Annotated in this window: 55 protein-coding genes (1 of these 55 only partly in view); 12 read left to right on the top strand and 43 right to left on the bottom strand. The window is 74.4% G+C overall.

From position 1 onward, the window contains the following. Positions 1-1465, top strand: the 3' portion of a protein-coding gene (locus V6U89_RS21025) for an AMP-dependent synthetase/ligase (RefSeq protein WP_334573065.1). Its footprint begins 362 nt before the window's first position; 1465 of the gene's 1827 nt are visible here — the last part of the coding sequence; the start codon falls outside the window, past its left edge; it ends in the stop codon at positions 1463-1465. Positions 1466-1522: 57 nt separating this feature from the next. On the opposite strand, the gene V6U89_RS21020 is transcribed toward V6U89_RS21025, so the two are convergent. From V6U89_RS21020 to yczR, 3 genes are all read right to left on the bottom strand, one after another. Beyond that, positions 1523-2860 carry a low temperature requirement protein A gene (locus tag V6U89_RS21020; protein ID WP_334573064.1) on the bottom strand — a complete coding sequence of 446 codons (1338 nt, stop codon included), beginning with the start codon at positions 2858-2860 and terminating at the stop codon, positions 1523-1525. A 71-nt stretch (positions 2861-2931) separates the two neighbouring features. Further along, the gene (locus tag V6U89_RS21015; protein WP_334573063.1) at positions 2932-4221 is read right to left on the bottom strand and encodes a low temperature requirement protein A; all 1290 of its coding nucleotides are present in this window, start codon (positions 4219-4221) and stop codon (positions 2932-2934) included. Between the two features lie 62 nt (positions 4222-4283). Next, positions 4284-5741, bottom strand: coding sequence for a MocR-like transcription factor YczR (yczR, locus tag V6U89_RS21010; RefSeq protein ID WP_334573062.1), 1458 nt, complete (start codon positions 5739-5741; stop codon positions 4284-4286). A 58-nt stretch (positions 5742-5799) separates the two neighbouring features. On the opposite strand from yczR, the gene yczE reads away from it, so the two are divergent. Further along, the gene (yczE, locus tag V6U89_RS21005) at positions 5800-6453 is read left to right on the top strand and encodes a membrane protein YczE (RefSeq protein ID WP_334573061.1); all 654 of its coding nucleotides are present in this window, start codon (positions 5800-5802) and stop codon (positions 6451-6453) included. 57 nt (positions 6454-6510) lie between these two features. After that, on the top strand, positions 6511-6969 hold the full coding sequence (locus tag V6U89_RS21000) for a hypothetical protein (RefSeq protein ID WP_334573060.1): 459 nt from the start codon (positions 6511-6513) through the stop codon (positions 6967-6969). 532 nt (positions 6970-7501) lie between these two features. Here V6U89_RS21000 and hisF read toward each other — a convergent pair. The 12 genes from hisF to hisD form a co-directional block, all read right to left on the bottom strand. Beyond that, the gene (hisF, locus tag V6U89_RS20995) at positions 7502-8269 is read right to left on the bottom strand and encodes an imidazole glycerol phosphate synthase subunit HisF (protein ID WP_238449456.1); all 768 of its coding nucleotides are present in this window, start codon (positions 8267-8269) and stop codon (positions 7502-7504) included. Between the two features lie 76 nt (positions 8270-8345). After that, positions 8346-9344: an NADP-dependent oxidoreductase gene (locus V6U89_RS20990; protein WP_334573059.1), complete on the bottom strand. Its 999-nt coding sequence runs from the start codon at positions 9342-9344 to the stop codon at positions 8346-8348. 42 nt (positions 9345-9386) lie between these two features. Continuing rightward, positions 9387-9818 (bottom strand): organic hydroperoxide resistance protein, encoded by a 432-nt coding sequence (locus V6U89_RS20985; protein ID WP_334573123.1) that lies wholly within the window; start codon positions 9816-9818, stop codon positions 9387-9389. Positions 9819-9820: 2 nt separating this feature from the next. Further along, a complete protein-coding gene (locus tag V6U89_RS20980; RefSeq protein WP_334573058.1) occupies positions 9821-10264 on the bottom strand; it encodes a MarR family winged helix-turn-helix transcriptional regulator in 444 nt (147 codons plus the stop codon). Between the two features lie 92 nt (positions 10265-10356). Continuing rightward, positions 10357-10746, bottom strand: coding sequence for a RidA family protein (locus V6U89_RS20975; RefSeq protein WP_179801008.1), 390 nt, complete (start codon positions 10744-10746; stop codon positions 10357-10359). After that, positions 10743-11468, bottom strand: coding sequence for a bifunctional 1-(5-phosphoribosyl)-5-((5-phosphoribosylamino)methylideneamino)imidazole-4-carboxamide isomerase/phosphoribosylanthranilate isomerase PriA (gene priA / locus V6U89_RS20970; RefSeq protein ID WP_334573056.1), 726 nt, complete (start codon positions 11466-11468; stop codon positions 10743-10745). Before priA ends, V6U89_RS20975 begins: the two co-directional genes overlap by 4 nt. A gap of 16 nt (positions 11469-11484) precedes the next feature. Further along, a complete protein-coding gene (locus tag V6U89_RS20965) occupies positions 11485-11808 on the bottom strand; it encodes a hypothetical protein (protein ID WP_334573055.1) in 324 nt (107 codons plus the stop codon). 63 nt (positions 11809-11871) lie between these two features. After that, a complete protein-coding gene (gene hisH, locus V6U89_RS20960) occupies positions 11872-12495 on the bottom strand; it encodes an imidazole glycerol phosphate synthase subunit HisH (RefSeq protein WP_334573054.1) in 624 nt (207 codons plus the stop codon). After that, positions 12495-12665: a hypothetical protein gene (locus tag V6U89_RS20955; protein WP_334573053.1), complete on the bottom strand. Its 171-nt coding sequence runs from the start codon at positions 12663-12665 to the stop codon at positions 12495-12497. The genes hisH and V6U89_RS20955 overlap by 1 nt, the downstream gene beginning before the upstream one ends. Next, complete coding sequence (gene hisB, locus V6U89_RS20950) at positions 12665-13276, bottom strand: imidazoleglycerol-phosphate dehydratase HisB (protein WP_154943845.1); 612 nt, start codon at positions 13274-13276, stop codon at positions 12665-12667. The genes V6U89_RS20955 and hisB overlap by 1 nt, the downstream gene beginning before the upstream one ends. Next, positions 13273-14346 (bottom strand): histidinol-phosphate transaminase, encoded by a 1074-nt coding sequence (locus tag V6U89_RS20945; RefSeq protein WP_334573052.1) that lies wholly within the window; start codon positions 14344-14346, stop codon positions 13273-13275. The genes hisB and V6U89_RS20945 overlap by 4 nt, the downstream gene beginning before the upstream one ends. Further along, positions 14343-15665, bottom strand: coding sequence for a histidinol dehydrogenase (gene hisD / locus V6U89_RS20940; protein WP_334573051.1), 1323 nt, complete (start codon positions 15663-15665; stop codon positions 14343-14345). The genes V6U89_RS20945 and hisD overlap by 4 nt, the downstream gene beginning before the upstream one ends. A 106-nt stretch (positions 15666-15771) precedes the next feature. On the opposite strand from hisD, the gene V6U89_RS20935 reads away from it, so the two are divergent. Further along, positions 15772-16470, top strand: a complete 699-nt coding sequence (locus V6U89_RS20935; protein ID WP_334573050.1) for an LON peptidase substrate-binding domain-containing protein — start codon at positions 15772-15774, stop codon at positions 16468-16470. On the opposite strand, the gene V6U89_RS20930 is transcribed toward V6U89_RS20935, so the two are convergent. From V6U89_RS20930 to mraZ, 25 genes are all read right to left on the bottom strand, one after another. Then, complete coding sequence (locus V6U89_RS20930; RefSeq protein ID WP_334573049.1) at positions 16385-17296, bottom strand: DUF2567 domain-containing protein; 912 nt, start codon at positions 17294-17296, stop codon at positions 16385-16387. The two genes, V6U89_RS20935 and V6U89_RS20930, sit on opposite strands and share 86 nt — an antisense overlap. Positions 17297-17509: 213 nt before the next feature. After that, entirely contained in the window at positions 17510-19006 is a 1497-nt protein-coding gene (locus V6U89_RS20925; protein ID WP_334573048.1) for a MinD/ParA family ATP-binding protein, read from the bottom strand. Between the two features lie 96 nt (positions 19007-19102). Further along, positions 19103-20023 carry a hypothetical protein gene (locus V6U89_RS20920; RefSeq protein WP_334573047.1) on the bottom strand — a complete coding sequence of 307 codons (921 nt, stop codon included), beginning with the start codon at positions 20021-20023 and terminating at the stop codon, positions 19103-19105. A gap of 51 nt (positions 20024-20074) precedes the next feature. Continuing rightward, positions 20075-21022 (bottom strand): RluA family pseudouridine synthase, encoded by a 948-nt coding sequence (locus V6U89_RS20915; protein WP_334573046.1) that lies wholly within the window; start codon positions 21020-21022, stop codon positions 20075-20077. Further along, positions 21019-21645, bottom strand: a complete 627-nt coding sequence (gene lspA, locus V6U89_RS20910) for a signal peptidase II (protein WP_334573045.1) — start codon at positions 21643-21645, stop codon at positions 21019-21021. Before lspA ends, V6U89_RS20915 begins: the two co-directional genes overlap by 4 nt. A gap of 67 nt (positions 21646-21712) precedes the next feature. Next, a complete protein-coding gene (locus V6U89_RS20905) occupies positions 21713-22132 on the bottom strand; it encodes a TraR/DksA family transcriptional regulator (protein WP_154943859.1) in 420 nt (139 codons plus the stop codon). Between the two features lie 223 nt (positions 22133-22355). Then, on the bottom strand, positions 22356-23855 hold the full coding sequence (locus V6U89_RS20900; RefSeq protein WP_334573044.1) for a potassium/proton antiporter: 1500 nt from the start codon (positions 23853-23855) through the stop codon (positions 22356-22358). 22 nt (positions 23856-23877) lie between these two features. Continuing rightward, on the bottom strand, positions 23878-24183 hold the full coding sequence (locus tag V6U89_RS20895; RefSeq protein ID WP_334573043.1) for a DUF167 domain-containing protein: 306 nt from the start codon (positions 24181-24183) through the stop codon (positions 23878-23880). Positions 24184-24192: 9 nt separating this feature from the next. Beyond that, the gene (locus V6U89_RS30230; RefSeq protein WP_442933960.1) at positions 24193-24987 is read right to left on the bottom strand and encodes a hypothetical protein; all 795 of its coding nucleotides are present in this window, start codon (positions 24985-24987) and stop codon (positions 24193-24195) included. A 71-nt stretch (positions 24988-25058) separates the two neighbouring features. Beyond that, complete coding sequence (locus V6U89_RS20885) at positions 25059-25859, bottom strand: DivIVA domain-containing protein (RefSeq protein ID WP_334573042.1); 801 nt, start codon at positions 25857-25859, stop codon at positions 25059-25061. Between the two features lie 52 nt (positions 25860-25911). Then, on the bottom strand, positions 25912-26211 hold the full coding sequence (locus V6U89_RS20880) for a YggT family protein (RefSeq protein WP_210774739.1): 300 nt from the start codon (positions 26209-26211) through the stop codon (positions 25912-25914). A gap of 30 nt (positions 26212-26241) precedes the next feature. Next, entirely contained in the window at positions 26242-26934 is a 693-nt protein-coding gene (locus V6U89_RS20875; RefSeq protein WP_334573041.1) for a cell division protein SepF, read from the bottom strand. A gap of 193 nt (positions 26935-27127) precedes the next feature. Next, positions 27128-27874, bottom strand: coding sequence for a YggS family pyridoxal phosphate-dependent enzyme (locus V6U89_RS20870; RefSeq protein ID WP_334573040.1), 747 nt, complete (start codon positions 27872-27874; stop codon positions 27128-27130). Between the two features lie 9 nt (positions 27875-27883). Next, positions 27884-28999 (bottom strand): cell division protein FtsZ, encoded by a 1116-nt coding sequence (gene ftsZ, locus V6U89_RS20865; protein WP_334573038.1) that lies wholly within the window; start codon positions 28997-28999, stop codon positions 27884-27886. 244 nt (positions 29000-29243) lie between these two features. Then, positions 29244-30062, bottom strand: coding sequence for a cell division protein FtsQ/DivIB (locus V6U89_RS20860; protein WP_334573037.1), 819 nt, complete (start codon positions 30060-30062; stop codon positions 29244-29246). Then, a complete protein-coding gene (gene murC, locus V6U89_RS20855) occupies positions 30059-31552 on the bottom strand; it encodes a UDP-N-acetylmuramate--L-alanine ligase (RefSeq protein ID WP_334573036.1) in 1494 nt (497 codons plus the stop codon). Before murC ends, V6U89_RS20860 begins: the two co-directional genes overlap by 4 nt. A gap of 85 nt (positions 31553-31637) precedes the next feature. Continuing rightward, positions 31638-32744 carry an undecaprenyldiphospho-muramoylpentapeptide beta-N-acetylglucosaminyltransferase gene (gene murG / locus V6U89_RS20850; RefSeq protein ID WP_334573035.1) on the bottom strand — a complete coding sequence of 369 codons (1107 nt, stop codon included), beginning with the start codon at positions 32742-32744 and terminating at the stop codon, positions 31638-31640. Then, positions 32744-34150, bottom strand: a complete 1407-nt coding sequence (locus V6U89_RS20845; RefSeq protein ID WP_334573122.1) for an FtsW/RodA/SpoVE family cell cycle protein — start codon at positions 34148-34150, stop codon at positions 32744-32746. The genes murG and V6U89_RS20845 overlap by 1 nt, the downstream gene beginning before the upstream one ends. Positions 34151-34443: 293 nt before the next feature. Beyond that, the gene (gene mraY, locus V6U89_RS20840) at positions 34444-35577 is read right to left on the bottom strand and encodes a phospho-N-acetylmuramoyl-pentapeptide-transferase (RefSeq protein WP_154943876.1); all 1134 of its coding nucleotides are present in this window, start codon (positions 35575-35577) and stop codon (positions 34444-34446) included. Then, on the bottom strand, positions 35574-36974 hold the full coding sequence (locus tag V6U89_RS20835; protein ID WP_334573034.1) for a UDP-N-acetylmuramoyl-tripeptide--D-alanyl-D-alanine ligase: 1401 nt from the start codon (positions 36972-36974) through the stop codon (positions 35574-35576). Before V6U89_RS20835 ends, mraY begins: the two co-directional genes overlap by 4 nt. Beyond that, positions 36971-38533, bottom strand: a complete 1563-nt coding sequence (locus V6U89_RS20830; protein WP_334573033.1) for a UDP-N-acetylmuramoyl-L-alanyl-D-glutamate--2,6-diaminopimelate ligase — start codon at positions 38531-38533, stop codon at positions 36971-36973. Before V6U89_RS20830 ends, V6U89_RS20835 begins: the two co-directional genes overlap by 4 nt. A 52-nt stretch (positions 38534-38585) precedes the next feature. Further along, positions 38586-40799, bottom strand: coding sequence for a peptidoglycan D,D-transpeptidase FtsI family protein (locus V6U89_RS20825; RefSeq protein ID WP_334573032.1), 2214 nt, complete (start codon positions 40797-40799; stop codon positions 38586-38588). 2 nt (positions 40800-40801) lie between these two features. Next, complete coding sequence (locus V6U89_RS20820) at positions 40802-41392, bottom strand: hypothetical protein (RefSeq protein WP_334573031.1); 591 nt, start codon at positions 41390-41392, stop codon at positions 40802-40804. Continuing rightward, complete coding sequence (gene rsmH / locus V6U89_RS20815; protein ID WP_334573030.1) at positions 41389-42501, bottom strand: 16S rRNA (cytosine(1402)-N(4))-methyltransferase RsmH; 1113 nt, start codon at positions 42499-42501, stop codon at positions 41389-41391. Before rsmH ends, V6U89_RS20820 begins: the two co-directional genes overlap by 4 nt. A gap of 212 nt (positions 42502-42713) precedes the next feature. Next, on the bottom strand, positions 42714-43145 hold the full coding sequence (gene mraZ, locus V6U89_RS20810; RefSeq protein ID WP_088961118.1) for a division/cell wall cluster transcriptional repressor MraZ: 432 nt from the start codon (positions 43143-43145) through the stop codon (positions 42714-42716). 358 nt (positions 43146-43503) lie between these two features. Here mraZ and V6U89_RS20805 point away from each other — a divergent pair, with 358 nt between their 5' ends. Genes V6U89_RS20805 through V6U89_RS20790 form a run of 4 tightly spaced genes read left to right on the top strand, consistent with a single transcriptional unit; the run spans position 43504 to position 47183 of the window. Next, the gene (locus V6U89_RS20805) at positions 43504-44751 is read left to right on the top strand and encodes a MurT ligase domain-containing protein (protein WP_334573121.1); all 1248 of its coding nucleotides are present in this window, start codon (positions 43504-43506) and stop codon (positions 44749-44751) included. Beyond that, on the top strand, positions 44741-45463 hold the full coding sequence (locus V6U89_RS20800; protein ID WP_334573029.1) for a type 1 glutamine amidotransferase: 723 nt from the start codon (positions 44741-44743) through the stop codon (positions 45461-45463). Before V6U89_RS20805 ends, V6U89_RS20800 begins: the two co-directional genes overlap by 11 nt. Beyond that, positions 45361-46155 carry a TVP38/TMEM64 family protein gene (locus V6U89_RS20795; RefSeq protein ID WP_442933962.1) on the top strand — a complete coding sequence of 265 codons (795 nt, stop codon included), beginning with the start codon at positions 45361-45363 and terminating at the stop codon, positions 46153-46155. The genes V6U89_RS20800 and V6U89_RS20795 overlap by 103 nt, the downstream gene beginning before the upstream one ends. Further along, positions 46152-47183, top strand: coding sequence for a phosphotransferase (locus V6U89_RS20790; RefSeq protein WP_334573027.1), 1032 nt, complete (start codon positions 46152-46154; stop codon positions 47181-47183). Before V6U89_RS20795 ends, V6U89_RS20790 begins: the two co-directional genes overlap by 4 nt. Positions 47184-47477: 294 nt before the next feature. Here V6U89_RS20790 and V6U89_RS20785 read toward each other — a convergent pair whose 3' ends face one another. Together V6U89_RS20785 and V6U89_RS20780 are read right to left on the bottom strand one after the other, a co-directional pair. Next, the gene (locus tag V6U89_RS20785; protein ID WP_334573026.1) at positions 47478-48134 is read right to left on the bottom strand and encodes a response regulator transcription factor; all 657 of its coding nucleotides are present in this window, start codon (positions 48132-48134) and stop codon (positions 47478-47480) included. After that, entirely contained in the window at positions 48131-48367 is a 237-nt protein-coding gene (locus V6U89_RS20780; protein ID WP_334573025.1) for a sensor histidine kinase, read from the bottom strand. The genes V6U89_RS20785 and V6U89_RS20780 overlap by 4 nt, the downstream gene beginning before the upstream one ends. A gap of 59 nt (positions 48368-48426) precedes the next feature. Here V6U89_RS20780 and V6U89_RS20775 point away from each other — a divergent pair, with 59 nt between their 5' ends. Next, positions 48427-49002: an ABC transporter permease gene (locus V6U89_RS20775; protein ID WP_334573024.1), complete on the top strand. Its 576-nt coding sequence runs from the start codon at positions 48427-48429 to the stop codon at positions 49000-49002. Between the two features lie 125 nt (positions 49003-49127). Here the strand turns inward: V6U89_RS20775 and leuS are convergent, their stop codons facing one another. Beyond that, entirely contained in the window at positions 49128-51968 is a 2841-nt protein-coding gene (gene leuS, locus V6U89_RS20770) for a leucine--tRNA ligase (RefSeq protein WP_334573023.1), read from the bottom strand. Positions 51969-52539: 571 nt separating this feature from the next. Between leuS and V6U89_RS20765 the strand changes: the two genes are divergently transcribed. The 3 genes from V6U89_RS20765 to V6U89_RS20755 all read left to right on the top strand — a co-directional run. Continuing rightward, positions 52540-53595: an AAA family ATPase gene (locus V6U89_RS20765; RefSeq protein WP_334573022.1), complete on the top strand. Its 1056-nt coding sequence runs from the start codon at positions 52540-52542 to the stop codon at positions 53593-53595. 1 nt (position 53596) lies between these two features. Further along, complete coding sequence (locus V6U89_RS20760) at positions 53597-54895, top strand: DUF58 domain-containing protein (RefSeq protein WP_334573021.1); 1299 nt, start codon at positions 53597-53599, stop codon at positions 54893-54895. 16 nt (positions 54896-54911) lie between these two features. Beyond that, on the top strand, positions 54912-56901 hold a 1990-nt coding region (locus V6U89_RS20755; RefSeq protein WP_334573020.1), incomplete at its 3' end, for a transglutaminase family protein.

The raw sequence follows: 56901 nt of genomic DNA, 5'->3' as shown, positions 1-56901 counted from the left end.
CCAGGCTGCCAAGATCGCCGGAGCGGATCTTCCCGCGCTCACCCACGTGGTGCTCTTCGACGGCGCCGCCGACCCGGCCGCGGCCGTACCCCAGCTCACCCTCGCGGAGCTGGAGGAGCAGGGCGCGGCCCGGCTGGCGGCCGAGCCGGACCTGATCGAGCGGCTGGTCGCCCCGATCGGCCCGGAGCACCTGGCCACCCTGATCTACACCTCGGGCACCACCGGCCGGCCCAAGGGCGTCGAGCTGCTGCACGGCGGCTGGTGCTGGGAGGGCGTGGCGCAGGCCGAGATGGGGCTGCTGCGCGACGACGACCTGCAGTACCTCTGGCTTCCGCTGTCGCACTCGTTCGGCAAGACGCTGCTCTGCGGCGCCACCCACGTGGGCCTGCCGACGTACGTGGACGGGCGGATCGACAAGCTGGTCGACCTGCTCGGCGTGGTCCGGCCGACGCTGATGTGCGGCGCGCCCCGGGTCTTCGAGAAGGTCTACAACAAGGCGGTCACCACGGCCCAGAGCGCCGGCGGCGCGAAGGCGAAGATCTTCGCCTGGGGCGTCCGCGTCGGCAAGGAGAAGGTCGCGCTGGAGCAGGCCGGCCAGCCGGTCCCGGCGGGGCTGAAGCTGAAGTACGCGCTGGCCGAGAAGCTGGTCTTCAGCAAGCTCCAGGCCCGCCTCGGCGGCCGGATGCGGGTGCTGGTCTCCGGCGCGGCGCCGCTGAGCAAGGAGATCGCCACCTTCTTCGCCGCCGCGAACCTGCCCATCTCCGAGGGGTACGGCCTGACCGAGACCAGCGCCGGCAACTTCGTCAACCCGCCGGAGGGGCTGCGCATCGGCACCGTCGGCAGGGCGATGGGCGACCTGGAGTGCCGGATCGACACCGACGGCGAGATCCTGGTCAGGGGCACGCCGGTGATGCGCGGCTACCACAACCTGCCCGAGGAGACGAAGGCCGCGTTCACCGAGGACGGCTTCTTCCGCACCGGCGACATCGGCAGCCTCGACGACGACGGCTACCTGCGGATCACCGACCGCAAGAAGGACCTGGTCAAGACCTCCGGCGGCAAGTACATCGCCCCGTCGCACATCGAGGGCATGTTCAAGGCGATCTGCCCGTACACCTCGCAGGCGATCGTGATCGGCCAGGCCCGCAACTACTGCACCATGCTGGTCACCCTGGACCCGGACGCGATCAAGGGCTGGACGGCCGGCGGCCCGCTGGAGGGCCGGGACTACGCCGAGGTGGTGGCCTCCCCCGAGGCGAAGACCATGGTCGAGGAGTACGTCGCGCAGCTCAACGCGAAGCTCAACCGGTGGGAGACGATCAAGAAGGTCAGCATCCTGCCGCGCGACCTGACCATCGAGCACGGCGAGATCACCCCGTCTCTCAAGATCAAGCGGCGGGGTGTGGAGAGCAACTTCGCCGCCGAGATCGACAAGATGTACGAGGGCACGTTGGCCGAGCTCTGACCGCCTCGGGTGGCCGTGGCCGGTTCCTCGCCGGGCACGGCCACCCGGGGCGTCCGCTCACAGGTGCTCGCCCCGCCACCTGCTCTGCTCGGCCTCCGACGCCTCCTGCTCCGCCAGCGCCACCTGCCGGGTCCGGCGCCGGCGCGGGCCGTCGACCATCGTCTGCGCCCCGGTGGAGGCGACACAGACCAGCGCCAGCAGCCCCACCGCGGCCAGTTCCGGCACCCCGCTCGACAGCGGCCCGAGGGCCGCGAGCAGCACCACCGTCGCCAGCGCCACCCACCGCACCTCGCCCCACGCCCGCCACCCCAGCCCGGCCAGGCCGAGCAGGTAGACGGCCACCCCGCCGTGCAGTACCAGCACCCAGAAGCCGCCCAACGGCTCCCCCCAGTCCGGCGTGCTCGGATCCGCACCCTCGCTCAGCAGATCCTTGAGTCCCAGCGCGACGAAGATGATCCCGGCGATCAGCGGCAGGTGCAGGTAGGTGTACGCGTCGCGGGCGAGGCGGGCCCGCGCGGCGGGTTCCCGGGTGCCATGCAGCGCCTGCTCCAACGCGAGCGCGAGGGTGTCGAAGTAGGCCCACCACAGCGCCGAGACGACCGCGATGCCGAGCACGGCGGAGACCATCACCGGCCAGGTCAGCGGCAGCTCGGTGACGAACCGCGGGCCGAAGCCCAGCGCGATGACCGACTCGCCGAGCGCGACCAGCACGATCAGCGCGTGCCGTTCCGCCCAGTGCCCGGCCGACAGCACCGCCCAGTACGCGCCGCCCAGCAGCACTCCCGTCCCGTACTCGACCAGGAGGGCCGACGTCCACAGCAGCAGCCGGAACCACCCCTCGACGGCCCCGTCGGCGACCCGGTGCGGCACCAGGGCGGCGGTCACCAGCAGCGCGGTCGCGATCACCGGCGGGCTGGACAGCAGCAGCCACCGCCGGCGGCGGGCCGGGTCGGGCCACTCCACCCAGCCGAGGACCGCCAGCTGCGACATCCGGACCAGGAAGTAGCAACCGGCGAAGACGAGCGGGCCGTTCAACCCGCCCGGCCGGTCCACGAACGCCGTGGGCATGCTCAGCGCGAGCAGGAAGGTGGCGGCCAGGGTGACGAAGCCGATCAGCGGCAGCACGCCCTGGTCGGTGCGGACCGCGTTGCCGACGATGGCGAACCCGGTCCAGCACCACCAGAGCAGCGACAGCACCAGCAGGCAGCCGACCAGGGTGGCAACCGACGGCCGGCTCGACGTGACCGTGGTGACGGTGAGGAAGGCGAACACGAAGACGACGTCGTAGTACAGCTCCAGCCGGGTGGTCCGGGACCCGGGCGCGCCGGGGCGGACCCCGCGCGACCAGCGTTGGCCTCCGCCCGCCGCGCCCGGCCGCCGGTCCGCTGCCCCCACCCCCGCAGTGTCCCAGCCGGCTCGGCGCGGCCGGGGTGGATCGCAGCAACCCCACCCGGGCGGGCGGGCGCCTAGCGGTCGGGCGTCGGAGCGGAGCCGTGCTCGGCGAGGAAGGCGTCACGCAGCTTGCGCCGGGCGTCGCCGAAGAGCACCACCTCCACCACGATCATCCCGACGCAGACCACGGCCAGCAGCCCGAGGGCGGCCAGTGCCGGCAGGTGGTCGGCGACCGGGATCAGCAGCACCAGCAGCGCGGCGGTCACCGCCCGCGGCCGGTTGACCGAGCGCATGTTGCGCAGCCGGAAGCCGAGGTGGCCGAGGAGGTAGAGGATCACCCCGCCGTAGAGGGCGTACAGGCCGATGCCGTGCAGCGGGTCGGTCAGCTCGTGCTCGGTGCCGTCGCCCACGTACGACATGACCTTCTTCAAGCCGAGGGCGAGCAGGATGATGCCAGCCACCATCGGCAGGTGCAGGTACGTGTAGGAGTCGCGGGCCAGCGCGGCCCGCTCGGCGCCCTCGGCCCGGGCCAGCACCCGCTCGGCGGCGATCGACACCACGTCGAAGTACGCCCACCAGAGCGCGCCGGCCACCGCGATGCCGAGGAACGACGCGACGATGATGGGCCAGGAGATCGGCAGCGCGGTCACCCCGACGCCGATCGCCACCAGCGACTCGCCGAGTGCGACGATGATGATCAGCCCGTGCCGCTCGGTCCAGTGGGCGGCCGAGTAGACCTGCCAGCCACGCGCGCCGATGGCCATGATGCCGCCGTAGTCGACGGCGAGGGCGAGCACCCAGAGCGCCGTCCGGAAGACGTCCTCCTGGTGCGCGGAGTCGGCGAGCTGCTGGGGCAGCAGTGCGGCGGTGAACAGCAGGGTGGCCCCGGCCAGCATCGGCAGGGCCGCCCGCAGCAGTTGCCGGCGCAGCGCGGCGTCGTCCCGGGCCCGGGCGGCGTGCCAGTAGACCACCAGGTGCAGCACCCGGACCACCAGGTAGCCGGCCGCGAAGACGGCCGGGCCGGAGAGCCCACCGGGCAGGTCCGTGAACGCCTCGGGAATGGTCACCGCGACGACGAACATGGTGCCCATCACCGCGAACAGCGCCACCCGGACCACACCCTCGTCCGCGCGCACCGTGTTGCCCAGCCAGGCGTAACAGCACCAGCACCACCAGAGCAGGGCCAGCAGGAGCAGCCCGTGCAGCGTGCCCCACCAGGTCAGGTCCCCCGCCATCAGCGCGGTCACCTGGGTGAGCGCGTAGACGAAGACCAGGTCGAAGAAGAGCTCCAGCGGGGTGACCGAGGCGCCCTCGGTCACGGCCCGCATCCGCGGCGCGCGCCGCGTCGTACCGCCGTTCGTCACGGCGCACAGTCTGGCAGCCGGGCCTGCGGCGTGGCGTCCCCGGTGGGTCCGCCGCGCCGGGCTCAGGCGATGACCGTCGCCTCCCGCCACTGCGGACGCCCGGCCCGGTCCAGGTCGTAACGGACCGCGGCGAGCCTGCCCACCGCCTCGACCAGGTCGGCGGCGGGCAGGGTGAAGGGCAGCCGCAGGAAGCGTTCCAGCGTCCCGTCCAGGCCGAACCGGGGGCCGGGCGCCAGGCGTACGCCGACCTCCTCGGCGGCCCGGGCCAGCGCGCTGGAGATCGGGCCGTCCAGCTCGGCCCAGAGGGTGACCCCGCCGTGCGGCGCGGTGACCCGCCAGTCGGGCAGGCGCTGCGCGAGCGCGTCGAGCAGGGCGTCGCGCTGCGCGGCGAGCTGGGCCCGGCGGGCGGCGACGATGGTCGGCGCGTCGGCGAGCAGGTGCACCGCGACCAGCTGGTCCAGCACCGGGCTGGCCATGTCGACGCCGACCCGGGCCGCGGCCAGCCGCTGCACCTGCGGCGCGGAGGCGCGTACCCAGCCGATCCGCAGCCCACCCCAGTACGGCTTGCTCATCCCGCCGATGCTGATCACCCGGCTGTGCCGGTCGAAGGTGGCTACCGGCGGGGGCAGCTCGGTGCCGTCCAGCGGGAGATCCACGAACGACTCGTCGACGACCAGGTCGGTGCCGGCGGTGTGCGCGGCGGCGACCACCCGTTCGCGCAGCTCGGCCGGCATCAGGTGACCGGTCGGGTTCTGGAAGTCCGGAATCAGGTAGGCCAGCTTGGGCCGGACCTGGCGGATGCTGCCCAGCAGCAGGTCGGCGTCCCAGCCGGCCCCGTCGACGGCCAGCCCGTGGGTGGTGATCCGGGCCCGCCGGGCGGAGAGCGCGGCCAGCGCGTTGGGATAGGTCGGGGACTCCACGAGCACGCTGCCGCCGGGCGCCAGCGCCAGCCGGAGCACCAGGTCCAGGGCGTGCTGGGTACCGCTGGTCACCATGATCTGCTCGGCGCTGGTGGGCAGCCCCCGCGCGGTGTACGACCGGGCGACCGCCTCGCGCAGCTCGATGATCCCGGTCGGGTGGTAGCCGGCGCCGCCGAGATAGCGGGGCAGATCCTCGGCGGCGGCCCGGGCGGCGGGCACCAGCTGCGGCGGGGCGGCCAGGGCGGCGACGCCCAGGTCGATCATGTCGCGGTCGTCCAGCGGGGTCCACAGCCCGGTGCTGGCCACCCGGTGGGTGCCGGGCAGCATGGTCCAGCTGCCGGCCCCGCGCCGGCTGGCCAGGTGCCCGGTCTCCCGCAGCTGCCGGTAGGCGGCGGTGACCGTGGTCCGGCTGATCCGCAGCGCCTCGGCCAGCTCCCGCTCGGCCGGCAGGCGTACCCCGAGGGGGAGCCGGCCGTCGGCGAGCAGGCCGCGGACCGCGGCGGCGAGCGCGGCGTAGTCCGGGCTGCGCCGACGGCCCGGCAGCGCGTGCCACTGCCCCAGCAGCCGAGCCAATTGGGCTCCCCGCACCTGGCTGGTCACGGCCACCCCTCCCGAATTGGCTCTTCTCTCGCCACGATTGGCACCTAGGGTGGCATGCATGGCAGCGATTGGCAATCTGCGGCACCGGCCGGTCCGGCGGCTCACCCAGCTCTACGCCGGGCTGGTCCTCTACGGCGTCAGCATGGCGCTCATGATCCGCTCCGGCCTCGGGCTGAACCCGTGGGACGTCTTCCACCAGGGCCTGTCCCGACAGACCGGCATCTCGGTCGGCACGGCGAGCATCCTGGTCGGCGCGGTGGTGCTGCTGCTCTGGATCCCGCTGCGGCAGCGGCCCGGGCTCGGCACGGTCAGCAACGTGGTGGTGATCGGCCTGTCCGTGGACGCCACCGTGGCGCTGCTCCCAGCGGACCTGCCACTGCCGGCGCGGATCGGCCTGCTGGTCACCGGCATCGTCGCCAACGGCATCGCGACCGGCCTCTACCTCGGCGCCGACCTCGGCCCCGGCCCGCGCGACGGCCTGATGACCGGGCTGGTCGCCCGGCGCCCGGGCAGCTCGGTGCGGCTGGTCCGCACCGGCATCGAGGTGACCGTGCTGGCCCTGGGCTGGCTGCTCGGCGGCACGGCGGGCATCGGCACCGTCGCGTACGCCCTCGCCATCGGTCCGCTGGCCCAGTTGTTCACCCCGCTGTTCGCCGTCGCACCCCGGTCCACCCCCGACACCCCGGTGGCCACCCTCGCTGAGCTGCGCTGACGTCACGGCGGGAAAGTAGGTGTTTCCTCAGCCGATCCCGCCGGGCATCATTCGTGCATGGGGGAGAGCGGATGGCGCTGGACGGACGCCTGGATCTTCGTGTCACTGGTGATCGCGAGCGGTGCCGGACGGCACCGCCGCGCGGCGGACACCCGACGCCCGGAGGGCGTCCGGCTGACCGACGTCCTCTCCACCGCGGAGCACCTCAACCAGGCGATCCCGGAGCGGGAGGACGTCGAGGCGGCGGTCCGCCGGCTGGCCGGCGCCGGCCTGGTCAGCGTCTCCGACGGCTGGTTCCGGATCACCCCCGACGGCGAGCGGCTCTGGCGTACCCGGCCGAGCGCGGGCGTGGGGACCACGGTGGACACCGTGCAGGGGGTTCTGGTCCGGCGGCACATTCCCGGTAGCGCCGAGTGGCACCTGCCCGAGGAGGACCACGCCGCCGCCGTCCAGGAGTACATCGTCCGGTCGATCCCGGCCCCGCGCCGCTCGCCGGAGGGGCGGACCGGCCGCTGAGCCGCGGAGGCGTTGGCGGCGACGGCGGCGCGGAGGCGACGGCGGGCTGGCCGGTTAGGCGGAGCGAGGCCGGTGCGGACGGTGGGGCCAGCGGCGCAGGCAGGCTGGCCGGTTGGCGACGCGAAGGCCACGACCGCCTACCGGAGGCCGCGCAGGCGAGCCGGCGGAAGGCACCACGCTGGTCAGCGTGATACCTCAGAGTCATATTGATACCTGAGAGGTATCACGCTCACACCGACCTTGTCTCTTGACCTTGACACGCCCGGGGGGCCCAGGATCAAGGCGCCCTGGCCGACGCCGACCCCGCCGGCGCGAGCGGTCCACGGCTGCGCAATGGGTCCGCGGTCACACCTGCCGTTGCCAACGGTCCGCGCGTCACACCCGTCGGCACTCGATCGACGGCCGCATCGCCGTCGGTGCGCGGGGCAGGGCGGCAGACGCGGTTGCGCGGGGCAGGGCGGCAGACGTGGGCGCGCGGGGCAGGGCGGCAGACGCGGGCGCGAGGTGATGCCGCGCCTCGCCGGGCTGCGGCTCAGCGCACCGGGTGACCCGCGGCCTTCAGCGCGTCCTTGACCTCGCCGACGGTCAGCTCGCCGAAGTGGAAGACGCTCGCCGCGAGCACCGCGTCGGCGCCCGCGCCGATGGCCGGCGGGAAGTGCGCCACCTCGCCGGCGCCGCCGCTGGCCACCACCGGCACGTCCACCACCGCGCGGACCGCCTGGATCAGCGCCAGGTCGAAGCCGGCCTTGGTGCCGTCGGCGTCCATCGAGTTGAGCAGGATCTCCCCCGCCCCCAGCTCGGCGCCGCGCCGCGCCCACTCGACCGCGTCCAGGCCGGTGCCCCGGCGGCCGCCGTGGGTGGTCACCTCGAACCCGCTGGGCGTGGTGCCCGCCGGTGCCCGGCGCACGTCCAGCGAGAGCACCAGCACCTGCCGGCCGAACCGGTCGGCGATCTCGGCGATCAGCTCCGGGCGGGCGATCGCGGCGGTGTTCACCCCGACCTTGTCCGCGCCGGCCCGCAGCAGCGTGTCGACGTCGGCGACCTGCCGTACGCCGCCGCCCACGGTCAGCGGGATGAAGACCGACTCCGCGGTGCGCCGGACCACGTCGAGCATGGTCCCCCGGTCGCTGGCGGAGGCGGTGACGTCGAGGAAGGTCAACTCGTCCGCGCCGGCCCGGTCGTACGCCGCGGCCAGCTCCACCGGGTCGCCGGCGTCGCGCAGGTCGAGGAAGTTGACCCCCTTGACCACCCGCCCGGCGTCCACGTCCAGACACGGGATCACCCGTACCGCCACCGTCATGTGGCGAGCCTATCCAACCGGCCCGCGGCGGCGACCGACCTGTGAGGCCGGCCACCGCCGCGCGCCGGATCGGGACTCACACCCGGACGAGCATCTTGCCCAGGTTCTCGCCGCGCAGCAGGCCGAGGAACGCCTCGGGGGCGTTCTCGATGCCGTCGACGACCGTCTCGTCGTACGAGAGGCTGCCGTCGCCCAGCCAGCCGGAGACGTCCCGCACGAACTGCTCGCGCAGGTTGCCATGGTCATTGACGAGGAAGCCGCGCAGGGTGAGCCGCTTGCCGATGACCATCGCCAGGTTGCGCGGGGCGGCCGGCGGCTCGGTGTCGTTGTACTGCGCGATCATGCCGCAGATGGCGGCCCGGCCGTGCAGCTTCATCGCCGAGATCGCCGCCTCCAGGTGGTCGCCGCCGACGTTGTCGAAGTAGACGTCGATGCCGTCGGGGGCGGCCGCCTTCAGCGAGTCGCGTACCGGGCCGTCGTGGTAGTCGAAGGCGGCGTCGAAGCCGAGCGCCTTGAGCCGCTCGACCTTGGCCGCCGAGCCGGCGCTGCCGACCACGTGCCCGGCGCCCTTGAGCTTGGCGATCTGGCCGACCAGGCTGCCGACCGAGCCGGCGGCGGCGGAGACGAAGACGCTCTCCCCCGGCTTCATGCCGGCCACGTCGAGCAGCCCGGCGTACGCGGTCAGACCGGTCATGCCGAGCACGCTCAGGTACGCGCTCACCGGCGCGATCGTCGGATCGACCGGGCGGGCGGCCTTGGCGTCGAGCAGCGCGTACTCCCGCCAGCCGAGGCCGTGCAGCACGGTGGCGCCGACCTTCACGCCGTCGGCCTCGCTGGCCACCACCTCGCCGACCGCGCCGCCGTCGAGCGGCGCCCCGAGCTGGAACGGCGGAACGTACGACTTCACGTCGTTCATCCGGCCCCGCATGTACGGGTCGACCGACATGAACTGGTTGCGGACCACGATCTGGCCCGGGCCGGGCCTCGGCACCTCGGTCTCGACGAGGCGGAAGTTGTCGGCGGTCGGCCAGCCCTGGGGGCGGGAGGCCAGGTGGATCTCGCGGTTGGTGCTCACGGTGTCGTCCTCTCGTACGCGGGGGTCAGGGCCGGGCGGCGCTCAGGCCGCGGCGGCCTCGCGGACGGTGAGGGCGACCTCGATGTTGCCGCGGGTCGCGTTCGAGTACGGGCAGACCTGGTGGGCCTGTGCGACCAGCTGCTCGGCGGCGGCGCGCTCGACGGCGGGCAGGTCGACCAGGAGGGCGACGGTCAGCCCGAAGCCGCCGCTGCCGTTCGGGCCGATGCCGACCTCGGCCTCGACCACCGAGCCGGCGACGTCGGCCTTGGCCTTGCGGGCGACCAGGCGCAGCGCCGAGTGGAAGCAGGCCGCGTAGCCGGCGGCGAAGAGCTGCTCGGGGTTGGCCGCGCCACCGGCGCCGCCCATCTCCTTCGGGACCGCCAGGTCCAGCTCGACGGTGCCGTCGGAGGTGCGGACGTGGCCGTCGCGGCCGTCGCCGCTGGCGAGGGCGGACGCGGTGTAGAGCACCTGCATGGTCACTGCTCCTTCTGTCGGTGGATCGTCTCGGTGACCCGGGTGAGGGTGTCGCGCAGGGCGATCAGCTCGGCCTGGGTGAGGCCGGTGGCGCGGGCGACCCGCAGCGGCACCTCGTCCATCCGCTGCCGCAGGGCCCGACCGTCGGCGGTGAGCCCCACCTCCACCCGTCGCTCGTCGCGCGCCGACCGGGACCGGATCACCAGGCCCGCCGCCTCCAACCGCTTGAGCAGCGGGGAGAGCGTGCCGGAGTCCAGCCGCAGCGCGGCGCCGAGCTCGGAGACCGTGGGGGCGTCCTCGCGCTCCCAGAGCACCAGCAGCACCAGGTACTGCGGGTAGGTCAGGCCGACCTCGTCGAGGATGGGCCGGTAGACGTCGGTGAGGGCGCGCGACGCGGCGTAGAGCGCGAAGCACACCTGTCGACGTAGCACCAGATCATCGGTCACCGGCAAACCGTAGCCCACGATTGAGTTGTGCACAACCGATCCGGCCGCGGTGTGGCCACGCCCACCCGGTCGCCCGGGCGGGGCGGCCGAGCTCAGCGGTCGCCGAGCCAGGCCTCCAGCTCGACCTCGACCAACTGGTCGGGGTCGAGCAGGCCGGCCACCACCACCATCGTCGCCGCCGGACGGACGGCCCCGAACACCGCGTTGTGCGCCCGGCCCACCTCGTCGGCGTAGCTCCGGTCGGTCACGTACATCCGGGTCCGGACCACGTCGCCCGGCTCGGCGCCCACCTCGGCGAGCGCGTCCAGCCCGATCCGCAGCGCCTGCGCGGTCTGCGCCGCGGCGTCGCCGACGTGGGTCACCCGACCGTCCACGGTCGACGTGCAGCCCGCCGTCCAGGCCAGGTCGCCCGCCCGGACCACCCGGGCGTAGCCGTAGACGGCCTCCCACGGGCCGCCCGAGCCCAACCGGGTGACGGTCACGCGGCGGCCAGCGTTTCCAGCGCCTGGGCCACGGTGAACGCGCCGGCGTAGAGCGCCTTGCCGGCGATCACGCCCTCCACCCCGATCGGCTCCAGGGTGGCCAGCGCCCGCAGGTCGTCCAGGGTGGACACGCCACCGGAGGCGATCACCGGGGCGTCGGTGCGCGCGCAGACCTCGCGCAGCAGGTCCAGGTTCGGCCCGCGCATGGTGCCGTCCTTGGTGATGTCGGTCACCACGTACCGGGCGGCGCCCGCCTTGTCCAGCCGCTCCAGCACCTCCCACAGGTCACCGCCGTCGCGGGTCCAGCCCCGGGCGGAGAGGGTACGACCGCGCACGTCCAGCCCGATCGCGACGCGGTCGCCGTACTCGCCGCAGACCCGGTCGCACCACTGCGGATCCTCCAGCGCGGCGGTGCCGATGTTCACCCGGGCCGCCCCGGTGCCGAGCGCCGCCGCCAGCGACTCGTCGTCCCGGATGCCGCCGGAGAGCTCCACCTTCACGTCGAGCTGCCGCACCACCTCGGCGAGCAGGTGCGCGTTGGAGCCCCGACCGAACGCCGCGTCCAGGTCGACCAGGTGGATCCACTCGGCGCCGTCGGCCTGCCAGGCCAGCGCGGCCTCCAGCGGGTCGCCGTACGCGGTCTCGCTGCCGGCGGCGCCCTGCACGAGCCGGACGGCCTGGCCGTCGGCGACGTCCACGGCGGGCAACAGGGTGAGGCTCAACTTCTCTCTCCTCGCATCAGATCCGACGGTCCAGCGCGATCACGACGATCGCCGGCAGGACCAGCAGCAGCAGGACGACCAGCACCAGGCGCAACGCCAGATCGTCGACGAACGTCCAGATCCCGAACAGCGCGGCCAGGCTCAGGCCGATGATCGCGGCCCGCTCCCCCCGGCTGCGGCGGCCCACCCGGCCGGTGCGGCCCCGCCGCCACTGCGGCGTCAGCCGGCGGACCAGCGTGCGGGTGCGCTGCCGGCGGGCCAGCCGGCGCTGGCGCACGACGCGTTCCCGGGCGGCCTCGGCCTCCCGGACGGCACGGCGGCGGGCCCGCTCCTTGCTCACGCCGTGCCCCGCGGTGCCCGGGCGGCCGCCGTGCCCCGCGCCGGGCCGGCCGGCTCCGCCACCTCAGCCAACCGTGGCCAGCCAGTTGCGCAGGAGGGCGGCACCGGTGTCGGCCGACTTCTCCGGGTGGAACTGGGCGGCCGACAGCGCGCCCCGCTCCACCGCGGCGACGAAGTCGGTGCCGTGGTGGGCGGTGGTGACCGTGGCCCCGGCGGCGGCCAGCCCGGCGACGTCGTTCACCCCGTACGAGTGGACGAAGTAGAACCGGCTGTCGGCGGGCAGCCCGGCGAAGAGCACCGAGCCGGCCGGCGCGTCGACCGTGTTCCAGCCCATGTGCGGCAGCCGGTCGGCGGGCAGTTTCGTCACCCCGCCGGGCAGCAGCCCGAGCCCCTTGGTGACCACGCCGTGCTCGTCGCCGTGCTCGAAGAGGACCTGCATGCCGACGCAGATGCCCAGCACCGGCCGGCCGGCGGCGACCCGCTCGGCGATCACCGGGCCGGCGCCGAGCGCCTCGATCCCGGCCATGCAGGCGGCGAAGGCGCCGACGCCCGGCACCACCAGGCCGTCCGCCGCGGCGGCGGCGGCCAGGTCGTCGGTGACGGTCACGTCGGCGCCGGCGCGCTCCAGCGCGCGCTCGGCCGAGCGCAGGTTGCCCGAGCCGTAGTCCAGCACCACGATCCGCGTCATCAGCCCTCCCCGGGAAGCAGCCAGAGCACCCCGCCGATGGTGGCGAGCGTGGCCAGCAGCGCCATGATGACCACCGCGCCGCGCGGCGCGCCCTGCTTGTGCAAGGACCACGTCCCGCCGACCAGCACACCGGCCAGGATCAGCAGCAGCGTCGGCAGCACCGGCCCCATCAGAGCGCACCCTTCGTGCTGGGCACCACGCCGGCCGAGCGCGGGTCGATCGCGGTGGCCTCGCGCAGCGCCCGGGAGACCGCCTTGAACTGGGCCTCCACCACGTGGTGGGCGTCCGGGTGGCCGCCGGGGCGGGCCGCCCGCAGCACGTCCACGTGCAGGGTGATCCGGGCCGACTGGCCGAAGGACTCCCAGATGTGCCGGGTCATGCTGGTGGGGTAGACCGGACCGATGTACGGCGCGAGCGCCGGCTCGTCGTGCAGCACGTACGGGCGGCCGGAGAGGTCGACGGCGGCCCGGACGAGGACCTCGTCCATCGGTACGGTGGCCGAGCCGTACCGCCGGATGCCGGCCTTGTCCCCCAGCGCCTGGTCGAAGGCGGCGCCCAGGGCCAGCGCGGTGTCCTCCATCGTGTGGTGGGCGTCGATCTCCAGGTCGCCGACGGTGCGCACGGTGAGGTCGAAGCCGCCGTGCCGGGCGATCTGGTGCAGCATGTGGTCGTAGAAGCCGACGCCGGTGCTGATCTCGGCCTGGCCGGTGCCGTCGAGGTCGATCTCGACCAGCACCTTGGTCTCCTTGGTGATCCGCTCCACCCGGGCGGTGCGACTCATGTCAGCTTCTCCATAGCGGTGAGGAAGGCGTCGGTCTCGGCCGGGGTGCCGGCGGTGACCCGCAGCCAGCCGGGCAGGCCGACGTCGCGGACCAGCACGCCCGCGTCGAGCAGGGTGCGCCAGGCGACCGCCTGGTCGCCGGCCACCTCGAAGAGCACGAAGTTGGCGTCGCTGTCGGCGACCCGGTGGCCGCGGGCGCGCAGCTCGGCGACGATCCGGTCGCGCTGGGCCTTGATCGCGTCGACGGTGCCGAGCAGGGCGTCGCGGTGCGCCAGCGCCGCCCGGGCGGCGGCCTGGGTGAGCGCCGAGAGGTGGTACGGCAGCCGGACCAACTGCACGGCGGCCACCACCGCCGGGTCGGCGGCCAGGTAGCCCAGCCGGCCACCGGCGAAGCCGAACGCCTTGCTCATCGTCCGGGTGACCACCAGCCGCGGGTGGCCGGGCAGCACGGCCAGCGCGCTGACCGTGCCGGGGCGGGCGAACTCGGCGTACGCCTCGTCGACCACCACCATGCCGGGGGCGGCGTCGAGCACCGCCGCGACCACCTCCGGGTCCAGCGCGGTGCCGGTGGGGTTGTTCGGCGAGCAGAGGAAGACCACGTCCGGCCGGTGCTCGCGCACCTGGGCCACCGCGTCGTCGACGCTCAGCCCGAAGTCGACGCCCCGGACCCCCGGCACCCAGCCGGTGCCGGTGCCCAGCGCCAGCAGCGGGTGCATCGAGTACGCCGGGGTGAAGCCGAGCGCGATGCGCCCCGGGCCGCCGAACGCCTGGAGCAGCTGCTGCTGGATCTCGTTGGATCCGTTGGCCGCCCAGACCTGCTCGACGCTGAGCCCGTGGCCGAGGTACGCCGCCAGGTCGGCGCGGAGCGCCACCGCGTCCCGGTCCGGGTACCGGTTCAGGTCGCGCAGCTCCGCCGCGAGGGCCTTGCCGATCGCCTCGACCACCGGCTCGGGCACCGGGTACGAGTTCTCGTTGGTGTTCAGCCGGACCGCCACGTCGAGCTGCGGCGCCCCGTACGGCCGCAGGCCCCGCAGGTCGTCCCGGAGCGGCAGGTCGTCCAGGGTCGTCACGCCGGCCCCCCGGGGAAGCGGGCCGCGACGGCCTGGCCGTGTGCCGGCAGGTCCTCCACGTTGGCCAGCGTCACCACGTGCGGGGCCACCTCGCGCAGCGCGTCCTCGGTGTACTCCACCAGGTGGATGCCGCGCAGGAAGGACTGCACCGACAGCCCCGAGGAGTGCCGGGCGCAGCCGCCGGTGGGCAGCACGTGGTTGGAGCCGGCGCAGTAGTCGCCGAGCGACACCGGCGCCCAGGCGCCGACGAAGATCGCCCCGGCGTTGCGGACCCGCATCGCCCACGCCCGGGCGTCCACGGTCTGGATCTCCAGGTGCTCGGCCGCGTACGCGTCGACCACCCGCAGCCCGGCGTCGAGGTCGTCCACCAGGACCACGCCGCTCTGCTCGCCGGTGAGCGCGGTGCTGACCCGCTCGGCGTGCTTGGTGGCCGGCACCTGCCGGGCCAGCTCCCGCTCGACCGCCTCGGCCAGCTCGACCGACGGGGTGACCAGCACGCTGGCGGCGAGGGGGTCGTGCTCGGCCTGGCTGATCAGGTCGGCGGCGACGTGCGCGGGGTCGGCGGTGTCGTCGGCCAGGATGGCGATCTCGGTCGGGCCGGCCTCGGCGTCGATGCCGACCACGCCGCGCAGCAGCCGCTTGGCGGCGGTGACCCAGATGTTGCCCGGACCGGTGATCATGTCGACCGGGTGGCAGTGCGCGCTGCCCTCGGCGTCGACCGCCGCGCCGTAGGCCAGCATCGCCACCGCCTGGGCGCCGCCGACGGCGTACACCTCGTCGACGCCGAGCAGCGCGCAGGCCGCCAGCACCCGCGCGTCGGGCAGGCCGCCGTTGTCCTGCTGCGGCGGGCTGACCACCACCAGCGAGCGCACCCCGGCGGCCTGGGCGGGGACCACGTTCATCACCACGGTCGACGGGTACATCGCCAGCCCGCCGGGGACGTAGAGGCCCACCCGGTCGACCGGCACCCAGCGCTCGGTCACCGTGCCGCCGGGGACGACCTGGGTGGTGTGGTCGGTGCGCCGCTGGTCGGCGTGCACCTTGCGGGCCCGGGCGATCGACTCCAGCAGCGCGGCGCGCACCTGGGGGTCGAGCGTCCCCTCGGCCTCGGCGATCGCCTCGGCCGGCACCCGCAGCACCGCCGGGGAGACCCCGTCGAACCGCTCGCTGGCCTCCCGGATCGCCGGGTACCCATGCTCCCGGACCGCCTCCACGAGCGGGCGGATCCGCTCGACGGCCACGGAGACGTCGAGCTGGGCACGGGGCAGCAGGCGGCGCGGGTCACGGACCCCGCCGCGCAGGTCGATCCGATTCAACACCCTTGCGAGTCTAGGCGGCTTCGTCGGGATCTTTCCGCGCCGCCCGTACCGCGGGAGGCGTGAGCCGAGCCACGCCGCGGGCGGCCGGTCCGGCTAGGCTCGACGCGTGACTGCGCGGCTGCCGGTGTTCCCGCTCGCAACGGTGCTCTTTCCCGGACTCGTGCTGCCGCTGCACATATTCGAGGAGCGCTACCGCGCGCTGGTGCGCCACCTGATGGGGCTGCCCGAGGGGGCGCCCCGCGAGTTCGGCGTGGTGGCGATCCAGGCCGGCTGGGAGGTCGCCCCGGCACCCGGCCGGTCGACCCCCGGCGGCGGTGACGTGACGCTGCACGAGGTGGGGTGCACCGCCGAGCTGCGGCAGGTCACCGAGCTCGACGACGGCGGCTTCGACATCGTCACGGTGGGCCGGCGGCGGTTCCGGATCGCCGACGTGGACCGCTCCTCCGCGCCGTACCTGACCGCGCAGGTCGAGTGGCTGCCCGAGCCGGGCGGCACCGACGAGATCGCCGAACTGCTCGCGGCCCGGGTGATCGCGGTCTTCCGGCAGTACCTGGGGCTGATCCGGCCCGATCCGGAGGAGATCTCCGAGCAGCTGCCGGAGGACCCGACCGTGCTGTCCCACCTGGTCGCCGCGACGGCCGCGCTCACCGTGGCGGACCGCCAGCGACTGCTCGCCATCGACGACACCGCCACCCGGCTCCGCGCCGAGCTGCGGCTGCTCAACCGCGAGGCGGCTCTGCTGCGCCAGGTGCGGGCGGTTCCGGTGCCGCTGTCGGAGCTGGCATCGCCCCCGGCGCCCAACTGAGGCCGCCGGGCTCCGGCTCCGGGCGCAGCGACGGCCAGCGCGACCAGCCGGCCAGCAGGGTGTACGTCACGGCCGCGGCGAATGCCGGGAGCAGCAGGTCCCCGAAGGGCACCGGCAGGAACCCGAACAGCCACTCGATCCCGCCGGCGCGCAGGTCGGCCGGCTTGGTGAAGGCGGTGCCGTCCGGGGCGTTCGCCAGCAGCCGCTGGTAGCCGGAGAGCCCGACCCGGCGGCCGACCTGCCAGGCGACCAGCGCGGCGCCGAGCGCGCCGAGCGCTGCCCCGGCCAGCACGGCGGGGCCCCGGCGGCGGCGCAGCACGACCCAGAGCCCGACCGCGGCGAGCAGCCCGAAGCCGAGCCCGAGCAGGCTGAACCAGCCGTCGGCGGCGATCGGCTGCTCCGGCTGCGGCTGGGCGTAGATGGCGCCCTCGGCGGTCTTCAGCACCGGGGTGTCCGGGGCCACGGCGGCCCAGAGCAGCCCGAGCGGCACGCCCAGGACGGTCAGTCCGAGCACGGTGGCGACGGTCGCCGCGAGGGGCCGGCGGGGCCGGTCGGCCGGCTGCTCCGGAAGACCGGCGTACGCCGGGGGCCACGACGCGGCCGGTCCCGGTCCGCCCGGCTGCGGCCAGTGGCCAGCGTCCGGCGTGGCCGACTCGACGGGGCCCGGCCCGGCGGGCGGCGATCCGGCCTCGGGCGCGCCGGAGAGCGGCGTCCAGCCGTCATTCACCGAGCGGGCCGGCGGGGCGGGGCCGGCGGGCGTGGCGGCACGGTCCGGCTCGTCGGGACGGTCGTCGGACCGGTGCGGATCGGGGGTGTCCGGGCTCACTCGATGATCCTCTCAGGCGGGGCGGCGACGCGGGGCGCCGGTGGCCGGACGGCCCCCAGAGGTTGTCGGGACACCCCGGGGCGAGCGAGGCGGAGTCCAGTCGGCGATCCGGCAAGGCGGAGATCGGTCCGGATACAACACCGGTATCCGGACCGATCTCCAACGCGGCCGGCTGGGCCCGCCGCAGCTGGTGAGAGGTGTCCCGACAACCTCTCAGCGGGCGAACGGCTCCAGCATCACCGCGGCGGCGCGCAGCCACGCCTGCCGGGTCTCCGGCTGGAGCTGGTGGTACTCGATCGAGGAGCCGGTCTCCAGCGCCGGGTCGTACGGCACCACGGCGACGGCCCGGGTACGGGTGGCGAAGTGCCGTTCCAGGTCGTCCTGGAGCGGGGAGCGGCCGGGCGTCGGGCAGGAGATCAGGGTGACCGCGTTGTCGGCCAGCTCCCCCATCCCCTCCTCGTGCAGCAGGTCCAGCATCCAGTCCGCGCTGAACGCGGCGTCCTCGCGCGGCACGGTGGTCACCACCAGCTGGTCGGCGGCGTGCATGACGGTGCGCCAGTTGGCGCTCTCCACGTTGTTGCCGGTGTCCACGCAGACCACGTCGTGGGTACGGCGCAGCAGCTCCAGCACCCGCTTGACGGTGAACTGGTCCAGCCGCTGGGCGAACCGGGGGCTCTCCTCGCCGGCCAGCACGTCGTACGAGCCGTCGGAGGCGTGCCGCAGGTAGTCGTCGAGGGACTCCAGCAGCTCGGCGCCCTCGCGGATCTCGATGTGCGCCAGGTCGCTGATCAGGTGCCGGATCGTCCGGGCGTGCCGGGCGCTGCCGGCGCGCAGCCCGAGGGTGCCGCGCAGCTCGTTGTCGTCCCAGGCCAGCACGCCCCGGCCCCGGACGCTGCCGACGGTGGCCGCGGCGAGCACGGTGGCGGTGGTCTTGTGCACCCCGCCCTTGGGGTTGGCGAAGGCGAGCACCCGGGGCGTGCCGAGGTCGCGGCGCAACACGCCGGCGGAACGCTCCTGCTCGTCCTGCGGGGCCTGCGGACGCCACTCGATCCGGGCCGGCTCGATCCGCGCCGGCGCGTAGCCCCGGTCGGCGGTCACCGCCGGCGGGTACGCCGGCTCGGCGGGCCCGGCCGGCTCCGGCGGATAGGTCGGCTCGGGCCGGTACGACGGCTGCGGCGGGTACGCCGGCTCGGCCGGGGGGTAACCGGGTCGGTAGCCCTCGTCGAGCAGCGGGGCGTACCGCGACTCGACCGGTGGCGGCGGCTCGTGCCGGTAGCCGTTGTCCAGCAACGCGTAGCGGGACTCCGCCGTCGGCTCGGGCGGGTAACCGGGCTCGGCCCGGTAGGCCGGCTCCGGCGGGTACCCCGGCTCCCTCCGGTAGGCCGGCTCGCGCTGGTACGACGGCTCGGGCTGGTACGACGGCTCCACCCGGTACGCCGGGTCGACCCGGTAGGTCGCCTCGGCCCGGTAGCCGGGGTCGGCGCCGTACCCGGGCTCGACGGGCGGCACGGCGGCGGAGGCCCGCCCGGACCAGCCGGTGCCGGGGCCGCGCCGGGGCAGCGCCTCACGCGCCGGTGGCGGCTCCTCGGGGCGGTGGTCGACCTCCGCGGGCTCGCCGGCGCGACCCCCGAGCCGGGCGCGGTCGAGCAAGGCCCGCCATCGCGGTGCCGGTTCGGCCGACCGGCCCCAGCCGGTCTCGGTGCCGTCCAAGGCTCGCCCTCCCCGCCCATCGATCTCCGCCTGACAGGCTACGAACGAAACCCTATTCGGACCACACCTGTCGCCGCACATCCCCATGGGCAATCCTCACCGGCCCGGCGCCGGTTCACCCCCGCCGCCGGTGTCCGCCGAGGTCGGAGGCGGTGTGGGTGCCCGCGAGCCGGCCGATCCGCCGGGTGAGGGATCGATCACGTCCCGTGCCTGTTCCGACGAAACGCCCACCGACGAGGGCTCCAGCGCGGTGTCGACCGGCGGTCGCGCCACGTCGGCCTGTTCCGGCAGCGGTGGAAGGACCACCGCCCGGTCCAGCCGGCGCAGCTCCGGGGCCGGGTCCACCGCCCGCACCCCGGCCCGGCCGGCCAGCTTTCGCAGCACGGCCGGGTCGGCGCGCACCACCGCCGCGTAGACGCACCCGCACCCCGCCCGGTACGCCCGCGCCTCCCGCGCGGCGACCTCCGCGCCGGTGGCGTACACCCGGCGCAGCTCGCCCTCGGCGGTGCCGGCGGCGCGGGCGCGCTGGTCGGCGGCTTCCCGGTCCTTGCGCTCGGCCACCGCCGCCATCCCGGCGACCACGTCCTGCGGCAGCAGCTGCGCCGCCAGGCGGACCACCTCGGTCTGCCGGTCGGGCAGCGGCACCCGCGTCACCACCTCGGAGACCGGCGCGTCGGCGAGCACGCCGGGCAACTGCGCCGGCGCGAGGTAGCCGGTGAACGAGACCAGCGCGTACGTCCCGGACGATGATGCGGAGGGCGGCAACGCGGCCAGTTCGGCCGCGGCGGCGCGTACGTACTCGGGAATCCGGTCCCCCGGCCGCACCCCGACCCGGGTGACCTCGCCGACCGTGCGGTCGCCGACCGGCTCCTCCCGGCGCCCCGCCCAGCCGGCGGTGAGCAGCACCGCCCCCACCGCGGCGAGCGCGGCCGAGGTGAGCCACCGCGGCCGGGCACGGCGGGGCCGGCCCACCGGCGGGGTCGGCCGGTCGGCCGGTGGCGGTACGGCGGCGCTCACCGGCGCGGGCCCCCTGTCGGCTCGGATCGGGTGCGGTTCGATCGGGTGCGGTCAGTCGCGCAGGATCGCCAGCGCCCGGTCCAGATCGTCCGGGTACTCGCTGACGAAGGTCACCTCGTCGCCGGTACGCGGGTGCAGGAAGCTCAGCGAGCGGGCGTGCAGCCACTGCCGGCCCAACCCGAGCCGCGCGGAGAGGGTGGGGTCGGCGCCGTAGGTGATGTCGCCCACGCAGGGGTGCCGCAGCGTCGAGAAGTGCACCCGGATCTGGTGCGTGCGGCCGGTCTCCAGGCGCACGTCGAGCAGGCTCGCCGCCGGGAACGCCTCGATGGTGTCGTAGTGGGTGATGCTCGGCTTGCCGCCGGAAACCACCGCCCAGCGGTAGTCGTGGTGCGGGTGCCGGTCGATCGGGGCGTCGATGGTGCCGCGCAGCGGATCGGGGTGCCCCTGCACCACGGCGTGGTAGCGCTTCTCCACCTCGCGGTACTTGAACGCCCGCTTCAACGCGGTGTACGCCTGCTCGCTCTTGGCCACCACCATGATGCCGGTGGTGCCGACGTCGAGCCGGTGCACCACGCCCTGCCGCTCGGCGGCGCCGCTGGTCGAGATCCGGTGCCCGATGGCGGCGAGGCCGCCGATCACGGTCGGGCCGGTCCAGCCGGGGCTGGGGTGGGCGGCCACGCCGACCGGCTTGTCCACCACCACGATGTCGTCGTCGGCGTACACCACGGTGAGGCCCGGCACCGCCTGCGGCACCACCGTCGGCGGCGCGACCGGGGCGGGCAGGGTCACCTCCAGCCAGGAGCCGGCCTTCACCTTGTGCGAGTTGGGCCGCGCGGCCCCGTCGACCAGCGCGTCACCGGCGTCGACCAGGGCCGCCGCGACGGTGCGGGAGAGCCCGAAGAGCCGGGACACCGCCTGGTCCAGGCGCATGCCGTCGAGCCCGTCCGGGACGGGCAGGGACCGCTGGTCACCGCCACCGGCGGCGAACGCCGAGGTCACGCCCGCTCCCGGGGCTGAGCGCCGGTGACGTCCCGGTCGCCGACCGCGGCGTTCTCGGCGGCGCGTGCCGTACCGGCCCGGCTGCCGTCGCGCTGGCGGCCGGTCAGTTCGAGCAGCACGGCGAGGAGCACCCCGGAGACCAGCGCGCTGTCGGCCAGGTTGAACACCGGCCAGACCTGCCCGTACGGGTCGAAGAGGCTGACCATGTCCACCACGTGCCCGACGAAGTGGCCGGGGGCGCGGAAGATCCGGTCGGTGAGGTTGCCCAGCGCACCGCCCAGCACCAGGCCGAGCGAGACCGCCCAGGGCAGGGAGCGCAGCCGAACCGCCATCCAGACGATCCAGCCGACCACGCCGATGGTGATGAGCGGGAAGATCCAGGTGTGGTCGGCGCCGATGCTCCAGGCCGCCCCGCTGTTGCGGGTCAGGGTCAGGTAGACGGCGCCGCCGAGCAGGCGTACCGGCCCCCGGTCGTCGAGCGTCACCAGCGCGAGGTGTTTGGTGAACAGGTCGGCCAGCAGGGCCGCGAGGGCGATGCTGACCAGGACCACGACCGCCTTGCGGCGAGGCGTACCGTCGCCCGGCTCAGCGGTGCCGGATCCGGCGGTCGGTGCTGTGGTCATCGACTCCCCATCGACTGTCCGACGGTGAGCGGTTCACCGTCTCGCGTTCGTCACCGGGGAGCGGACGTCAACGCCGCTCCTCCAGCTGCTTGCAGGTCACGCAGAGGGTCGCCGACGGGAAGGCGGCGAGCCGCTCGACCGGGATCGGGTTCCCGCACCGCTCGCACCACCCGTAGCCACCCTCGTCGAGGCGCTCCAGGGCCCGCTCGACCTGCGTGATCCGTTCCCGGATGCTGTTGGCGAGGGAGATCTCCTGCTCGCGCTCGAACGTCTTGGTGCCGGTGTCGGCCTGGTCGTCCCCGGCCGAGTCGGTCAGCCGGTCGCGCTGCAGCTCGGTGATCTCGCTCAGCGTCTGATCGTACTCGGCTCGCAGCTCGTCCCGTCGGGCCGCCAGGGCCGCCCGGATCTTCTCGGTCTCCGCCGCGCTGCGGGTGGCCTTCACCGCAGGCTTGCGGCCGGCGGTCCTGGTGTCGGCTGGCTTCGCCATCGTCAGCTCCCTCAGCCGCGTAGCGCGGCGGTCGGCGGTGTCCGGACAGGGGTCACCGGCCTGGCGCCCCCACGTAACAAAACGGGCGCACGGCAATGAGGGCCGCGCACTCCGGAGGTTGGCAAGAATACGGAACGTACAGGCGTCCGACAACGTGGCGCACCGTCGTGCCGCTATTCAGCCCCTAGTAAGCCCTATTTGGGGCAAAGGGAACGCTAGCAGATCAGCCATCCCGATCCTCGCCGTACTCGCCAAACCACCTGGCCAGTCGACCCCGCCGACTGACCGCCCGCAGCCGCCGCTCGACCTCGTCCCGCACCCCGGCGGTCGCCACGATCAACACGCTGTCGCCCGCCTTGAGCCGGGTGTCCGGGCCGGGCACGAAACCCGCCCCGTCGCGCAGCACCAGGGTCACCGAGGCACCCACCGGCAAGCGCAGCTCGTCCACGTGCACCCCGGCCAGCCGGGAACCGGGCGGCACCTCCAACTGGAGCAGGTCCGCCCGCATCCGCTCCAGCGGCGCCGTCTCCACGTGGATCTCGGCCAGCTCGGCGGGCGCGGTCACCCGCAACCGGCGGGCCGCCGGCGCCAGCGTGCCCGCCTGCAACAGCGTGAAGATCACCACCAGCACGAAGACCGCGTCGAAGAGCCGGTCCGCCCCGGGCACCCGCTCGGAGAGCGGGATGGTGGCCAGCACGATCGGCACCGCCCCGCGCAGCCCGGCCCAGGACAGGAACGCCTGCTCGCGCAGGTTGACCCGGAACGGCAGCGCGGCCACCAGCACCGACAGCGGCCGGGCCAGCAGCAGCAGGGCCAGGCCGGCGACCACCGCCGGCAGCACCGCCGCGTCCAGCCGGCTGGGCGTGGCCAGCAGCCCGAGCAGCACGAACAGCCCGATCTGGGCCAGCCAGGCCAGCCCGTCGGCGAAGCCCAGGATGGCCTGCCGGTGCGGCAGCCGGGCGTTGCCGAGCAGCACCCCGGCCACGTAGACGGCGAGGAAGCCGGAGGCGTGCAGCACCGCCCCGGCCGCGTACGCCAGCACGGTGAAGCCGACCGCGGCGATCGGGTAGAGCCCGGACGAGGGCAGCGCCGCGCGGCGCAGCGCGAAGCGGCCGGCCAGCCCGGCGGCGAGCCCGACCGCCGCCCCCACCCCCAGCTCGTAGCCGACCAGGAACACCTCGTACCACCACGGGTGACCGCCCTCGGCGCGGGAGAGCAGCACCACCAGGATCACCACCGGGGCGTCGTTCATCCCGGACTCGGCCTCCAGCGTGGCCACCAGCCGGGGCGGCAGGCGCAGCCGGCGCAGCGTGGCGAAGACCGCCGCCGCGTCGGTGGAGGAGAGCACCGCGCCGTAGAGCAGGGCGAGCCGCCAGTCCAGGCCGAGCAGCAGGTGCACCACCAGGCCGACGACCAGGATGCTGACCAGCACCCCGACCGTGGACAGGGCGGCGGCCAGCCCGAGCACCGGGCGCAGGGTGCTCCACCGGGCGGTCAACCCGCCCTCCGCGATGATCACGATCAGCGCGCAGAAGCCCAGCACCCGGGTCAGCTCGGCGTCGTCGAAGCGGATGCCGAGGCCGGCCTCCCCGATCGCCACCCCGAGCGCCAGGTAGACCAGCAGACTCGGTACGCCGAGGCGGGTGGAGAAGCGGACCGCGCCGATCGCCACCAGCAGAACGGCGGCGCCGAGCAGCAGCGCGAGATCCAGCCCCGCCGTCACGGGCCACCGACCGGCAGCGCCCTCACCCGTGCGATCCGTCGCGCAGCCGGCGGAGCACGTCGGTCAACCCGGGGGCGGGACGCTCGACGGTGAACAGCTTGTCGCGGCTGGCCGCGCCGGTGCGCAGCGACACCGCGGCCGGTCGTACGCCGAGCGCGCCGGCGAGCGCCTTCCGGGCCGCCTCGGTGGCTCGCCCGTCCACCGCCGGCGCGTTCACCGCGATCACCAGCGCGGGGCCGTGCGGGCCGTCGAAGCGGCCGCCGACGCGGGCGCGAGAGGCGCCGGGCTTGACGCGTACCGCCACGGTGAGCGGCTCCCCGGTGGGCATCGACGCGACTCAGCCGGGTCGGGTGTCGGCGAGCAGGGCGGTGTCCGGCGCGCAGTCCGCGCACGGGGTGAAGCCGAGCGAGACCGCCTCGGAGACCGGCAGCGGCTCGTCGTCCCGGCCCAGCAGGTGGAGGCAGGAGCGGAGGTGGTAGCGGGGCCGGCCGTCGACCACCCGCACCTCGGTGTCGAGCCGGGCCACCCACGCGGCGTCGGCGGGGGACACGTCCTGGGCCTCCGGTTCGTCGTCGGCCTCGGCCTGTTCGGCCGCCCAGCCGCCGGCCGCCCCGTCGCGCTGGCGACCCGGCGCCGGACTCACCGAGTCCCACGGGCCGGCGTCGTCGACGTCGCGGGACCGCCCGACGGTCGGCGCGGTCTCCGACGCCGGGTCCGCGTCCGGTGCGCGGCGCGCGGCCACGCCGTCGGAGTCCCACGGGCTCTCGGCCTGCGGCTCCCACGGGCCGGCGTCGCCGGTCACCGGCGGCTCGGGTGGTTGCCGCCACCCGTCGCCACCGGCGCCGCTCGTCGTGGGAACGTGCTGGACGGGGATCTCCGGCTCCACCGGGGCGTAGGGCTCCGGCGGGGTCGTGCCGCGGGGCGTACCCGCGAAACCCCGGCCCGCGCGCGGCCCGGGTCGGCCCGTCGTCGCCTTGGTGGCGGCCACCTGGCGGGCGCCCGCGATCAACGCGACGGCGGCCAACAGGCTGGCCGCGATGGAACTGATCAACAGGGTGCTGGAGCCGTCAGCGAGACCGAGCACCAGCAGTACGACCGCGACGAGGATGAGCAGCAGACTTGCGACTATCACGGCTCACCCCCGCCGCGTCGTGTCGGTGTGGCGCGGTCGGCGACCGTCGGGCGACAGCCGCCGACCGTGGATCAGCGACCGGCTTCGAGAGCGCCGGAGCGACCGCCGCCGTACGAGCCGGCGAGGCTCGTGGCGGCGAGCCCGTTGCCGGTGGCGGCACGGCTGCCCTCGGCGCGGGTCATCTCGGCCTCCAGGCCCTGGCCCCGGCCGTCGAGGTCCCGCAGCTGGCTCTCCAGGTACGCCTTGAGCCGGGTGCGGTACTCGCGCTCGAACTGCTTGAGCTCCTCGATGTGCTTCTGCAGCGCGGTGCGCTTGGCGTCCAGGCCGCCCATGGCCTCCTGGTGCCGCTGGCGGGCGTCCCGCTCGAGGGCGTCGGCCTTGGCGCGCGCCTCGCGGGTGACCTCCTCGGCCTTGGACCGGGCCTCGGAGAGAAGCTGGTCGGCCTCGCGGCGGGCGTCCGACACGTGGTCGTCGGCGGTGCGCTGGGCCATCATCAGCACCCGCAGCGCCTGCTGCTCGCCGTCGCCACCGCCGGCCGGGCCACCGGCGGACCGGACCTGCTCCAGCTCGGCCTGCATGGCCCGGGCGGCCTGCTCGGCCGCCGCCTTGTCGCGCTGCACCCGGTCGAGCTGGGCCTTGACGTCGTTGAGCTCCGCCGCGAGACGGGCGTCGCCGCCGGGGCCGGCGGGGGCGCCACCACGGCCGCCGCGCTCCACCTGGGCGCGCAGCTCGTTGTTCTCCTCGATCAGACGGGCAAGCTCACGCTCGACCTCGTCCAGGAAGGCGTCGACCTCCTCCTCGTCATACCCCCGCTTGCCGATCGGCGGCTTTTTGAAGGCGACGTTGTGGACGTCGGCCGGGGTCAGCGGCATCGAAACTCCTCGGGTCAGTTGCGGCCGCGTAGCGGGCTGGGCCACCGGACGTTCATCCGATGATCAACCGCTTCAACACGAACTCCATCAGCACGAACAGGATAACCAGGAGCACAAGGGAGGCCAGGTCGATGCTCACGGTACCAATTCGCAGTGGAGGGATCACACGCCTCAACGCCTTGAGAGGCGGATCAGTGACGCTCCACACGGATTCCAGTCCCGCCGATGCCCCGCGTCCCGGTTGCCACCGGCGACCGTACTGCAGGACGGCGCTGAGGACGAATCGGGCCAACAGCACAATCAGGAAGAGGTACAGCAGCAGGTACAGGACTTGGAGCACGATCGACAACACGGCGGGCGACGTCCCTCTCCTCGGGCGGACTTAGCTCAGGCTGAAAAAGCCGCCCTCAGCGATCTTGGCCTTGTCCTCCGCGGTGACCTGGACGTTGGCCGGTGAGAGCAGGAACACCCGGTTGGTCACGCGCTCGATCGTACCGCGCAGCCCGAACGCCAGCCCGGCGGCGAAGTCCACCAGCCGGCGGGCGTCCGCCTCGTCCATCTCGGTGAGGTTGATGATCACCGGAACGCCGTCGCGGAAGTGCTCGCCGATGGTGCGCGCCTCCCGGTAGGTGGTCGGGTGCAGCGTGGTGATCTGGTAGCGCTGCTCCTCCTCGGCCACCACCGCGCGCTCGCGGGCCTGGGTCTGCGGAGCCAGGGCCAGGTTGTCCCGGGTGTGGTAGGTCAGCGCACCCGAGGTCTCCCCCGCGCCGGACCGGGTGATCGAGCGGACGCTGGACCGCTCGACCCGCTCCGGACGCTCGTCGTCGGCCCGGTCGGCCTCCAGCGCCCGGCTCGCGCCGCGCTCGCTCAGCCGCCCCCGCTCGCCGAGCCGCGGGCGCGGCGCCGGCGGCTCCTCCGACTCGTCCTCGTCGTCGTCGGCGAACTCCTCGGAGTACCGGCTCGACCGGTACCGCGAGTCGCGGTAGCCCGGCTTGTCGTAGCCGTCGTCGTAGGCCCGCTCGTCATCCTCCTCGACGAGACCGAGCCAGACCCCCGCCTTGCGCAGTGCACCCATCCCGCGCCCTTCCGTCCGCCGTGCGGCACGCACCCCCGTGCCGTGTCGCCTGATCACGAATGGACAATCCATGCCCACCGGATCGGAGCGGCAATCCCCCGACAGGCGATTCGCGGCCGCCCGCCGTGGTCCCCGACAACGGGACGCCGTTCCTGAAACAACACAGATGTAATTTGCTTCTACCGCGGTCAGGCTACCGCAGCGTGGGACGCATTCCGAGTAACGCGCTGCCGACGCGGACATGTGTCGCGCCATATTTGATGGCCGGTTCGAGGTCGCCGCTCATTCCGGCGGAGAGCGCGGTGGCCTCCGGGTGCCGGTCGCGGAAGCGCGCCGCCACCTCGGCGAGCCGGGCGAACGCCCGCTCCGGCTCCCAGCCCAGCGGCGCCACCGCCATCAGCCCGGCCAGCCGCAGGCCGCCGGCCCCGGCCAGCGCCTCGGCCACCGGACCCAGGCCGCGGTCCGGGTCGGCCGAGTCCGGCAGCGCGCCACCGCGCGCCGGGTCGCCGTCGATGCTCACCTGCACCAGGGCGTCCAGCGGCCGGTCCCGGCCGGCGGACGCGGCCGCGTCCAGGGCCCGGGCCAGCCGGACGCTGTCCACCGAGTGCACGACGTCGGCGTAGCGGACCACCGAGCGGGCCTTGTTGCGTTGCAGCTGGCCGATGAAGTGCCAGCGGACGGCCACCCCGGCGGCGGCCACCTCGGCCGCCTTCGGGGCGGCCTCCTGGTCGCGGTTCTCCCCCACGTCGGTCACCCCGAGCCCGGCCAGCGCGACCACGTCGCCGGCCGGGTACGTCTTGGTGACCGCGATCATGGTGACCTCGGCGCGGTCCCGTCCGGCGTCGGCGCAGGCGTCGGCGATCCGGGCGCGGACCCGGGCCAGCCCGGCCGCGAGTTCGGCACGCCGGTCGGGCCGTACCGTGGCTGGTTCGTCGGTCATCGGCGGAGCTCAGGAACCGTTCTTGAGGAAGTCGGGCACGTCCACGTCGTCGAAGAGCACCCGGCGCGGCGACTGCTGCTGGGCCGGCAGGGTGGTCGGCGGCGCGACCGGCGGGTTCTGCGGCGCCGGCTGGTTCTGGTTGGTCTTGCGCGGCGCCTCGGCCGCCTTGTACGACGGCGCGCCACCGTCGAAGCCGGCCGCGATGACGGTGACCCGGACCTCGTCGCCCAGCGCGTCGTCGATGACCGCGCCGAAGATGATGTTGGCGTCCGGGTGCGCCGCGTCGGTGACCAGCTGGGCGGCGTCGTTGATCTCGAACAGGCCGAGGTCGGAGCCGCCGGCGATGGAGAGCAGCACGCCCCGCGCGCCGTCCATGCTCTGCTCCAGCAGCGGGCTGGAGATGGCCGCCTCGGCCGCCTCCACCGCGCGGTTCTCGCCGCGGGCGCTGCCGATGCCCATCAACGCGCTGCCCGCGCCGCTCATCACGCTCTTGACGTCGGCGAAGTCCAGGTTGATCAGACCCGGCGTGGTGATCAGGTCGGTGATGCCCTGGACACCGGAGAGCAGCACCTGGTCGGCGGTGCGGAAGGCGTCCATCATGGAGATGTTGCGGTCGCCGAGCGCCAGCAGCCGGTCGTTCGGGATGACGATCAGCGTGTCGCACTGGTTGCGCAGCTCGTCTATGCCGGACTCGGCCTGCACCTGGCGGCGCTTGCCCTCGAAGGAGAACGGCCGGGTCACCACGCCGATGGTGAGCGCGCCGAGCTTGCGGGCGATGTTCGCCACCACGGGCGCGCCGCCGGTGCCGGTGCCGCCGCCCTCGCCGCAGGTCACGAAGACCATGTCGGCGCCCTTGAGGACCTCCTCGATCTCGTCGCGGTGGTCCTCGGCGGCGTTCTTGCCGACATCCGGGTTGGCGCCGGCGCCGAGGCCCCGGGTCAGCTCCCGGCCGACATCGAGCTTGACGTCGGCGTCACTCATCAGCAGCGCCTGCGCATCGGTGTTGATCGCGATGAACTCGACGCCCTTGAGCCCAACCTCGATCATCCGGTTGACGGCGTTGACGCCGCCGCCCCCGATGCCGACGACCTTGATGACCGCCAGGTAGTTGTGCGGAGGTGTCATCTCCGGTCCTTTCCCTTCGAGATTGGCATCGCCCCGACCGGGTACGGCGTGGCCAGACCGACGGTCGACGACAGCTGTCACCACAGAGGATCAGGAATAAACCCTCACCCTCTACTAGAGGCTTAGAGTTATGTCAACCACTGATCCTCTTCGGGGCAACGTAAGCGCCCCCACGCCGAGAGCCAAGGACCTGCCCGGCGTGTCGCCGCCATTGGCGGGACGGCTCACGTCCGGCGTCCCGGTATCACTTGAAGGTGACCACGTCCGGCGCGCTGACGTCGATCGTGTCGGCCTTGCGACCCAACAGCGCGGTGGCCACCCGCGCCTTGTCCGTTCCCCGGGTCGCGTCACCCCAGACGACCGTCCGATCGCCACGGAGGGTGAGGCTGATCCGGGCCAGCCCCTGCACGGTGAGCTCGGTCAGCTCCGCGCGCAGCGGCGGGGTGAGCACCGCCAGCACCTCCAGCGCGGCCCGGGTGCCCGGGTCGTCCCGGCCTGGGGTGGCCAGCCGGACCACCGGCAGGCCGTCGGGGGCGCGCGGCACCGTCCGGAACACCACCCCGTCGGCGTCGAGCACGACGAACTGCCCGTCCCGGGGCACCGCCGCGACCCCGGTCCGCTCGACCACCGTCACCACCAGCGTGCCCGGCCAGTCCCGGGTGACCGTGGCCCGCTCGACCGGGGCCAGCGCGCCGATCCGGCGGCCGGTCGCGGCCAGGTCCACCCGGGCCAGTGGGACTCCGTCCGGCACCCCCGCGGCCTCGCGCACCTCGACCGGGGTGACCAGCTCCGCGCCGACCACCCGCACCTCACGGACCCCGAACAGCCCGGTGCCGAGCACCGTCCACGCGACCAGCGTGGCCACGGCGAGCACCGCGGCGGCCACCGCCCAGGGCAGGGCCGCCCGCATCCGCCGCTGCCGCGCCCGGGCCATGAACCGCCGGGTGGACGGCGGGACCGCGTCGCTGCCGGCCCGGACGAGCTGCCAGCGCCGGACCGGGTTACGCCGGGGGCCGCCACCGTCCGTGCCGGCGGTGCGGCCCCGCGCCGGGCCCGGGCTCATCCGGCGGCGGAGGCCGCGCCGTCCGGGTCGACGGCCGCGCCGAGGGCCGTCGGGTCGGCGGCGTCGCCGGCGGCGCGCGCGGTGAGGGCGTCGATCAGCTGGTCGCCCATCAGGGAGATCGGCGGGGCGCCCATGGTCACCACCACGTCGCCGGGGCGGGCCCGCCGGGCCACCTCGACCGGGGCGTCCTCCCACGAGTCGACGAACACCTTGTGCGCGGCGTCCAGCGGCACCGCCTCGACCAGCGCCGCCGACCCCTCGCCCGGCTGGCGCAGCTCGCCCGGCCCGAAGACCTCCAGCAGCACCAGCTCGTCGGCGATGCCCAGCGCCGCGGCGATCTCCGCCTGGAGGTCGCGGGTGCGGTAGAGCCGGTAGGGCTGGAAGACCACGATCAGCCGGCCGTCCCCGGCCACCTCGCGCAGCGTCTGCAAGGCCAGCGTCATCGACGTCGGGTGGTACGCGTACTCGTCGTAGACCAGCACGCCGTCCGCGACGCCCTTGCGCTCGAAGCGCCGGCGTACGCCGGGGAACGCGCCCAGCGCCGCCTCGGCCGCCTCGACGGGCAACCCCAGCAGGTACGCGGTGAGCACCGCCGAGGCGCTGTTGAGCCCCATGTGCCGCCCCGGCACCGGCAACCGGATCTCGCCCAGCGAGTGGCCGTCGACCTCGGCCAGGAAGCGCACCCCCTGCGCGGTGGAGGCCATGTCGTCCAGCCGCAGGTCCGCGTCGGGAGACAGGCCGTAGGTGTGCACCCGGCGGCCCTCCGCGCGCAGCGTCTCGGCCAGCCGGCGGCCGCCCGGGTCGTCGGCGCAGGTGATGATGAAGCCGTCCGGGTCGGTGAGCCGGGCGAACTCGGCGAAGGTCGCCTCCAGGTTGGCCAGGTCGCCGTAGGTGTTGAGGTGGTCCGCCTCGATGTTGGTGATGATCGAGACGTACGGGCGGTAGATCAGGAACGAGCGGTCGCTCTCGTCCGCCTCGACCACGAAGTACTCGCCGGTGCCGTGGTGCGCGCCGGAGCCGACCTCGGAGATCTCCCCGCCGATGACGAAGGACGGGTCCGTCCCGGCCTGCTGGAGCACCATGGTGACCATCGAGGTGGTGGTGGTCTTGCCGTGGGTGCCGGCGACCGCCACCGTCCGGCGGCCGGTCATCGCCGCGGCGAGGGCCTCGGAGCGGTGCAGCACCCGCAGGCCGCGCCGGCGGGCCTCGACCATCTCCAGGTGGTCCTGCGGGATGGCCGAGGAGTAGACCACGGTGTCCACGCCGTCGAGGTTGCTCGCCTCGTGGCTCATGTGGATCGTCCCGCCGAGCGCCCGCAGCCCGGCCAGCGACGGCCACTCGCGCAGCTCGCTGCCGGAGACCGGCAGGCCGCGGGTGAGGAAGAGCCGGGCCAGGCCGCTCATGCCGACCCCGCCCACCCCGATCAGGTGGATCCGGCCCAGGTCCTCGGCGGTGAGCGTGCCGGCCGGGGTGAACTGCGCGGTGTTCATGCCAGGTACCTTCCCGTCGCGGTGGCCGGCGTCGCCGCGCCACCGTCGTTCGCGACTGCGGGGCTCACAGGCTCGCTCCTCGCGCTCACCGGGCCACCGCCTCGTAGACGAAGTTCAGCAGCGCGACGTCGCCGTCGCGTCGCCCGTACCCGGCTGCGGCCGCGCCCATCGCGGCGAGCCGGCGGGGGTCGCGGACCAGCGGGATGACCGTCCGCTCCAGCCAGTCCGGGGTCAGCTCGGCGTCGTCGACGAGCAGCCCGCCGCCGGCCTCCACCACGGGCAGCGCGTTGCGCTTCTGCTCCTGGTTGCTGTGCGGGTACGGCACGTAGATGGTGGGCAGGCCGATGGCGGCCACCTCGGCGCAGGTCATCGCCCCGCCCCGGCCCAGCATCAGGTCGGCGGCGGCGTAGCCCAGCTCCATCTCGGACAGGTAGGGCAGAGCCACGTACGGCACCGGCAGGTCGGTGGGGACCGGCACCGGCTCGTTGCGGGCGCCCATCACGTGCAGCACCTGCACGCCGTTGCGGGCCAGCTCCTTGGCCGCGCCGGAGACCGCCAGGTTGATCGAGCGGGCGCCCTGCGAGCCGCCGGCGACGAAGAGCACCGGCAGGTCGGGGCGGAGTCCGAAGTGGGCCCGGGCGGCGTTGCGCATGGCGGCCCGGTCCAGCCCGGCGATGCCCCGGCGCAGCGGCACGCCGACCACCCGGGCGTCGCGCAGCGACTCGGCCTGCGCGGGCTGGTGCGGGAAGCCCACCGCGACGTTCTTGGTGAACTTCATGCCGAGCCGGTTGGCCACGCCCGGCGGCACGTTCACCTCGTGGATGACGATCGGCAGCTCGCGGCGCCAGGCGGCGAGGTAGCCGGGGACGGAGACGTACCCGCCGAAGCCGACCACCGCGTCGGCCTGCACCTCGTCGATCACCTTGCCCGCGGCGCGGGCCGCCTTCCACATCCGGTCCGGGGTGCGCACCAGGCTCATGTTGACCGAGCGGGGCAGCTGGTAGGCCGGAATCTGCCGCAGGTCGTAGCCGGCCGGCGGGATCAGCTCGTTCTCCAGGCCCTTCGGGGTGCCCAGACAGGTGATCCGGACGCCCGGGTCGTGTCGGCGCAGGCAGTCGGCGAAGGCGAGCAGCGGGTAGATGTGGCCACCCGTACCCCCTCCACAGAGCACCACCGAACGCAGCGGACCCATCAGCGTCTCCTCTCGCTCGCCGTCCCGCCCCGGGTCCGGCCCTGCCGGCCACCGCGCGGTGCGGCCTGGTCGTCCTCCCGCCGCGCTCGCGACCGGGGTACGGACCCTCGGGCAGCCGGTGGCGTCGCCGGGCGGCGGCGCCGGCCGGGAAGCGGCGGCAACGGGGCCCAGAGTAGTCGGACCCACCGGGCGGGCGGACGGGCATGCAGGGCTCGCGCGGCGTCGGGCTCGGCGCGGGCGAACGAGGCGAGGATGCCGACCGCCGCCAGCGTCACGACCAGGGCGCTGCCGCCGTCGGAGATGAACGGCAGCGGCACGCCGGTCAGCGGCAGCAGGCCGATCACGCCACCGATGTTGATGACGGCCTGGCCGACCAGCCACGCGGTGATCGCGGCGGCGGCGAGCCGGCGGAACGGGTCCTCGACCCGCCGCGCGACGCGCAGCCCGGTGTAGGCGAGCACGGCGAAGAGCACCAGGATGACGGTGCAGCCGACCACCCCGAGCTCCTCGGCGATCACCGCGAAGATGAAGTCGTTGTGTGCGGCCGGCAGCCAGCCGAACTTCAGGCTGCTCTTGCCCAGCCCGACGCCGAACCAGCCGCCGTGCTCGATGGCGTTGCGGGCCTGGACGAGCTGCCAGCAGCCGGTCTCCAGGCAGGTGGCCGGGTCGGGCGGGCTGATGAACGAGGTCAACCGGGCGAGCCGGTAGTTCTCCTCGCCGACCGCGCCGGAACCGGCGCCGAGCGAGGCGACGGCCACCAGCACGCCGATGCCGAGCAGGCCCACCGCGGAGAGCGCGGCGAACACCCGCATCCGCACCCCGGCCGCCCAGAGCAGCCCGACCACGATCGCCAGCAGGCAGAGCATGGTGCCCAGGTCGTTGTAGCCGACCAGCACGAAGAGCAGCCCGACCACCGGGAAGAGCGGGGTGGCCAGCTCCTTCCACCAGCCGAGCGCGGCGCCCTTACGGGCGATCACGTGCGCGCCCCAGAGCACCAGCGCGAGCTTGGCCAGCTCGGAGGGCTGCACCTGGATCGGGCCGAGGTAGAGCCAGAGCAGGTTGGCCCGCAGCGGCCCGAGCGCCTTGATCCGGAACAGCGAGTCCAGGGCCAGCAGCAGGTTGAGCACCAGCAGCAGCACCACCGCCGCGCCCAGCACCGGCCGGCCGAGCGAGCGGAAGGTGCTGGCCGGCAGCCGCTGGCAGGCCCAGAACGCGACGATGCCGATCACCGCGAAGACGGCCTGCTTGGTCACCGACGCCGAGGCGTCCCCGGCCTCGGCGTAGTCCTTCACGCTGGTCGCCGAGAAGACCATGGTCAGGCCGATCAGCAGCAGCAGGCCGGCGCTGGACAGCAGCAGGTAGTAGGAGGCCAGCGGGCGGGCCAGCAGGCCGCGCAGCGCCGCCAGGCCGCCGGCCGCGTCCAGGCCGGAGATCGCCGCCGGCGGGTCGGCGGTACGCCCCGCGCCCGCGACCCGCCGCGCCTGGGTCTCCGCCGTCGTCGTCGTGCCGGTGCTGCCTCGGTCCTCCCCCACGAGCCCATCATCGCCGCTTCGCCGGGCCCGTTCGCGCCGTTCGGCCCGGTCGGCGTGTCGGAATGCGGAACGGGGGCCCCTCGGCTATGAGGGACCCCCGTCCGCGACGGTCGCGGCGCGGCCCGGCCGGTGTTCGCGGCCCGGGCGACGCCGGTGGTGTCGGCGACTCAGCCCATGCTGGCCAGGAAGTCGCTGTAGAACAGGCCGAGGGCGATGGCGACGCCGATCCCGGCGATGATCCAGAACCGCACCACGATGTTGACCTCGCTCCAGCCGGCGAGTTCGAAGTGGTGCTGCAACGGCGACATCCGGAACACCCGCTTGCCGGTGGTCCGGAAGGAGATGATCTGGATCACCACCGACATGGTGATGATCACGAACAGCCCACCGATGATCGGCAGCAGCAGGATCGTCCGGGTGGACATCGCCATGCCGGCGATCAGACCGCCCAGGCCGAGCGCGCCGGTGTCGCCCATGAAGATCCGGGCGGGCGAGGTGTTCCACCAGAGGAAGCCGACGCAGGCGCCGGCCGCCGCCCCGGCGATCAGCGCGATCTCCAGCGGGTCCCGGACGGCGTAGCAGTAGTTGTTCGGGTTGGCCGTGTAGGTCGGGTCGGCGCACCAGTGCCGGTACTGCCAGAACGCGATCAAGGCGTACGCGGCCAGCACCATCACCGAGGCGCCGGTGGCGAGGCCGTCGAGGCCGTCGGTGAGGTTCACGCCGTTGGTCGCGGCCATCACCACGAAGATGATCACGATCACCGAGGCGATCTTGCCGATCTCCAGCGCCGGGATGTCCCGGATGAAGCTGAGCGTGGTGGCGCCGACGGTCTCGGTGTTGGTCGCCGCGCCGCTGGCGTCGGTCATCGTGCTCGGGAAGTAGAGCGCCACCACCCCGAAGATCGCGCCGACCAGGATCTGCCCGAAGAGCTTGCCGCGCTTGTTGAGACCGCCGCTGTGCCGCTTGCGGACCTTGAGGAAGTCGTCGATGAAGCCGACCGCGCCGGAGAAGACCATCAGCCCCAGCAGCACCAGCGCCGTGATGGTCGGCTCGACCTGGGCGATCTGCGCGTCCGGCAGCGTGGTCAGGGCCAGGTGACCGGCGACGTACGCGATCACCGTGGCCAGGATGAAGACCACGCCGCCCATCGTCGGCGTGCCCTTCTTGCCCTGGTGCATCGCCGGGCCCTCGGCCCGGATCGGCTGGCCGGCCTTGAGCCGGGTGAACACCTTGATCGCGATCGGGGTGCCGAGCAGCGAGATCAGGAACGCCACGCCGACGGCAATGATCACCGCCCTCATGCGGCGTCCCCGTTCCCGGTGACGCCGGCGCGCAGGGCGTCGGCCACCTCCCAGGTGCGGTACCGGGAGCCCTTCACCAGGACGACGTCGCCCGGCCGTAGCTCGCTGCGCAGCACCTCGACGGCCGCCGCCTGATCGGTGAGCAGCACCGACTCTCCTCCCCAGTCACTTACCGCTGTCGCGCCCTCGTGGATCGGCGCCGCCGGCTCACCCACCACGAGCAGCCGGTCCACGCCCAACTCCGCCGCCAGCCGGCCCACCTCCCGGTGCCCGTCGCGTTCGAAGTCGCCCAGCTCGGCCATGTAGCCGAGCGCGGCAAAGATACGCCCTTCGCGGCGCATGCCGGCAAGGGCGCGCAGCGCCACCGCCGTCGACGCCGGGTTGGCGTTGTACGAGTCGTCGATCACGGTCACCCCGTCGGGCCGGTCGAAGACGTCCATCCGGCGGGTGGAGACCAGCCCCAGCTCGCCCAGGGCGCCGGCCACCTCGGCCGGCGGCATCCCGAGCTCGCGGGCCACCGCCGCCGCGGCCAGCGAGTTCCAGACCTGGTGCCGGCCGGTCAGCCCGAGCCGCACCGGGGCGCTCCCCTCCGGCGTGACCAGGGTGTACGACGGCCGGCCCCGGTCGTCCAGCGACACGTCGACCGCCCGGACGTCGGCGTGCGCGGCCTCGCCGTACCGGACCACCCGGGCGGCGGTGCGCGCGGCCATCGCGTCGACCAGCGGGTCGTCGGCGTTGAGCACGGCCAGCCCGTCGGCCGGCAGCGCCTCGACCAGTTCCCCCTTGGCCAGGGCGATGTTCTCCACCGAGCCGAACTCGCCGATGTGCGCGACCCCGACGTTGAGCACCACGGAGATCCGCGGCGGCACCACGTCGCACAGGTAGCGCACGTGCCCGATCCCCCGGGCACCCTTCTCCATCACCAGGAAGCGGGTCTCCGGCGTGGCCTGCAGGGCCGTGTACGGGTGCCCCAGCTCGTTGTTGAACGAGCCGGGCGGGGCCACCGTCGGGCCGAGCCGGACGGTGAGCTGGGCGATCAGGTCCTTGGTGGTGGTCTTGCCCGACGAGCCGGTCAGCCCGATCACGGTCAGCTGCGGCAGTCGGTCCACCACCGCGCGGGCCAGCCGGCCCATCGCGGTCAGCGCGTCTCCCACCAGCACCATCGGCACCCCGGGCATCTCGCGGGTGCCGAGCACCGCCACCGCGCCCGCGTCCACCGCGCCGGCCGCGTAGTCGTGCCCGTCGACCTTCTCGCCGGGGAACGCGACGAAGAGCGCCCCGGCGGTGACCTTGCGCGAGTCGAACTCGACCGGGCCGGTCACCCGGGCCGCCGGGTCGGCGCCGACGAGACGGCCGTCGACGGCCGAGGCGACCTCGGCCAGGCTCAGCGGGATCACCGTCGACCCGCCAGGTCCCCGAAGCGGGCGCCGAGCGCCTCCGCCAGCTCCACCCGGTCGTCGAACGGGTGCACCTCGCCGGCGACCTCCTGGCCACGCTCGTGGCCCTTGCCGAGCAGCGCCACCACGTCGCCGGGCTCGGCGAGCCGGACCGCCTCGGCGATGGCGGCCCGCCGGCCCGGGGCCTCGATGATCCGGGCGGCGGTGCCGGCCGCGTACGCCCCGGCGAGCACCTCGGCCCGGATCGCGGCCGGGTCCTCGGTGCGCGGGTTGTCGTCGGTCACCAGCACCACGTCGGCGCCCCGCGCCGCGGCGGCGCCCATCACCGGCCGCTTGCCCCGGTCCCGGTCACCACCCGCGCCGATGACGCAGATCAGCCGACCCTCGCTCAGCTCGCGCAGCGCGGCCAGGGCGGCCACGATGGCGTCGGACTTGTGCGCGTAGTCGACCACGCCGCGCACCGGGCCGGCCGCGCTGACCAGTTCCAGCCGCCCCGGGACGCCGCCGCAGGCGGCCACCCCCTCGGCGGCGACCGCCGGGTCGACCCCGGCGGCCACCAGGCTGGCGATGGCCAGCAGCGCGTTGGCCACGTTGTGCCGGCCGGGCAGGGCCACCCCGGCGGGCAGCGCCAGGCCGTCCGGGCCGTGGACGGTGAAGCGCTGGGCGTACCCCTCGCCACCGACCTCGTCGGCCCACCAGGTGGCCGCGCGGTCGCCGGCCGCCGAGTAGCTGACCGTGGCGGGCTTGAACAGCGGGCGCAGCGCCGGGTCGTCGAGGTTGAGCACCTCGGCGGCGCAGCGGCCGTCGAAGAGCCGCGCCTTGGCCGCGAAGTAGTCGGCCGAGTCGGCGTGGAAGTCGAGGTGGTCGGAGCCGAAGTTGGTGTAGCCGCCGACGGTGAACCGGACCCCACCGACCCGCCCCATCGCCAGGGCGTGGCTGGAGACCTCCATGACCAGCGCGGTCACCCCGCGCTCGCGGGCGGCGGCGAGCATGGCGTGCAGGTCGGTCGCCTCCGGGGTGGTCCGGACGCTGTCGATCACCAGATCGCCCAGCCGGGTCTCCACGGTGCCGATCAGGCCGGTGGTGTGCCCGGCGGCGCGCAGGCCGGACTCCACCAGGTAGGCGGTCGAGGTCTTGCCGGCCGTGCCGGTGACCCCGATCACGGTCAGCCCCTCGGTCGGGTCGCCGTAGACGGCGGAGGCGAGGTCGCCGAGCACCGCCCGGGGGTCGGGCACCACCAGGGCGGGCAGGCCGGCCTCGGACACCGCGGCGGCGCCGGCCGGGTCGGTCAGCGCGGCCACCGCGCCGGCGGCCGCGGCGGCCGCGGCGAACTCCGCGCCGTGCCGGCGGGCGCCGGGCAGCGCGGCGTACAGGTCGCCGGGACGGACCTCCTGGCTGGCGTGGGTCGCCCCGGTCACCGCCACGTCGGCGGCGGCCTCCGGCGGCGCGATGGCGAGCCGGGCGGCGAGGTCGCCGAGCCGGACTCCGGGCACGGTACGGGGACGTGGATTGCCGGGCACGGCGTCAGACCCTACCCGGTCGTCCGGTTCCGACCGCACAGCCGCCCCGGTGGTTCGTCCCCACTCACCGATGATGTCCCGCCGTGGCTGTTCAGCGCGGAAAGACCTCGAACTTGGGGGCCTTGCCGCCCGAGGGGGGAACCCGGTAATGCCGCAGCGTGAAGCCCATCATCTCGCGGAAGGCGGGCGCGGCCACCGTGCCGCCCTCGCCACCGGGGCTCCACACGAAGACCGCCACCACGTACCGGGGCTTCTCCGCCGGGGCCATCCCGATGAACGAGCCGACCTCGCCGGGCTGCTTCTCGCCGTCGACCAGCCGCCAGCCGGTGCCGGTCTTGCCGGCGACCCGGTAGCCGGGCACCGCCGCGGCCACGCCGGTCGCCCCGTCGACGGTGGTGACCGCTTCCAGGATGGTGCGCAGCGCGGTGGCGTTGGCCGGGCTGAGCACCGGCCGGGTGACCGGCGGCCCGGCGGGCGTCCGCTTGCCGTCCGCCCCGCTGATCACCTCCTTGATCAGGTGCGGCTGGACGTACGTGCCGTTGTTGGCGATGGTGGCGTACGCGGCGGCCATCTGCAGCGGCGTGGCGTCCACGCTGTGCCCGATCGGCACCGACCCGTATGACGAATCGCTCCACTCGTCGGCGGGCAGTAGCCGCCCGGAGGCCTCCCCCGGCATCCCCTCGCCGGTGGGCTGCCCCAGCCCGAACCGCTTCTGGTAGTCGATCAGCCGGTCCCGGCCCAGCTCGTCGGCGATCTCGATGGTGCCGACGTTGGACGAGAAGGCCATCATCCCCGGCAGGCTCATCCGCCGGCCGTTCGCCGGGTGGGTGTCGGCGAAGGTCGTGTCGCCCTTGGTGACGGTGTTGGGGATGGGCAGGGTGGTGTCCGGGGTGATCACGCCCTCCTGCAACGCCGCGCCGAAGGTGATCGCCTTGTGCACCGACCCCGGGTCGACCACGAAGCTGGTGGCCGCGTCCTCCCGGTCGGTCGGCCGGCTCGGCTCCGGGTTGGCCGCGTTGTAGCTGGGGTGGCTGGCCTGGGCCAGCACCTCGCCGGTCGCCACGTCCAGCACCACGGCGGCGCCGACGCTGCCCCGGGTCTGCGCCATCTGCCGGCCGAGCACCTGCTGCACCTGGTACTGCAGGTCTCGGTCGATGGTGAGCACCAGCGAGCTGCCCGGCTTGGCCGGGGTGGTCTGGCTGTAACCGCCGGGGATGGGGGCGTCCAGGTCGCCCTGGCCCGCCTCGTAGACGCGCCGGCCGTCCTTGCCCTGGAGCACGTCGTCGTAGCGCGCCTCCAGCCCCTCCAGGCCGTTCATGTCCTGGCTGACGAAGCCCACCAGATTGGCGGCGAGGTCGCCGCCGGGCACCTCGCGCCGCTCGTCGCGGTGGGTGCCGATGCCGGCGAGGTCGAGCGCCTCGATCTGCTTGGCCCTGGGGATGTCGACGCCCCGGGCCAGGTACTGGAACTGCGACTCGCCGCCGCCGGCCAGGCCGCGCCGCTTCATCTTCTCGGCCAGCTCCGAGGCGGGCACGCCGAGCAGCGGGGAGAGCAGCCGGGCCGTGGTCGCCCGGTCCTTGACCTGGGTCGGGTCGGCGAAGACGTACCGGGCCTCGACGCTGCGGGCCAGCGGCGCGCCGGTGCGGTCGACGATGGCGCCGCGCGGGGCGGGCAGGTCGACCCGGGTGAGCCGGGAGTCGATGCCTCCGCCCGCGTACGCCGGGGTGTCCACGGCCTGGAGGAAGACCAGCCGGATGCCGATGGTGACGAAGAGCGCCAGCGCGAGCATGGTGCCCAGCCGCAGCCGGCGGCGCGGCTCGGCCAGTTTCGGCGGCCGGCGCGGCTTGCGGGCGGGGCGGCGGGCCGCCGAACGCTCCGGCCGGCGCGGTGCGCGCCCGCCGGACCGGCGGCGCGGCGGCGCCAGCTCCTCGTCGTCGTCCGTCCAGGCCGGCCGGGCCGGGACGGTGCGGATGACGCCGGCCCGGGCGACCGGGGCGGTGTCCCGCCGCCCGGCGCGGGCCGCCGCCCGGCCGCCGTCGAGCACCTGCAACGCCGGGCGGAACGGGTCGCCGGAGCGACCGGCCCGGGGGGTACGCCGCTGGCCGGCCCGCTCCTCACGGCCGCCGGCCCGCTCCTCGCCGCTCTCCCGGATGGTCCGGCCCCGGGGGGTGTACGCCCGGGCGTCGGAGATCCCGCCGATCCCCGGCTCGCCGGTCCGCGGGTCCCCGCCCCGGCCGGCCCGGGACGGGCCGCGCCGGGAGCCCGTGGTGGGGTCCCGGCGCGGGTCGTCCGATCTCGGCGGCACTGCTATCCCCCGTTGCCCTGCTGGCTGGTGATCGCCGGCTGCCCGTCGGCGGGCTGCGGCACGCCGATCATCCGGCCGTCCGGCAGCCGGATGTACGCCGGCTCGCCGGCCTCGACCAGGCCGAGCTTGCGCGCCTCGGCGGTCAGGTTGCCCGGCGCCCGGGCCTCCTCGATCTGCTTGTTCAGCTGCTGCTCGTCCACGTCGAGGCGGGCCTGCTGCTGCTGGAGCTGCTGGAGCTTGAAGGCGTTCTCGTTGATCTTCGTGTTGACGGCCAGGATGCCCAGCACCCCGCCGACGACCAGCACCACGATCAGCGCCGCGAACGGCGCCCGCGGCACCCGCACCGGCGGCGGCGGAGCGACGCGCAGCCGGGGCCGGGCGGCCGTGGTGTCGGTGACCTTCTCCGCCGGCCGCAGCGCGGCGTTGCCCTGAACCGGGAACTCGCGCGCCCCCCGGGCGCGAGCCTCCCCCTGCCGGCCGGCGAGGTCCGCCGGCTTGTCGCCGCGCGTGGTGCGCTGCGCCGCGGTCCGGCCCCCCGACCGCGGTGCGCGCTGCCCGACGGCCGCTCGGCCGTCGCGCTTGTTGACGTTCATGTCCCCTCCCCCTCTTCGTCCGTCCCTGTGCCGTCCCCCGGCGTCGACGCGCGGTCCACTGTGGAACCCGGCGTCGACCCCGTCCCCGGTTGGTGCATCGCCTTGACCCGGCGGCGGTACCGTTCGCGGTCGGTCCGCCCCTGCTGCTCGGTGGCCGGGTCGAGTCGCTCCGCGGCCCGCAGGCGCACCGAGGCGGCGCGCGGGTTCACGGCGACCTCCGCCTCCCCGGGAAGCTCGGCGCCCCGGCTGAGCAGCCGGAACGTCGGGCCCGACCCGGGAAGTTCCACCGGAAGGTCGACCGGGCCCTTACTGCGGACCCGGTCGGCGAGCGCCTGCTTGGTGAGCCGGTCCTCCAGCGAGTGGTAGGACAGGACCACCATGCGGCCGCCCACGTTGAGCTTGTCCAGAGCGGCCGGCAGCGCCGTCTCCAGCGCTGCCAGCTCCCTGTTTACCTCGATCCGTAAAGCCTGAAACGTTCTCTTGGCCGGGTGTCCACCCGTTCGCCGGGCTGGTGCCGGAATGCTCTCCCTGACCAGCTCGGCGAGCCGGGCCGAGGAGGTGATCCGGCCACGCTCGCGCTCCCGGATGATCGCCGAGGCGATCCGCCCGGCGAACTTCTCCTCGCCGTAGACCCGCAGCACCCGGGCCAGGTCCGGGTGCGAGTAGGTGTTGACCACCTCCTCGGCGGTCACCCCCCGGGTCTGGTCCATCCGCATGTCCAGCGGCGCGTCCTGGGCGTACGCGAACCCGCGGTCGGGCGCGTCCAGCTGCAACGAGGAGACCCCCAGGTCGAACAGGATCGCGTCGATGCCCGGGTAGCCGAGCTGCTCCAGCACCTCGGGCAGCTCGTCGTAGACGGCGTGCACCAGGTGGATCCGGTCGGCGAAGCGGGCCAGCCGGACCCGCGCGTGGGCGAGGGCCTCGGTGTCCCGGTCCAGGCCGATCAGCACCGTCCGCGGGTGCCGTTCCAGCACCGCCTCGGCGTGCCCGGCCAGCCCCAGCGTCGCGTCGACGTGCACCGTCCGGTCGCCCCGGTCCAGCGCGGGGGCCAGCAACTCGAGACACCTCTCGAGCAGCACCGGCACGTGCGTGCCGCGTAGCTCCCCCATGTCGACCCCCACTGGTTGAAAGTTCCGTTCGGTCCTGCGACCCTGCTCGTCGGACGACGCCGTGCCGTCGTACCGCCAGATCCCCATCCGCTCCCGCTTCGCCTCCCGAGGCCGCGGCCCCGGAGACTGATCGTGCGCCTGGCACCGGGGAAGGGGTGCCAGGAACTCGAAAGCGGCTGGAGATCTCGCAGTACGTCGGGCGTCGTCACGCCCTACAGGCCGCCGGGCAGCACCCCCTCCTCGATGTCGGCGAAGTCGTCTTCGCTCTCGGCGAGATAGGTCTCCCAGGCCGCCTTGTCCCAGATCTCCACCCGGGTGCTCGCCCCGATCACCACCAGGTCCCGGTCGAGCGCGGCGTACGACCGCAGGTGGGCCGGGATGGTGACCCGTCCCTGCTTGTCGGGGACCTCGTCGTGCGCGCTGGCGAAGAAGACCCGGCTGTAGGCCCGGGCCGCCTTGTGCGTCATCGGCTGCGCGCGCAACTGGTCGGCGATCCGCTGGAACTCGGGCGTGGGGAAGACGTAGAGGCAGCGCTCCTGCCCTTTGGTGATCACGACACCCCCCGCCAGCTCGTCCCGGAACTTCGCCGGAAGGATCAACCGGCCTTTGTCGTCCAGGCGCGGAGTGTGGGTGCCGAGGAACATCGGCCCTACCCCCTCGCCCTTTTAGCGGCGTTCGCGGCGCCGCTGACCCCCCGGGCCGGTGGGCCCTCCCGGCCTCACCATCGCGCCCCACTCTACTCCACTTCCCTCCACCTGCAACCAGAAACGCCCGCGTGGCGCGCCGCTCCGCCGGGCAAAAGCGCACGTCAGGAGGGGTGGAGCGGAGTGGAGGGCCGGAGCGCCCCCCGAGCCGCGTCCGCTACCCGACACCGGTCGACTCCGACCGGCGGAGCGCGGGGCGACCGGACGCCCGAGAAGGATCCGGCCGAACGGTTCGCCGTCGGCGGCGATCTGGTGGGCGCACCGGTCCGGTAACCTCGCTCGGGTGACGGACGCGAAGATGCCCCTGCGGGCAAAGGTGGCCAGCTCCGTGTCCCGGACGGCCGCGGCCCTGTCGCGCGCCGCCGGCCGGGGCGACGGCTCGGTGATCGGCGGCTGGATCGGGCTGAAGATCGATCCCGACCTGCTGGCCCACCTCTCCGCCGGCCGCGCCATCGCGCTGGTCTCCGGCACCAACGGCAAGACCACCACCACCCGGCTCGCCGCCGCGGCCGTCGGGGTGCTCGGTCGGGTGGCCACCAACTCCTTCGGCGCCAACATGCCGACCGGCCACACCTCCGCCCTGGCCAAGGCGGGCAGCACCCCGTACGCGGTGCTGGAGGTCGACGAGCACTACCTCGCGCAGGTGCTGGAGGCCACCGAGCCGCACGTGGTGGCGCTGCTCAACCTCTCCCGCGACCAGCTGGACCGGGCCAAGGAGGTCGCCATGATGGCGCAGCTCTGGCGCGCGGCGCTGGTCCGGCACGCCGACGTGCGGGTGGTGGCCAACGCCGACGACCCGATGGTGGTCTGGGCGGCCACCCCGCCGGCCGACCCGGCACGCGGGGTCAACCCGCCGCACGTCACCTGGTTCAGCGCCGGCCAACGCTGGCACGACGACTCCTGGGTCTGCCCGGAGTGCGGCTCCACCATCCAGCGCTCAGGAGAGCAGTGGTGGTGCACCGGCTGCCCGCTGCGCCGGCCCGAGCCGCAGTGGACCGTGGAGGACGACGGCGTCCTCGACCCCACCGGCGCCTGGCACAAGGTGGCGCTCCAGCTCCCCGGCAAGGTCAACATCGGCAACGCGGCCACCGCGCTGGCGGTCGCCGCCGAGTTCGGGGTACGCCCCGTCGACGCGGTCTCCCGGCTGGGCACGGTCACCTCGGTCGCCGGCCGCTACGCGCAGGTCGACCGGGACGGGCGCAACATCCGGCTGCTGCTGGCCAAGAACCCGGCCAGCTGGCTGGAGGCGTTCGACATGGCCGACGTGGCGCCGACCCTGCTCTCCATCAACGCCCGCGACCCCGACGGGCTGGACACCTCCTGGCTCTTCGACGTCGACTTCGCCCCGCTGCGCGGCCGGCAGGTGCTGATCACCGGCGACCGGGCGTACGACCTGGCGGTCCGGCTCGACGTCAACGCCGTGCCGTTCCAGCACGTGCGGACGTTCGACGAGGCGGTCCGGGCGGTCCCGCCGGGCCGGCTGGAGGTCATCGCGAACTACACCGCCTTCCAGGACATCCGAGCGGAGTTGGACCGTGTCAACTGAGAGCCTGCGCATCGTCTGGATCTACCCCGACCTGCTCTCCACCTACGGCGACCGGGGCAACATGCTGATCCTGGCCCGCCGGGCGCAGCTGCGCGGGATGCCGGTCGAGGTGCTGGAGGTCCGCTCCGACCAGCGGCTGCCCGCCACCGCCGACATCTACCTGATCGGCGGCGGCGAGGACGGCCCGCAGGCGCTCGGCGCCCAGCGGCTGATCGCCGACGGCGGCCTGCACCGGGCGGTCGCCCAGGGCTCGGTGGTCTTCGGCGTCTGCGCCGGCTACCAGCTGCTCGGCACCTCCTTCTTCGCCAAGGGCACCAAGTGCGCCGGGCTGGAGCTGCTCGACCTCTCCTCCGACCGGGGCCCCACCCGGGCCGTCGGCGAGCTGGCCGGCGAGATCGACCCGCGGCTCGGTATACCGGCGCTGTCCGGGTTCGAGAACCACGGCGGGCGTACCCACCTCGGCCCCGGCGTCTCGCCGCTGGCCCGGGTCACCGCCGGGGTCGGCAACGACGGCGCCACCGAGGGCGCCTGGCGCGGCAAGCTGCTCGGCACGTACTCGCACGGGCCGGCGCTGGCCCGCAACCCGGCCCTGGCCGACCTGCTGCTGCGCTGGGCCACCGGGGTGCACCAGCTCCCGCCGCTGGACGACACCTGGGCCGACCGGCTCCGCTCCGAGCGCCGCGCCGCGGTGGCCGCCGCCGACCGGGCATGATCCACGCCGTCCGGCGGCTGCTCGGCCAGCCGTCCGGGCGTCGCTTCGCCGCGCTGCTGCTCCTGCTCGCCGGCTTCGGGGTGCTGCTGCTGGTGGCGCCCCGGCCGGACGTCGCCCGGCTGCCGCGCCTCGCCGACGCCCTCGGCGGGTACGCCCCGCTCGCGGCGATCGCCGCCGGGACGGTGCTGCTGGTGGCGCTGGTCCCCCGGACCTTCGTCACGCTCGCCTCCGGCGCCATCTTCGGCCCCCTGGAGGGCGCCGCGTACGCGCTCGGCGCGGCCCTGCTCGCCGCGGCGATCGGCTTCACGGTCGGCCGGGTGCTGGGCCGGGAGTTCGTCGCGGAACACCTCCGGGGCCGGCTGGCCCGGCTCGACGGCTGGTTCGCCCGGCAGAGCGTGCTGGGGGTGATCACCGTCCGGCTGCTGCCCATCGCCGGCTTCGGCCTGGTCAGCTACGGCTACGGCACCACCGCCGCGCGGGTGGTGCCGTTCCTCGTCGGCAGCGTGCTCGCCTCCGCCCCGACCGCGTTCGGCTACGCCGCGATCGGCGCGGCGGTCAGCTCGCCCGGCGAGGTCAACTGGTACGCCGCCGCCCCCGCCAGCCTCGGCCTGATCGCCAGCGCCGTGCTGATCCACCGCTGGTGGCGGGCCGAACGGCAGCGCCGGCGCGGTGCGCCGGAGCCGCGACCGTGACGGGCGGGAACCGGCCCCCGCGCCGCGCCGAGGTGGCTGGCGCCGGCAGGCAGCCCGCCGAGGCGGACGACGCCGACGGGCCAACCGCCGAGGTGGCCGGCGCCGGCAGGCAGCCCGCCGAGGCGGACGACGCCGACGGGCCAACCGTCGAGGTGGCCGGCGCCGGCAGGCAGCCCGCCGAGGTGGCCGCCGACGGCGGGCGAACCGTCGAGATGGCCAGCGCCGACAACCCGGCCGGCGAGGTGGTGCTGGCCGGCGGATTGGACGTCGAGGAGGTGCTGGCCGGCGGGTTCATCGCCGAGGTGGTCCGGATCGGCGACACAGTCCGCCGCACTCCCCCGGCCAACGCCGGGTTCGTCACCGCCCTGTTGGCGCACCTGGACCGGGTCGGCGCGCACGTGGCGCCCCGCTTCCTCGGCACCGACGAGCGGGGCCGGCAGGTGCTCAGCCACCTCGCCGGGCGGGTGCCGTGGCGGGAGCGGGAGGACCAGGCCTTCTTCTCCGACCCCGCACTGACCCGGCTGGCCGAACGGATCCGGGTCCTGCACGACGCCTGCGCCGGCACCGCTCTGGCCAGCGGCGCGGAAACGGTCTGCCACCGCGACCTGTCGCCGAAGAACACCCTGTACCGGGACCTGCCCGCCGGGCTGCTGCCGGTGGCGTTCCTGGACTGGGACCTCGCCGCGCCGGGCCGCCGGATCGACGACGTGGCGTTCGCCGCGTGGCACTGGGGTGAGCTGGGCGAGGGCGCCGACCCGGCTGAGCTGGGCCGACGCTGCCGACTGCTCTGCGACGCCTACGACGCGGCCGGCGCCGGACCGGACCCGGTACCGCTCCCCCGGGACGAGTTGGTCACCGTGATGCTCGACCAGATCGAGGGCACCTGGCGGGGCATCGACGCCGGCGCGGACCGCGACGAACCCGGCATGCGCCGGCTGCGCGCAACCGGCGCGGTCGACGGGGTACGCCGCTGGCAGGGCTGGCTGCGCACCCACCGGCGCACCGTGGAGTCGGCCCTCCACGCCTGAAGCCCGCCTTGCCGCCGGCCGGATACGGCCTTGGCGTGTCGCGGCCCGAGGCGAACGCGGCCGAAGAGCGTGATGACTGTGAGGCATAAATATGCCTCACAGTCATCACGCTCTTCTCGGCGTGCGCCCCCACGGACGTCACACTCCGTGTCCCGGTCTTCCGGGCGGCGTTCCCCGATGGACCGGGCCGCGCCCGACCCCCGCTGGACCGAGCCGCACCCGACCCCCGCTGGACCGAACCGCACCCGACCCCCGCTGGACCGAACCGCACCCGACCCCGCGGCGCCGGGTGGGTCATTCCGACGGGTGGACCAGCCTCGCCTCGTAGGCGGCGATGACCAGGTGCACCCGGTCGCGGGCGCCGAGCTTGGTGAAGAGCCGGGCCACGTGCGCCTTGGCGGTGGCCGCGCTGATCACCAGCTCGGCGGCGATCTCGGCGTTCGACATCCCCCGCCCGACCAGGGTCAGCACCTCCCGTTCCCGGTCGGTCACCCCGGCCAGGGCCCGCGGCCGGACCGGCGGACCGGGGCGGCGGAGGAACTCGGCGATGAGCCGGCGGGTGACGCCGGGCGCGATCAGCGCGTCCCCGGCGGCCACCACCCGGATCGCGGCGAGGATGTCGTCGAGGGCCCTGTCCTTGACCAGGAAGCCACTCGCGCCGGCCCGCAGCGCGGCGTGCACGTGTTCGTCGTCGTCGAACGTGGTGAGCACCAGGACGCGGGTCGGCCCACCGGGCGCGGTGATCGCGCGGGTGGCCTGAATGCCGTCCGTGCCCGGCATCCGCAGGTCCATCAGCACCACGTCGGGCGCCACCTCGCGGGCCAGCCGGACGGCCTCGGCGCCGGTGCCGGCCTCACCGACGACGTCGATGCCAGGCGCGTCGGCGATGAGCACCCGCAGGCCGGCGCGGACCAGCGGCTGGTCGTCGGCGAGCACCACCCGGACGGTCACCGGTCGGCCGCCGGCACCGGCAACCGGGCCGTCACCCGGAAGCCGCCCTCGGGGCGCGGCCCGGCGCGGAACCGCCCGCCGAGCAGGGCGACCCGTTCCCGCATGCCGACGATGCCGTGCCCGTCGCCGGCGACCGGCCCGCCCCGCCCGTCGTCCACGACGTCCACCACCACCTCGCCGGGGCCCTGCTCCACGGTCACCCGGCACCGGTCGGTGCCCGCGTGCCGGACCACGTTGTGAGCGCCTCCTGCACGATCCGGAAGGCGGCGAGGCCGAGGAGGGGTGGCTGTTCGTGGTGCTCGCCGCCGGCAGCGTCGGGGCCGTGATGATCGCCAGCGAGTACGCCGGCGGGCAGATCCGCACCACCTTCGCGGCCGTACCCGCGCGGCGGGCGGTGGCCGCCGCGAAGGTGGTGGTGCTCGCGGCGGTGATGACGGCCGTCGGCGCGCTGGCCTCGGGCGACGCGTTCTGGCTCTCCCAGGCGATCCTCGCCGACCGGCACGCCGGCGCGTCGATCGCGGACCCCGGCGCGCTGCGCGCGGTGGTGGCGTCGGCGCTGCTGGTGCCGGTCTGCGCGCTGGCCGGGCTGGGCATCGGCGCCCTCGTCCGGCACACCGCTCCGGCGATCGTCACCACCACGGCGGTGCTGCTCCTGCTGCCGTTGGCGTTCGACACGCGCCACCGGTGGACCGCCGCCGTCAACCACGCCATGCCGGTCCCCGGCTGGGAACGGCTGGTGCAGATCATCCCGTTCCCCCACTACGACGGCTGGGTGGCAACCATCCCCACCTCCTGGACCGTCTTCACCGCCTGGTCCCTGACCGCCACCCTGGCCACCCTGATCGCCCTGCACCACCGCGACCCCTGACCCACCCCGACCAACATCCGCCCACTTTCACGGAAAGAGTGGCTGTTCCGCGCGGAACAGCCACTCTTTCTCTGTATCTGCGGGCTCTCGCCAGGGGCGCCCCTGGCGGGCGACCCGGGCGGGGGTCAGGCGACGATGGAGACCATGCGGCCCTTGACGACGATGACCTTGCGGGGTTCCTTGCCGGACAGCGGGCCGGCCACCGCCTCCAGGGCCGCCGCGCGGACGGTCTCCTCGGAGGCGTCGGCGGGGACCTCGACCCGGCCACGGACCTTGCCGTTGATCTGCACCGGGTACGTCACCGTCTCGGCGACCAGCAGCGCCGGGTCGGCGGTCGGGAAGTCCGCGTACGTCAGCGAGGTCTCGTGCCCCATCCGCCGCCACAGCTCCTCGGCCACGTGCGGGGCGAACGGCGCCAGCATCAGCACCAGCGGCTCGGCCACCTCGCGCGGGGTCTCCGCCAGCCGGGTCAGCCCGTTGGTCAGCTCGATCAGCTTGGCGATCGCGGTGTTGAACCGGATCGCCTCCATGTCACCGCGGACCCCGTCGACCACCTTGTGCAGCAGCCGCCGGGTCGCCTCGTCGGCCGGGGCGTCGGTGACCCGCAGCGCGCCGGTCTGCTCGTCGACGATCGCCCGCCAGACCCGCTGCAGGAACCGGTACGACCCGACGACCGCCCGGGTCTCCCACGGGCGGGACACCTCCAGCGGGCCCATCGACATCTCGTAGACCCGGAAGGTGTCGGCGCCGTACGCGGCGCACATCTCGTCGGGCGTGACGACGTTCTTCAGGGACTTGCCCATCTTGCCGTACTCGCGCTTGACCTGGGTGTCGCCCAGGTAGAAGCCGCCGTCGCGCTCGACCACGTCCTCGGCCGGCACGTAGGCGCCCCGGGCGTCGGTGTACGCGTACGCCTGGATGTAGCCCTGGTTGAACAGCTTGCGGAACGGCTCGAACGACGAGACGTGGCCCAGGTCGTACAGCACCTTGTGCCAGAAGCGGGCGTACAGCAGGTGCAGCACGGCGTGCTCGGCGCCGCCGACGTACATGTCGGTGCCGCCGCAGTCGCCCTCGCGGCGCGGGCCCATCCAGTACCGCTCGTTCTCCGCGTCGACGAACCGCTCGGAGTTGGTCGGGTCCAGGTAGCGCAGCTCGTACCAGCAGGAGCCGGCCCACTGCGGCATCACGTTGGTCTCGCGGGTGTAGCGCTTCGGGCCGTCACCCAGGTCCAGCTCGACCTCGACCCAGTCGCGCCGCCGCGACAGCGGGGTCTCCGGGTTGCTGTCGGCGTCGTCGGCGTCGAAGGTGCGCGGCGAGAAGTCGTCCACCTCGGGCAGCTCGACCGGCAGCATCTCCTCGGGCAGCGCGATCGCCGCGCCGGTCTCGTCGTACACGATCGGGAACGGCTCACCCCAGTAGCGCTGCCGGGAGAACAGCCAGTCGCGCAGCCGGTAGGTGACCGCGCCGGCGCCGTGCCCGTTGGCCTCCAGCCACTCGATGATCGCCGCCTTGGCGTCGGCGACCCCCAGGCCGTTCAGGTCCAGGCCGCGGTCGGGCGCGGCGCTGTTGATCGCCGGACCGTCCCCGGTGTACGCCTTGCCGTCGAAGCCCTCCGGCGGCTGCACGGTCCGCACGATCGGCAGCTCGAAGACCTCGGCGAACGCCCAGTCCCGCTCGTCCTGCGCGGGCACCGCCATGATCGCGCCGGTGCCGTAGCCGGCCAGCACGTAGTCGGCGATGAAGATCGGGATCTGCCCGCCGGTGACCGGGTTGACGGCGTACGCGCCGACGAAGACGCCGGTCTTCTCCTTCGTGTCGGCCTGCCGCTCGACGTCGGTCTTGGCCGCCGCCGCCTTCCGGTACGCCTCCACGGCCGCGCGCGGGTTGGCGTGCCCGCCGGTCCAGGCGTCCCTCGTCCCGGCCGGCCAGGTCGCCGGCACCAGCGCGTCGACCAGCTCGTGCTCCGGGGCCAGCACCATGTAGGTGGCGCCGAAGACGGTGTCCGGGCGGGTCGTGAACACCCGGATCGGCTCCCGCTCGGTGGGGAAGTCGATGTGGGCGCCCTGCGAGCGGCCGATCCAGTTGCGCTGCATCAGCTTGATCGGCTCGGGCCAGTCCAGGGTGTCCAGGTCGTCCAGCAGCCGGTCGCCGTACGCGGTGATCCGCATCATCCACTGCTTCAGGTTGCGCTTGAAGACCGGGAAGTTGCCCCGCTCGGAGCGGCCGTCGGCGGTGACCTCCTCGTTGGCCAGCACGGTGCCCAGCCCGGGGCACCAGTTCACCGGGGCCTGCGAGACGTACGCCAGCCGGTGGTCGTCGACGATCTGCCGCCGCTCGGCCACGGTCAGCTCGGCCCAGGGCCGGCCGTCCGGGGTGGGGCGGTTGCCGCCCTCGAACTCGGCGATCAGCTCCGCGATCGGGCGGGCCCTGCGCACCTCCGGGTCGTACCAGGAGTTGAAGATCTGCAGGAAGATCCACTGGGTCCAGCGGTAGAAGTCGGTGTCGATGGTCGCCACCGAGCGGCGCTCGTCGTGGGCCAGTCCCAGCCGGCGCAGCTGCGCCTTGTACCGCTCGATGTTCGCCACCGTGGTGGTCCGCGGGTGGGTACCGGTCTGCACCGCGTACTGCTCGGCGGGCAGGCCGAACGCGTCGAAGCCCATCGCGTGCAGCACGTTGCGCCCGGCCATCCGCTGGTAGCGGGCGAAGCAGTCGGTGCCGATGTAGCCCAGCGGGTGGCCGACGTGCAGGCCGGCGCCCGACGGGTACGGGAACATGTCCAGCACGTACAGCTTCTCCGCGCCGGCCCGGGGGTGGTCCGGGTCGGCCAGCGGACCGGTCGGGTTCGGGGCGTGGAAGGTGCCCTCGCGCGCCCAGACGTCCTGCCAACGGTTCTCGATCTCGTCGGCCAGGGCCGCGGTGTACCGGTAGGGGGGAATGTCGCCCGCCGGTGCGGCTGCCTCACTCATGGCGTCTCCTCGCTTCGCTCGTCGCCGCCGGCCGTGCGCGGCCGGGCTGGGTGCTGACCTCGCTCGGCGTGGTCATGGGGTCGGGTATGGGGAGCGGATCCGCTCTCGGTGCGGCCCGCCGGGGCCGGGCGGGCCCGAGGCACACGCCGGCCGGCGGAGGGCACAAAAAAGCCCCTCGCGCAGGAGGGGCCGCCGTGCTGTCGCGCGTCAGCGCATCAGCACGGCCCGGTAAGAAGCAGGAAGACTCCGGCCATGACCGGCAGTGTACCCCGCCCGCCGGGCGCGCGGGTGGCCCGCCACCGCGGGTCGGCCGGGTCCACCACCGCCGCGGCCCGCGCCGGTGCCCATCGTGATCATGGTGGGCACCGACAGCGACCGTCAGGTCCCCCGTTGCGGTGGATATTCGGGGCGTAACCGACCGTCCACCTGCGGGGGTCGGCGACAACGAGAAACATGGTTAGCCTGAGAACCAGTGAGATTTCTGCGGCAGACGTGGCTCGGCGTCGCGAACCCAACGGCGGGTCCAGGTGCTCTATACAGAGCTGCCGTTCCGGCGACGAGGAGGAGGCCCGTGACACAACAGACCTGGGACGAGGTGGGCGGCCTGCTGCCGCACGACCAGTTCCGCGCCGCCAGCGAAGCCATCGTGGCCAACATCGAGCAGGTCATCGAAGGCAAGACCGCGACCGTGCGCCTCGCCCTGGCCGTCCTGCTCGCCGAGGGACACCTCCTGATCGAGGACGTGCCGGGGGTCGGCAAGACCAAGCTGGCCAAGGCCCTCGCCCGCTCGATCGACTGCTCGGTCCGGCGCATCCAGTTCACCCCCGACCTGCTGCCCAGCGACGTCACCGGGGTCAGCGTCTACAACCAGGAGACGCACGACTTCGAGTTCCGTCCGGGCGCGGTCTTCGCCAACCTGGTGGTCGGCGACGAGATCAACCGGGCCTCGCCGAAGACCCAGTCGGCGCTGCTGGAGTGCATGGAGGAGCGGCAGGTCACCGTCGACGGGGTCACCTACCAGCTCCAGACGCCGTTCATGGTGATCGCCACCCAGAACCCGATCGAGATGGAGGGGACGTACCCCCTGCCGGAGGCGCAGCGCGACCGGTTCACCGCCCGGATCGCCATGGGCTACCCGGACCCCGGCGCCGAGCTCGCCATGCTGGACGGCCACGGCGCCACCGACCCGCTGCAGGAGCTGCGCCCGGTCTCCGACGCCGCGACCGTGCGCCAGCTGATCGCCACGGTCCGGCAGGTGCACGTCGCCGACGCGGTCAAGCAGTACGCGGTGGACCTGGTCACCGCCACCCGCGAGGCCCCCGACCTGCGCCTGGGCGCCTCCCCCCGGGCCACGCTCCAGCTGCTGCGCACCGCCCGCGCGGTCGCCGCGCTGGAGGGTCGCGACTACGTGCTCCCCGACGACCTGCAGGCGCTGGCGGTGCCGGTGCTGGCGCACCGGATCATCCCGACCGCCGACGCCCAGCTGGCCCGGCGCACCACCGACGCGATCGTCTCAGAGCTGGTGCACCGGCTGGCGCTGCCGCAGGAGCGCAAGCGCACCCCGTACGACACGCCGCGGCCCACCGCGGGCAACGGCCGCGGGCCGTACGAGCCGCGGAGGCCCTGAGGTGCGCGACGGGCTGCGCGGCCTGACCACCCGCGGCCGCTCGTTCCTGGCGGCCGCGGTCGCGGCGGCGGTCTCCGCCGGCCTCCTCGGCGAGAAGGATCTGCTGCGGGTGGCCGTGCTGCTCGCCGTCCTGCCGCTGCTCGCCGCGCTCTACGTCGGGCGCAGCCGCTACAAGCTGGCCTGCAACCGGTCGCTGGAGCCGCACCGGGTGCCGGTCGGGGCCAGCTCCCGGGTGGTGCTGCGCCTGCAGAACATGTCCCGCCTGCCCACCGGCACCCTGCTGCTGGAGGACCGGCTGCCGTACGCGCTGGGCAGCCGGCCCCGGGTGGTGCTGGAGCGGCTCGGCGCGCACCAGGCCAGCTCGGTGGCGTACACGGTCCGCGCCGACGTGCGCGGCCGGTACGAGGTGGGCCCGCTGGTGGTCCGGCTGACCGACCCGTTCGGGCTCTGCGAGCTGACCCGGGCCTTCCCCAGCACCGACCACCTGACCGTGATCCCCCAGGTCACCCCGCTGCCGACGGTCCGCCTCCCCGGCGAGTACGCCGGCAGCGGCGACAGCCGGGCCCGGTCGGTGGCGGTGCACGGCGAGGACGACGCCGCCACCCGGGAGTACCGGGTCGGCGACGACCTGCGCCGGGTGCACTGGAAGTCGACCGCCCGCACCGGTGAGCTGATGGTGCGCCGCGAGGAGCAGCCCTGGGAGAGCCGGGCCACCGTCGTGCTGGACACCCGGGCGTTCGGCCACCGCGGCGACGGCCCGACCGCCAGCTTCGAGTGGGCGGTCTCCGCCGCCGCGAGCATCGCGGTGCACCTGCGCCAGTCCGGCTACAAGCTGCGGCTGGTCACCGGCTCCGGTGCGGACGTGGACGCCACCGAGGCCGCCGGGGACGGCCTGCTCCTGGACCATCTGGCGGACGTCCGCCTCGACCAGCGGGGCGAGGTCGCCACCCTGGTGCAGCGGGTCCGGCAGCGCTCCGACGGTGGCCTGATCATCGCCCTGCTCGGTGCGGTGAGCACCGCCGAGGCCGAGCTGCTGGCCGGGCTGCGCGCCAACGGGGCGACCTGCGTCGCCTTCCTGCTGGACAGCTCCACCTGGCTCAACCTGCCGGAGAAGGCCCGCGCCGAGTCGGAACGGGCGCACGGCGCGGCCGCGCTCGCCCTGCTCCAGGGCGGTTGGCGGGTGATCGGGGTGGACCACGGCGGCCGGCTGCCGGCGCTCTGGCCGCAGGCCGCCCGGGGCTCGCAGGGCTTCGCGTTGCGCGCGGCGCTCGCCGAGACGGTCGCCGGCGGCGTCCGATGACGGAAAGGGTGACGTCGTGATCGCGTCCCGGAACCTCGGCTTCGTGGCCGCCGCGGCGACTCTGCTCGCCGCGGCGCCGCTGTCTTCGATCTTCCAGCGCTGGACCTGGCTGATCGAGGCGGCCATCGCGGTGGCCGTGGTCGCCGGGGTGGCCGCGCTGACCCGACTGGTCCGGGCTCCCCTGTGGGGCCAGGTGCTGGGCATGCTGGCCGGCCTGCTGCTCGCCCTGACCTGGCTCTTCCCGGGCGGCACCGAGCTGGTCGCGTTCCTGCCCACGCCGGCCACCCTGGCCCACTTCGGCGAGCTGTTGCAGGGCTCGGTGCAGGACATGCGCTCGTACGGCGTCGAGGTGCCGGACACCACCCCGCTGCTGTTCATCACCGTGCTCGGGGTGGGCTCGGTGGCGATCATGGTGGACGTGCTCGCGGTGGGCCTGCGCCGTCCGGCGCTGGCCGGCCTGCCGATGCTGGCGATCTACTCGGTGCCGGTGGCGGTCTACGTGGACAGCGTGCCCGCGCTGCCGTTCGTGGTCGGCGCCTCCGGCTACCTGTGGCTGCTGGTCACCGACAACGTCGACCGGGTACGCCGGTTCGGCCGCCGGTTCACCGGCGAGGGACGCGACGTCGACGTCTGGGAATCCTCCCCGCTGGCCGCGGCCGGCCGCCGGCTGGCGGTGGTGGGCGTGGCGCTGGCCGTGGTGCTCCCGCTGGCCGTGCCCGGGATGACCGGTGGGCTGCTCGACCAGGTCAACTCGAACGGCAACGGCACCGGCAATGGGCGGCCCGGCCAGGGCGGCAGCCCCGGCCGGATCGACCTGTTCGCCGCGCTCAGCGGCCAGCTCAACCAGAGCGAGGTGGCCGAGATGGTCAAGGTGACCACCACCGAGCCGCGCCCGTTCTATCTGCGCTTCGGCGTCGCCGACGAGCTGCGGCCGGACGGCTTCCGGGTGCGCCCGCCCAACGGCCGGCGGGTGGACCGGGACCTGCCCGCCCCACCGGCCCGCCAAGGCGCCGAGCAGCAGCGGTACCGGGCGACGGTGGAGGTCACCCGCAACCTGGAGATGCCGCTCGTGCCGGTGTACGCCGACCCGGTCAACGTCGACGGGCTCAGCCGCAACTGGCTCTACGACTCGAACCTCGGGGTGGTCTTCTCCAACCAGGACAACTCCCGGGGCAAGCGCTACGCGTTCGAGTACGTCCGCTCGACGTTCACCCCGTCGGCGCTGCGCCGGGCCCGCTCCCTGCCCGCCGAGCACCCGATCGCCGTCCAGCAGACCCGGCGGCCGGCGGTGCAGCAGGTCGACCTGCTGGTGTCCCGGCTGGTCGAGGGGAAGCAGAACGACTACGACAAGGTCCGGGCGATCTACGACTACTTCTCCCGGGACAACGGCTTCAGCTACTCGCTGAGTACCAAGGGTGGCACCAGCGGCGAGGAGATCGTCGACTTCCTCACCAACAAGGTCGGCTACTGCCAGCAGTACGCGGCGGCGATGGCCTGGCTGGTGCGCTCCGCCGGCATCCCGGCCCGGGTGGCGTTCGGCTTCACCAACGGCACCAGCGCCGGCGACGACACGTACGTCCTGACCAACCGCAACCTGCACGCCTGGACGGAGGTCTACTTCGACCAGCTGGGCTGGGTTCCGTTCGACGCGACCCCGGCGTACGCGGTGCAGGGCGCGAACCGCTCGGCCTGGGCCCCGGACAGCGACGCCCCGGACCCGGAGCCGTCGGAGACCAGCGCGCCGGGCGCCTCCCCCGAGGACCCGGCCGCCACGGCCGGGCCGGACCGGGAGGACGCCGCCGACCGGGACACCGACGCCGGCTTCGACGCGGCCGGCGGCGCCCCGACCCGGCGCGCGCCGAGCTGGCCCTGGTGGACGGCGGGCGCCGTGCTGGCGCTGATCGCCCTGCTCTGCCTGCCGGCCGTGCGGCGGATGGCGCTGCGGCGTCGCCGCCACGGCCGGCCGGCCCGGGCGGGCGCCGCCGTCGCCGGCGGCCCGGACGGCG

The sequence above is a fragment of the Micromonospora sp. CPCC 206171 genome (genome assembly GCF_036906755.1).
Lineage (GTDB): Bacteria > Actinomycetota > Actinomycetes > Mycobacteriales > Micromonosporaceae > Micromonospora > Micromonospora purpureochromogenes.
Note: the sequence above shows the minus strand (reverse complement) of the source record. Positions and strands in the feature narration are given on the sequence as shown.

Bases quoted from the DNA above. Each gene is read 5' to 3' on its own strand.
- leuS (WP_334573023.1), bottom strand. From the start codon at position 51,968: ATGAGTGAGGCAGCCGCACCGGCGGGCGACATTCCCCCCTACCGGTAC.
- V6U89_RS20875 (WP_334573041.1), bottom strand. From the start codon at position 26,934: ATGGGTGCACTGCGCAAGGCGGGGGTCTGGCTCGGTCTCGTCGAGGAG.
- hisF (WP_238449456.1), bottom strand. From the start codon at position 8,269: ATGACGGTGGCGGTACGGGTGATCCCGTGTCTGGACGTGGACGCCGGG.
- V6U89_RS20820 (WP_334573031.1), bottom strand. From the start codon at position 41,392: ATGAACGTCAACAAGCGCGACGGCCGAGCGGCCGTCGGGCAGCGCGCA.
- V6U89_RS20805 (WP_334573121.1), top strand. From the start codon at position 43,504: ATGCCCCTGCGGGCAAAGGTGGCCAGCTCCGTGTCCCGGACGGCCGCG.
- V6U89_RS20870 (WP_334573040.1), bottom strand. From the start codon at position 27,874: ATGACCGACGAACCAGCCACGGTACGGCCCGACCGGCGTGCCGAACTC.
- hisB (WP_154943845.1), bottom strand. From the start codon at position 13,276: ATGAGTCGCACCGCCCGGGTGGAGCGGATCACCAAGGAGACCAAGGTG.
- murG (WP_334573035.1), bottom strand. From the start codon at position 32,744: ATGGGTCCGCTGCGTTCGGTGGTGCTCTGTGGAGGGGGTACGGGTGGC.
- mraY (WP_154943876.1), bottom strand. From the start codon at position 35,577: ATGAGGGCGGTGATCATTGCCGTCGGCGTGGCGTTCCTGATCTCGCTG.
- V6U89_RS20895 (WP_334573043.1), bottom strand. From the start codon at position 24,183: ATGCCCACCGGGGAGCCGCTCACCGTGGCGGTACGCGTCAAGCCCGGC.
- hisH (WP_334573054.1), bottom strand. From the start codon at position 12,495: ATGACGCGGATCGTGGTGCTGGACTACGGCTCGGGCAACCTGCGCTCG.
- lspA (WP_334573045.1), bottom strand. From the start codon at position 21,645: ATGACCACAGCACCGACCGCCGGATCCGGCACCGCTGAGCCGGGCGAC.
- mraZ (WP_088961118.1), bottom strand. From the start codon at position 43,145: ATGTTCCTCGGCACCCACACTCCGCGCCTGGACGACAAAGGCCGGTTG.
- murC (WP_334573036.1), bottom strand. From the start codon at position 31,552: ATGAACACCGCGCAGTTCACCCCGGCCGGCACGCTCACCGCCGAGGAC.
- rsmH (WP_334573030.1), bottom strand. From the start codon at position 42,501: ATGGGGGAGCTACGCGGCACGCACGTGCCGGTGCTGCTCGAGAGGTGT.
- V6U89_RS20955 (WP_334573053.1), bottom strand. From the start codon at position 12,665: ATGGGGCCGGTGCTGCCGACGCTGCTGCTGATCCTGGCCGGTGTGCTG.
- V6U89_RS20885 (WP_334573042.1), bottom strand. From the start codon at position 25,859: ATGCCGCTGACCCCGGCCGACGTCCACAACGTCGCCTTCAAAAAGCCG.
- yczE (WP_334573061.1), top strand. From the start codon at position 5,800: ATGGCAGCGATTGGCAATCTGCGGCACCGGCCGGTCCGGCGGCTCACC.
- V6U89_RS20985 (WP_334573123.1), bottom strand. From the start codon at position 9,818: ATGCAGGTGCTCTACACCGCGTCCGCCCTCGCCAGCGGCGACGGCCGC.
- V6U89_RS21000 (WP_334573060.1), top strand. From the start codon at position 6,511: ATGGGGGAGAGCGGATGGCGCTGGACGGACGCCTGGATCTTCGTGTCA.
- V6U89_RS20860 (WP_334573037.1), bottom strand. From the start codon at position 30,062: ATGAGCCCGGGCCCGGCGCGGGGCCGCACCGCCGGCACGGACGGTGGC.
- ftsZ (WP_334573038.1), bottom strand. From the start codon at position 28,999: ATGACACCTCCGCACAACTACCTGGCGGTCATCAAGGTCGTCGGCATC.
- V6U89_RS20905 (WP_154943859.1), bottom strand. From the start codon at position 22,132: ATGGCGAAGCCAGCCGACACCAGGACCGCCGGCCGCAAGCCTGCGGTG.